General features: G+C 39.2%; 21 protein-coding genes and 2 pseudogenes (2 of these 23 only partly in view). 17 read left to right on the top strand and 6 right to left on the bottom strand.

What is annotated here, in order from left to right:
• Nucleotides 1-452, bottom strand: the 5' portion of a protein-coding gene (locus CDC33_RS09990; protein ID WP_109008353.1) for a LysR family transcriptional regulator. 457 nt of this gene lie to the left of the window's left edge; 452 of the gene's 909 nt are visible here — the first part of the coding sequence; it begins with the start codon at nt 450-452; its stop codon lies off the left edge, out of view.
• A 104-nt stretch (nt 453-556) separates the two neighbouring features.
• On the opposite strand from CDC33_RS09990, the gene ilvD reads away from it, so the two are divergent.
• The 7 genes and pseudogenes from ilvD to CDC33_RS09950 all read left to right on the top strand — a co-directional run bounded on the left by ilvD (nt 557) and on the right by CDC33_RS09950 (nt 11,929).
• Nucleotides 557-2,266, top strand: coding sequence for a dihydroxy-acid dehydratase (ilvD, locus tag CDC33_RS09985; RefSeq protein WP_109008352.1), 1,710 nt, complete (start codon nt 557-559; stop codon nt 2,264-2,266).
• A gap of 148 nt (nt 2,267-2,414) precedes the next feature.
• Nucleotides 2,415-2,789, top strand: a complete 375-nt coding sequence (locus tag CDC33_RS09980; protein WP_439956634.1) for a filamentous hemagglutinin N-terminal domain-containing protein — start codon at nt 2,415-2,417, stop codon at nt 2,787-2,789.
• Nucleotides 2,777-3,004: pseudogene (locus CDC33_RS09975) on the top strand (CHAT domain-containing protein); the annotation flags it as partial. The gene CDC33_RS09980 and the pseudogene CDC33_RS09975, both read left to right, overlap by 13 nt.
• Before the next feature lie 124 nt (nt 3,005-3,128).
• A complete protein-coding gene (dpdE, locus tag CDC33_RS09970; protein ID WP_109008350.1) occupies nt 3,129-6,434 on the top strand; it encodes a protein DpdE in 3,306 nt (1,101 codons plus the stop codon).
• 1,125 nt (nt 6,435-7,559) lie between these two features.
• Nucleotides 7,560-10,382 (top strand): TonB-dependent receptor, encoded by a 2,823-nt coding sequence (locus CDC33_RS09965; RefSeq protein ID WP_109008349.1) that lies wholly within the window; start codon nt 7,560-7,562, stop codon nt 10,380-10,382.
• Nucleotides 10,383-10,587: 205 nt separating this feature from the next.
• Entirely contained in the window at nt 10,588-11,607 is a 1,020-nt protein-coding gene (locus tag CDC33_RS09955) for an iron-siderophore ABC transporter substrate-binding protein (protein WP_244919191.1), read from the top strand.
• Between the two features lie 4 nt (nt 11,608-11,611).
• Complete coding sequence (locus CDC33_RS09950; RefSeq protein WP_109008347.1) at nt 11,612-11,929, top strand: DUF1636 family protein; 318 nt, start codon at nt 11,612-11,614, stop codon at nt 11,927-11,929.
• 122 nt (nt 11,930-12,051) lie between these two features.
• Here CDC33_RS09950 and CDC33_RS09945 read toward each other — a convergent pair whose 3' ends face one another.
• From CDC33_RS09945 to CDC33_RS09925, 5 genes are all read right to left on the bottom strand, one after another.
• Nucleotides 12,052-13,863, bottom strand: a complete 1,812-nt coding sequence (locus CDC33_RS09945) for an ABC transporter ATP-binding protein (RefSeq protein ID WP_109008346.1) — start codon at nt 13,861-13,863, stop codon at nt 12,052-12,054.
• Nucleotides 13,864-13,924: 61 nt separating this feature from the next.
• Nucleotides 13,925-14,746 (bottom strand): ABC transporter ATP-binding protein, encoded by an 822-nt coding sequence (locus CDC33_RS09940; protein ID WP_109008345.1) that lies wholly within the window; start codon nt 14,744-14,746, stop codon nt 13,925-13,927.
• Between the two features lie 18 nt (nt 14,747-14,764).
• Entirely contained in the window at nt 14,765-15,805 is a 1,041-nt protein-coding gene (locus CDC33_RS09935; protein WP_109008344.1) for a FecCD family ABC transporter permease, read from the bottom strand.
• Nucleotides 15,802-16,833, bottom strand: coding sequence for a FecCD family ABC transporter permease (locus CDC33_RS09930; RefSeq protein WP_109008343.1), 1,032 nt, complete (start codon nt 16,831-16,833; stop codon nt 15,802-15,804). Before CDC33_RS09930 ends, CDC33_RS09935 begins: the two co-directional genes overlap by 4 nt.
• A 511-nt stretch (nt 16,834-17,344) precedes the next feature.
• The gene (locus CDC33_RS09925) at nt 17,345-17,572 is read right to left on the bottom strand and encodes an MbtH family protein (RefSeq protein ID WP_109008342.1); all 228 of its coding nucleotides are present in this window, start codon (nt 17,570-17,572) and stop codon (nt 17,345-17,347) included.
• A gap of 1,174 nt (nt 17,573-18,746) precedes the next feature.
• On the opposite strand from CDC33_RS09925, the gene CDC33_RS09920 reads away from it, so the two are divergent.
• The 10 genes and pseudogenes from CDC33_RS09920 to CDC33_RS09875 form a co-directional block, all read left to right on the top strand.
• Nucleotides 18,747-25,433 carry a non-ribosomal peptide synthetase gene (locus CDC33_RS09920; RefSeq protein WP_109008341.1) on the top strand — a complete coding sequence of 2,229 codons (6,687 nt, stop codon included), beginning with the start codon at nt 18,747-18,749 and terminating at the stop codon, nt 25,431-25,433.
• Between the two features lies 1 nt (nt 25,434).
• A complete protein-coding gene (locus tag CDC33_RS09915) occupies nt 25,435-33,243 on the top strand; it encodes a non-ribosomal peptide synthetase (protein WP_244919190.1) in 7,809 nt (2,602 codons plus the stop codon).
• Nucleotides 33,244-33,251: 8 nt separating this feature from the next.
• A complete protein-coding gene (locus CDC33_RS09910) occupies nt 33,252-34,295 on the top strand; it encodes a TauD/TfdA family dioxygenase (RefSeq protein WP_109008339.1) in 1,044 nt (347 codons plus the stop codon).
• An 83-nt stretch (nt 34,296-34,378) separates the two neighbouring features.
• The gene (locus CDC33_RS09905; RefSeq protein WP_109008338.1) at nt 34,379-37,624 is read left to right on the top strand and encodes a non-ribosomal peptide synthetase; all 3,246 of its coding nucleotides are present in this window, start codon (nt 34,379-34,381) and stop codon (nt 37,622-37,624) included.
• Nucleotides 37,625-37,638: 14 nt separating this feature from the next.
• Nucleotides 37,639-42,381: a type I polyketide synthase gene (locus tag CDC33_RS09900; protein ID WP_109008337.1), complete on the top strand. Its 4,743-nt coding sequence runs from the start codon at nt 37,639-37,641 to the stop codon at nt 42,379-42,381.
• A gap of 29 nt (nt 42,382-42,410) precedes the next feature.
• A pseudogene (locus CDC33_RS09895) lies at nt 42,411-45,776 on the top strand (non-ribosomal peptide synthetase); the annotation flags it as partial.
• 113 nt (nt 45,777-45,889) lie between these two features.
• Nucleotides 45,890-47,551, top strand: a complete 1,662-nt coding sequence (panP, locus tag CDC33_RS09890; RefSeq protein WP_109012518.1) for a pyridoxal-dependent aspartate 1-decarboxylase PanP — start codon at nt 45,890-45,892, stop codon at nt 47,549-47,551.
• 214 nt (nt 47,552-47,765) lie between these two features.
• Complete coding sequence (locus tag CDC33_RS09885; protein WP_109008335.1) at nt 47,766-52,457, top strand: type I polyketide synthase; 4,692 nt, start codon at nt 47,766-47,768, stop codon at nt 52,455-52,457.
• Complete coding sequence (locus CDC33_RS09880; RefSeq protein WP_109008334.1) at nt 52,450-57,102, top strand: type I polyketide synthase; 4,653 nt, start codon at nt 52,450-52,452, stop codon at nt 57,100-57,102. Before CDC33_RS09885 ends, CDC33_RS09880 begins: the two co-directional genes overlap by 8 nt.
• 44 nt (nt 57,103-57,146) lie before the next feature.
• Nucleotides 57,147-57,671 carry the 5' portion of a class I SAM-dependent methyltransferase gene (locus tag CDC33_RS09875; RefSeq protein ID WP_109008333.1) on the top strand. 231 nt of this gene lie beyond the right edge of the window, so only the first 525 of its 756 coding nucleotides appear in the window; its start codon is at nt 57,147-57,149; its stop codon lies beyond the right edge, outside the window.

Raw genomic sequence — 57,671 nt, 5'->3', positions numbered from 1 at the left:
AAAGGTGGATGAGCAAAACCCACATGGATTAATGAATCTCTCAGTGCTTGCTCCTGTTTACTTGTAGTTAACTCTAGTAAGACTAGTTCTACTTCCATAAATTGCTCACGAAATTGCCGCAAAATTAAGGGTAATAGGTCGTAAATTACCAAACTAGTAAATCCGATTCGGAGTTGACCTGTTTCACCTCTTCCAGTCCTTTGAGTCCGCTCCACTGCTGTTTCTAGTTGCACCAGTAGTTGATAAGCCTCTTGTAAAAAAACCTTACCAGCTTCTGTTAGTTGTACTTGTCGCTTAGTTTTGCGTTCAAAAAGTTTTACTCCTAGTTCTGCTTCTAGTTGCTGAATTTGTTGGCTCAAAGGCGGTTGAGCTATATGCAGCCTTTCTGCGGCTTTAGTAAAATGTAGTTCCTCAGCTACAGCAATAAAGTAGCGCAGGTGTCGTAGTTCCATATTTTTGATAGTTTATAAGTCTCAATTTACAATAAATATATATTGGACATCTTAAAAAAGTCTACATATCATACTCTTACAAAGATTTGAGCAAGGCCAAAGCAATGGATGAAAAAACAATTTCGTCAGAGAATTTTAGAAGTAAAGTTGTTACACAAGGAGTGCAGCGATCGCCAAATCGGGCTATGCTGCGTGCAGTAGGTTTTCAGGATGAAGACTTTAACAAAGCAATTGTGGGTGTGGCTAATGCCTACAGCACCATCACTCCCTGTAACATGGGGATTAATCAACTAGCACTCATAGCTGAAGCTGGAATAAAACTAGCTGGGGCAATGCCGCAAATGTTCGGCACAATTACTATTAGTGATGGGATTTCGATGGGAACTGAGGGGATGAAATATTCCCTAGTGTCACGAGAAGTAATTGCTGACTCTATTGAAACAGCCTGTAATGGTCAGAGTATGGATGGTGTGATTGCCATCGGTGGCTGTGATAAAAATATGCCAGGGGCAATGATTGCAATGGCACGGATGAATATCCCGGCTATCTTTGTTTACGGTGGAACAATTAAACCTGGACATTACCAGGGTCGCAACTTGACTCTTGTGAGTTCCTTTGAGGCTGTGGGTGAATACAGTGCTGGTAAAATTGACGACACCGAACTGATGGAAGTAGAACGCCGCGCTTGTCCTGGTGCTGGTTCTTGTGGCGGGATGTACACAGCTAATACTATGTCCTCTGCCTTTGAAGCTATGGGTATGAGTTTACCCTATTCTTCCACAATGGCGGCAGAAGATGACGAAAAAGCCGATAGCACCGAAGAATCAGCCAAGGTATTAGTAGAAGCAATTCGTAATCAACTGTTACCTCGACAAATTATCACCCGTAAATCTATAGAAAATGCTATTTCTGTAATTATGGCTGTGGGTGGTTCAACTAACGCCGTGTTACATTTTCTAGCGATCGCTCGTGCGGTTGGTGTAGAACTTAATCTAGATGATTTTGAAACTATCCGTGGTCGTGTTCCTGTTTTATGTGATTTAAAACCCAGTGGTAGATATGTCGCCACAGATTTACATCAAGCTGGTGGTATTCCCCAAGTCATGAAAATGCTATTGGTACATGGATTACTTCACAGTGACTGTATCACCATTACAGGTAAAACCATCGGCGAAATTTTAGCAGATGTCCCCAATGAACCACCCACTAATCAAGATGTGATTCGTCCCTGGAATAACCCGATGTATGCCCAAGGTCACTTAGCCATCCTGAAAGGGAATCTGGCTACAGAGGGAGCAGTCGCCAAAATTAGCGGGGTGAAAAATCCCAGTCTTACTGGTACTGCACGGGTATTTGATTCCGAGGAAGAATGCTTAGATGCCATCCTTGCAGGTAAGATTAAAGCTGGTGATGTAATTATCATCCGCTACGAAGGGCCTAAAGGCGGCCCTGGTATGCGGGAAATGTTGGCTCCCACCTCAGCACTTATTGGTGCAGGTTTAGGTGATGCAGTCGGATTAATTACTGATGGACGCTTTTCAGGCGGGACTTACGGGATGGTAGTCGGACACGTTGCTCCTGAAGCCGCCGTTGGTGGTGCGATCGCTCTGGTCGAAGAAGGTGATAGCATCACTATTGATGCACCTGTTCGCTTGTTACAAATCAACATTTCTGATGCAGAGTTAGCCCGTCGCCGCGCCAAATGGCAACCCCGTCCACCCCGTTATACAAAAGGCATCTTAGCAAAATATGCGAAGTTAGTTTCCTCTAGCAGTATTGGTGCTGTCACAGACTTGGATTTATTTAATGAGTAGGAAGTAAGGTAGAGACGCGATATATCGCGTCTCTCTACAAGAGGAGGCTATAGGATAGTGGCAAGCTAGAAGCATTATTCTAGGCAGTTTTGAATGATATTTCAAATTGGTATTATTATTATTACTAACAGTTTTTAGCATTACTGGAGTGCTTGCTCATGTCATATTTTGTTGTGAAAATCACGCTTTAGCCCAGATTACTCCTGATAGAACATTGGGCGATCGCTCTTCAAAAATCACTCCCAATGTCAATATTAAAGGTAGTGTTGGCGATCGCATTGATGGCGGAGCAATTCGCGGTGCAAACTTGTTCCATAGTTTTCAGGAATTCAATGTGGGGGAGTTGCAACGTGTTTATTTTGCCAATCCTACGGGAATTTCCAATATTCTCACAAGGGTGACAGGAAGTAACGTCTCCAATATTCTTGGCACTTTGGGGGTAGATGGTGGTGCAAATTTATTTTTTATCAATCCCAATGGTATTTTATTTGGGAACAATTCCCGCCTAGAGGAGCATCCGTGAAAGCTGGCGCCCGTAGTACCTTGGCTTCACTATGGCATATCAGTGATAAATCTACTGCTATCTTAATTGGTGAATTTTATCGTCAGTTAGTTAAAACTGAGGTAACAAAGGCTGAAGCTTTGCGTCGTGCCCAAATAAAGTTGTTAAAAGACTATCCTAATTACAGTCGTCCTGGCTACTGGGCACCTTATGTTTTAGTTGGTAACTGGCTTTGACAAATTCTATAACAAAAACTGTGATGCCAGTTTATTATCTATAATGTTGATCGAGAAAACTGCCAGATATAGGTGAACAAACTAGTCTGGAAGGTTCTTTTAATGTGTTCAGGGGACTGGATCTATGATTAAGCTCGGTTTATTGGTACAGTCCCAGAATAACTATTTGGGTATAGGAAAAGTTACTGAAATATCTGATACCAATGCGAATGTTGAGTATTTCTGCTCTATAGGGCAACGTCTTCAAAAAACTTTACCTTTAAATTCTCTGTCTCAAGTTAGGCTTGAACCCCAAGCTCGATGCTATATTAAGTCCAAAACGCAGGATAAATGGATAGTTGGTAGAGTTTTCATCTGGGATGAAGATACAGAAATGTATCAAATTGATTTACCAGATAAGAAAACTGCGATCGCTACTGAAGAAGACATTTACGTTCGTTGTAATCTCCCAAACACAGACCCCATCGAAACTCTGGCGATGAAGGGTCACGAAACCCCCTACTTCCACGACAAAAGATTGGCTTTCGTCAAATCCTTGATTAAGCAACGCGCTGTCAGTCGCGGGATGACGGGACTGATTTCGGCAAATATCAATCTTTATCCTCACCAAGTTGAAGTTGTGCGGCGGGTACTGGAAGACCCAATTCAACGCTACTTGCTAGCAGACGAGGTGGGACTAGGAAAAACCATCGAAGCGGGTGCGATTCTACGTCAATTCCTTCTGGATGAACCGAAAAAAAATGCGGTGGTATTAGTTCCGCAATATTTGCTCAAACAATGGCGGCTTGAGTTAGAAAACAAATTTTACATTTCCCATTTTGGCAAACGGGTAGCTGTGCTAGCGGTTGAAGATATCCATAAAGTCAACCTGAAAGCGAAGATAGGCTGCTTAATTTTAGATGAAGCCCATCATATCGCAGCAATGGCAACTTCTAAGGATGCGGCAGTGCGCCAGCGTTTTCAGACTTGCAAAGAACTTGCTCATAAAAGCGATCGCTTACTTTTATTATCTGCTACTCCTGTTCTCAATCACGAGCAAGATTTCTTAGCAATGTTGCACTTGCTTGACCCGACAACCTATAAACTTGGTGATTTACCAGGTTTTCGGGCCAAAGTTGAAAGCCGTCAGCAAATTGGTAAAGTTCTGCTTTCTTTTAAAGAAGGTGCGGAACCTGCTGTCCTCAAAAGCAACTTGCAGCAACTGCGAAACCTCTTCGCTGAGGATGAGTATTTACTGAAGCTGGCGGATGATTTAGAAAATTTACCAGCAAATTCTACCGAGCAAGAGCAAATTCTCCAAGCGATTCGCGTCCATGTCAGCGATATCTATCGACTACACCGCCGAATGCTTCGCAACCGTCGCGCTGCGGTGGAAGATGTGATATTTGACCGGAATTTTACGCCGAAAGAAGAGTATGATTTAGACGAGCGATCGCTTGATATCCACGAACTACTCAATCAATGGCGTAGTGTTGCTCCTGGTGAGCAATATCAGCGAATTTTTCTGTTATTATTCCTAGCTGCTGGTACTTGGTTAGGCATTTTAGAGCAGGTAATTACCGCCCGGTTAACTGGTAAGCCTCATGCTAAACTCATCCAGGAGTTTAAAGAAGATGATATTCGCCTATTAACTACAACTCCAAAATTCTCAGGGGAAGAAGAGATTCTGCAATCCTTGCTAAAAATTATTCGTCAACCTCAAGAGGACGGACAACGGACGGAAAATTTGAAAACAGTACTGCTGAATCAGCTAGGTACATACTTTAAAATTCCCGCAAATGTTCGGAAGAATCAAAAGGAATTCATCACGAGGATACAGCAGAGAATCAAAAGACCAATTACTGGCGATATTCTGCCCAAATTTGTTGTATTTACCAGTTTTGTGCAAACTTGCGGCGAAATTGTCCGGTATTTATCTGATACCTTTGGTGCAGAGACAGTAGCCAGCCATCAATTTGGAGAATCACCAGATAAGGTTGAGGAAGGCTTAAATAAGTTCAAGAATAACCCAAACTGCTTTATTTTAGTATGCGATCGCTCTGGAGAAGAAGGGCGTAACCTCCAGTTTGCCGATTGGTTAATTCATTTTGACCTTCCTTGGTCGCCTAATCAATTAGAGCAAAGAATTGGCAGACTTGACCGTATTGGCAGCAAAATTGGAGTCCAATCTTGTGTATTGATTGGCCCCTACTTGGAAGATAGTCCTCACAATGCTTGGTATAAAGTATTGAAAGATGGGTTTGGTATATTCCAGCAATCAATTGCCAGTCTCCAGTTTTATGTGGATGAGAAACTTGCAGAATTAGAAACAGTTTTGTTTCAATCAGGTGCTGCTGAACTGTTAGAGATGATTCCGCCAATTCAAGAACAAATTGAAGCTGAAATAGCAAAAATTAGTGAACAAAATGCTCTAGATGAAATTGACGCTAACGATGAAATTGCCACCGAGTATTTTCAAGAGTTAGATAATTACGATGCTTGTCATCTAGAAATTAGGCGAGCAATTGAAGGCTGGATTTGTGACGCATTGGGATTCAGAGGACTGAATAATCCCGACTCATCAGAAATGCGACGTTATCAACCGACAACGCGGACATTAGTTCCCATAAATGACTTAAAAAATCGTTTTGCTGAGAGTTCCCTAGACCAATTTGGTACTTATAATCGCAGGGTAGCAAACCAGAATCCTGGTATTAAACTCTTTCGAGTTGGGGAAGGATTTATTGAAGCACTCTGGAACTATATAAACTGGGATGACCGAGGTGAAGCCTTTGCGATGTGGCGCACTGATGCATCTTGGGACTCTAAAGAAGGGAAGGAATGGTTCGGTTTCCAATGCAATTATGTAGTCGAGGCAAATTTAAAACTTGCAAAACTTGTTTTACTAGATAACAAACTAGATAATTCTCAATTCAAAAACTTGCAGCGACGTGTCGATGCTCTATTTCCGCCAATTATAGAAACTATCTATGTTAATGGTCGCCAGGAGCCAATACGCACTGTTGAAGATAAAGCGCTCTTAAGCATTCTGCAACGTCCATATAAAGATAAAAACAACAATCAAGGACGAGATTACAATCTAGCAAAAGAGCGCTTAGGAATTATTGACGATTTTGTTGACCCTAGTAAATGGCAAAATTTCTGCTATCAAGTGCGTAATACTTCTTCAGAATTACTCTCTAATCGTCCCGATTTTATTGATTTATGCCAAAGTTGTGCTAAGGTCGCCGAAAAGAAATTAGCTAATAGAGTCGAACAATTACGGCTGCGTCTGAATCAGCAAAATTGGGATAATGCATTAGCTGAAGAATTGAACATAGAAACTGCTTTAAATGCAGCCATTCTAGAGGGAATTCGCCAGCCCCAAATTAGACTTGATTCTGTCGGTTTTATTATTGTATCGGGGCGATCGCTTGTACAATTTGACTAACTGCTTTCCATAACTCAAAGAAGCTCTATAAATCGGTAGTTAGCTGCGGATAGGAGTAATTTTTCCCTGTCAACGGTGTTTATAAGCTGTTACGCAAATAAGATTGGATATTTACTCGTGAGGGTTGTCATTAGTCATTAGTCATTAGTCATTAGTCATTTGTATTTCAAAGGACAATATTAACGATTGCAATGTACAATTCTTTTCGCGCATCAGCTTATCATGTTCGTATACTATTTGGTTCTGTTTCCCCATCTAACAAAAAGGTAAAAGCATCTCTGTCTGTCTGCGTATATTCGTGAGAGGTTAAGGTCGAATAGCAATTGTCAATAAGCACTCTTTACTTAAAATGTTGTGAAAATCGGGGTCGGAAACACAATTTTTGAGGAGGCGATGCCTACGACGGGCTACGCCTACGCGTCATCTTGATACATATCATTCATTGTTGTCGCCGAAGTTCAGTACAAGAGTGAGTTTCATACCTCTGCTCTTTCCAAATTTTAAGCATATTTTCTAATTGACAAAAGTAAGATTATCTTAACCTTTCACCAATGGTCTGCGTAAAGCTTTTTAAGCGCACGACTTCCATCAAGTTTTTTTGGATAAATATTTTCACTATTGCAAGTAATATTTATTTATTCTTGATTACCTTAACGAGAATAAGTTGCTTTAGCAATATAGTTTTATAGATAATTTATATGAATAAGAGTTAAATCATAAGTTTTATTAATATATCTGTATTATACATGGTAACCAATATACTATTTAAAATTTCATCCCAAAACAGATATCTAAGTTTTGCATAAGGCTACATTACTTACGGTTTCATCCTAATTGGAGCAGAACCGTAATTAATAAAACTACTTTGGCTTTGATATATACTTATATTGTAAGTAATTTTAGATACCAACTCAATAGTTAATTATGTGTCAAGCAAACACCTAGCTATAAGAATTATTGCTGCTTGGCATTCATATTAAATAAAAAAGATTATTAATTATCTTGTGTCTTGCATCACTTCATAATATGATTCAACTAGCTTAAACCTAAATGACAATTATTTTCAAAGATTGTCATTGTGTCTTCGGGTACGACTAAGTAGTGTGATTGAGTGTAAGCGGATCAATGAAGTTAGATAAATTTTTTCAAACCCTGCTGCTAACAGGTGCGGTTGTTGTTGTGATTAACGCTCCTGCTAAAGGTGAGGAAGTACGAGAGGATATTCAAGGCAAATCTTCTACCCAGAGAGTAGGAAAATCTGCATTAGATCAGAAGCTTGCAGTTACAGATAAAAAATTTGCGAACCGCAAATCTTCAGTATTAGCTCCCAGCACCAGGAAATCCCGACTCTTTAAGTCTCAAATTGCAAGTTCACTGCAAAGAGTATCGGATAAAACAAGTAAAAATATTCGTCAACTCAGCGAAATCGAACTTCCCGCTACTAGCGCCCAAATGCTGGTACAGTCACCAACACCAACCAATCCCCCTAACCCAGAACAAAGAACTGGGGAACAAATCATACCAATCACGGGAGTCAAGGCAAATCCCACAAACACAGGTATAGAGGTAATTTTAGAGACATCTCTTGGAGAACAACTGCAAGTTACAAATCGCAGTCAGGATAATAACTTTATTGCTGATATTCCCAATGCCCAACTGCGTTTACCCAGTGGTGAGGCTTTCGTATTTCGTTCAGAAAAACCCCTTGCGGGAGTTACTGAAATAACGGTTATAAATATTGATGCAAATACTGTTCGAGTGACAGTTGTAGGTGATGCAAAGTCACCCACAGTTGAGTTATTTGATGATAATGCAGGGCTGGTTTTTGGGATAAATTCTGCTGCAACAGCAACGCAGCCATCACAGCAGCCCCAAACACCACAAGCACAACAGCCAGCAAGTGAGACACCACAAGAGGAATCAGCAGCGCAGCCGGATGAGCCGATTGAGTTGGTGGTGACAGGAGAGCAAGATGGGTATCGCGTAACGAATACTACGACTGGGACAAAGACCGATACACCTTTGCGTGATATTCCTCAATCGATTCAGGTAGTGCCTCAAGAAGTGTTGCGCGACCAACAGGTGACTCGCATAGAAGATGCGGTTAGAAACGTCCCTGGTGTTAATCAGAACTTTAACTTTGGGCCACTTACCACTTATACCATTCGCGGATTCGAGGCAACAGCAACAAATTTCCTCAGAGATGGGCTACTTGACCCTGTAGCTGGAGAAGTGAGTGAACTTTCCAGTATTGAGCGAGTCGAAGTTCTCAAAGGGCCTGCATCAGTGCTATTTGGTTTAGGTAATCCAGGGGGAAGTATCAACCTAATATCTAAACGTCCTTTAAGCGAACCTTTTTATGGTATTGACGCAACCGTTGGAACTTATAGTTATTATCGAGGTGCAATTGATTTATCAGGGCCGTTAGATGACTCAAAGACGGCTTTATATCGTCTCAACGTAGCCTACAGAAATTCAGATAGTTTTGTTGATTTCTTTAATGGTGAAAGCTTAAACATATCGCCTGTTATCAGTGTGGACATTGGCGAGAGAACTAACCTCATATTAGAGGGAGAATACATCAAGACAAGAGATTCCTACGCATCTGGCGTACCTGTAATTGGCAGTGTATTATCTAACCCCATCGGTGAAGTCTCTCGTAACCGCAACTTTGGTGAACCTTCTGACGAATTTGAACAGACAATTACAAGGCTTGGATACCAACTAGAACATAAATTTAATGATAACTGGTCATTACGCAATGCGTTTCGGTTTGTGTCTCGTGATTACAGTGACCAACTTACGCTTCCCGGAAGATTGGATGCAGACAATCGAACTTTTAATCGTGTAGATCGAGAATACGAGCTTGAAAATACAAATTATACTTTGACCACAAATTTGGTTGGCAAGTTCTCCACTGGTTCAATTCAGCATCAACTACTATTTGGAGTTGATTTTAATAGTTTAGAAAACTTGTCACCAATATATGCTGAACGGGAAGCGAACCCGATTGATATCTTTGATCCTATTTATGGTCAAGCAAAAATACCGGGAGCAGCCATCGTTTTTGAAAGTAGCGATCGCTCGCTCACCAACTCATGGGGAATTTATGTTCAAGACCAAGTTACACTCTCAGAAGGCTTAAAGTTGTTGTTAGGCGTGCGGTTTGATACTTTTGATCGGAAATATACAGATTTCATCAATAACACAGAAAGCAGTGCATCAGATAGTGCATTTAGTCCTCGTTTTGGGATTGTCTATCAACCCATCCCAGCCATCTCACTCTATGCAAGTTACACAAGTTCATTTACCCCACCAGGCGGTACATTCTTTTTTAGTGTTGACTCTTCCTTGCAGCCAGAACGTGGTAATCAGTATGAGATTGGGGTAAAGGCAGATTTGAGCGATCGACTTTCTGCAACACTCGCATTCTTTGATTTAACCCGTACTAATGTCTCTACAGCAGACCCTGATCGTTCAGGTTTTTTTATCCAAGTAGGTGAGCAAAATAGCCAAGGTATTGAACTAAATATTGCAGGTGAAATTTTGCCGGGCTGGAATGTATATGCAGGCTATGCTTATATCGATGCACATACTACGGAAGATATTAATCCTGAATTTGTTGGAAAGCGCTTACCAAATACCGCAGACCATTCTTTTAACTTATGGACAAGCTACGAAATTCAACAAGGGGAATTACAAGGTTTAGGGGCTGGATTCGGCTTGTTTTTTGTAGGCGATCGCGCTGGAGATTTGCCCAATACTTATGATGTGCCTAGTTATGTTCGCACTGATGCGGCGATTTTCTATAACCGAGATAAGTTCCGAGTTGCACTCAACTTCAAAAATCTATTTGACATAAACTATTTTGAAAGTGCGCTTAATTCTAATCGTGTTTATTACGGGCAGCCTTTTACACTTCAAGGAACAGTTTCCTGGCAATTTTAATAATTGAGACAATGCGAATTTTTTTCTGTTGGCTAATATTGGGCATCTTAAAATTTACTTTAGTTACAGCTTGCAATCATCAGGCATCTCAAAATATATCCTATTCACCTAAACTAGCAACCGCAGAATGTCGCATAGTTAAACACACAATGGGGGAAACCTGTGTTCCCGTTAACCCCCAGCATGTTGTTACTTTATAGGGAATGTGCTTGCACATTCGTCTGCAAATCCTGTCATTATTCCTCTGATGAAGAAAGTAAGTCGTGCAATAATTATATTTATACTTGCTAGCCTAACAACTTTCCTGTTTTCTGCTTGCAATCAAAAATTAACTAAAAATGCAGAAAATCTAAACGAATTATCTCGCCCGGTGAACTGTCGGATAATTCAGCATCTAGCAGGAGAAACTTGTGTACCTCAAAATCCTCAACGTATTATCGCCTTACATATAGCTACCTTGGGCAATTTAGTTGCTCTTGGTGTTAAACCAATTGGAAGTGCAACTGGATATCAGAAAAGTGATTTTCCTAAATATTTTGAAGGAAAAATAGATGGGATTCAATCGGTGGGAGATGTTACTCAACCCAATCTAGAAAAAATATTACAACTCAAACCCGATTTGATTATAAATTTGAGCGACGATATAAGTATTTATCCTCTACTATCAAAAATTGCCCCAACTGTACAAACTGGTTGGGAAGGCCCCCGTCAATGGAAGGAGCATTTTAATTTTGTCATCAAAGTTTTAGGAAGAGAAAATGCTTCTCAACAGGCTTGGAATCATTATTATCATCGAATTCGAGAACTGAAAGCGGCACTAGGCGATCGCTATCAAAATAAAAAAGTTTCTTATGTTTATGTAGAAGATAGCAATCGCCCTATATTTATTAGCGAACTAAAAAATGTATTTGCTGGCTCAATCCTGAATGATGTGGGTCTGCAACGCACAGAATTACAAGATGTGATTACTCCATACGGATACATTTTTATTCCTGAAGAAGAATTATCGAAAATTGATGGTGATGTTATATTTATAGGCTTTGATGGGGATGATGAAGGAAAAACCTTTAATAAACTCAAACAAAAACCACTATGGAATACCCTTAAAGCTGTTCAACAAAATCATGTATATATTATAAATCTGTCAACTTGGAGGGAGTCAAATTTACTTGCAGCTGATGCAGTAATCGATGACCTCTATAAATACCTCGTAAAAACTCCTTAAGTCCATGCCCAAACACACGCTATTTGTCTGCAAATCCTGCCACCGTTCATCTGAAGAACGACCAGAAACTTCGCCTTTCGATGGCACTATTTTACTTGAAAAACTAAATAGTTTATGTGATGAATTACATGCTGACAAATTTGAAATTCACCCAGTTAAATGTTTATGGGCTTGCAGTCAAGGCTGTGTTGTAGCTGTATCTAGCCAAGACAAACCCACCTATCTGTTTGTGAATCTTCTCCCAGAAGAAAGCCCAGCAGCATTAGTAGAATTTATGCAACTGTATATTAAAAAGCGTAAAGGGGCTATAGCTTGGGAATAGCTTCCGAAAGTTTGGCAGTCTGCGATTTTCGCCCAAATTCCGCCTATAATATCATAGCTTTGTGACTCAATTATTGGAGCAACCGCGATCGCGATTAATCAAGCTGGTAAAGTCTAAACTTTTTATTTCACCCCTGATTGCACGTTCCATAAGCTAGCATAAATCCCCTTCTTATCCAATAATGCTTCATGTGTTCCCGACTCAACTAATTCTCCATATTCCATCACATAAATACAATCAGCATTGCGGATAGTGGAAAGACGATGAGCTATGGCTATGGTCGTTCGATTAACTGTAATCCGTTCTAAAGAACGCTGAATAGCAGCCTCAGTTTCATTATCTACTGCTGAGGTGGCTTCATCTAAAATTAAAATAGGTGGATTCTTCAAAACAGCCCTAGCGATCGCAATTCTTTGGCGTTGTCCACCAGATAATTTTTGACCTCGTTCTCCAACTATTGTCTCATAACCTTGGGGTAGCCGCATAATAAAATCATCAGCTTCGGCAATTTTCGCAGCTTCAATGATTTGTTTATTGGTAGCATTAAAAGTACCATAGGCGATATTTTCAGCAATAGTACCATGAAATAAGAATACATCTTGGCTGACCAAGCCAATACTACGACGCAAATCACCTAGATTTAATTTTTGGATATTAATATTATCAATAGTGATTGTGCCAGAAGAAATATCATATAATCGCAATAATAATTTAACTAAAGTGCTTTTACCAGAACCCGTAGAACCAACAATAGCGATAGTTTTCCCGGCGGGTATATGTAAGGATAATTTTTTAATTACTGGCTCTCTATCGTGATAAGCAAAAGTAACTTGTTTAAAGCAAATTTCACCACGTACTTGAGCAATAGGTAAATATTTGTCTCCCGTAATAATATTTATGGGAGTATCTAATAAATCCATGACCCGTTTTGTAGAAGCCATTGACCTTTGATATTTGTCAAATATTTCTCCTAATGTTACTAAAGGCCATAATAATCTTTGTACTAAAACAAGTAAAACACTATAGCTACCAATAGATATTTGACCACCATACGCTGCCATACCTCCCCAAAATAATAAAGCTGTGAACCCTACTAAAACTAACATTCTAATTAAAGGCACAAATGCAGCAGAAAGTTTAATTGCTTTGGTGTTACTTTTTCTATATGCTTCGCTATCTCCTGCCAATCTAGCGCTTTCATAAGCTTCAGCAGTGAAACTTTTAATTGTGGTAATACCACTAATATTATTTGCTAGGCGTGAGTTCAGAAAGCTTACCCTTTCTCGCACCTCAGCGTAACGAGCTTCTAGACGTTTTTGATAACTAAATGAACCCCAAACAATAAATGGCATTGGTAACATTGCTGCAAAGGTGATGTAGGGAGGTAAAATGAATAATGCACCACCAATTAAAATGATCAGTGAGGTGGTAATATTAATAATTTCATTGGCTCCAAAATTTAAAAAATCTTCTAACTCGTTAATATCATCGTTTAAAATTGACATCAAACCGCCAGTGCTGCTTTCTTCAAAGTAAGCTGAATCTAATTCTTGTACATGATTGTAAGCATCCAAGCGTAAATTATGCTGGATATTTTGGGCTAAATTACGCCAAATTCTATTATATGCATACTCAGAACTTGATTCTAGTATCCAGACAATGATAGTGAGCAATGAAAGTAATAAAAATTGCCAAACTATATCTTTTACACCCAACTTGCCAAATACAGAATTTTGCTGTTCTACAAGAATATCTACCGCAATACCAATTAACCACGGTGGTGCTAAATCTAAAATCGTATTGATGATAGAACATAATGTTGCTTGCCAAATTTGTTGGCGATATTGGCTACCATAGTTGAGCAAGCGTTGTAAAGGGTGGGCTGAATTTATAAGCTTATTGGATACTCTAGGAGATTTTGATATGATTGTCACGACTATTTCTTCTTTGTAGTTAGATGATTCATGAGAGTCGATATTTCTAATAAAAATAGAATCAGGAATTTAAGTAAATTTGTTGGTTATTTACTACTTTTCCCTTGCGTCCTATCGGTACACACATCGGTGTCCCCATCACTGGGTCAGAAATAATTCGAGACTCTAACCCAAAAACCTCTTGAACCATTTCTTGAGTCATTACTAGTTTTGGTTCCCCAGCAGCAAAAATCCGACCTTCTTTGACTGCAACTAAGTGATCAGCATAACGACATGCCTGATTTAAATCATGCAGCACCATTACAATTGTTCGTCCCTGATTTTGATTCAACTCATACAACAAATCTAAAATGTCTATTTGGTGCGCCAAATCTAAAAAAGTAGTCGGTTCATCTAAAAGTAAAATATCTGTGTCTTGTGCCAACGCCATTGCAATCCAAGCTCTTTGTCGTTGTCCACCGGATAAAGTATCTAATGCTCTCTGTGCCAATTCCAACAAATCTGTAATTAAGAGTGCCTGCTGCACGATTTTTTCATCTTTTGCCGACCACTGCTGCGACCAATTTTGATAAGGGTAACGTCCTTGTGCTACCAAATCTTGTACTGTTAAACCTTCCGGTGCTACTGGCCCTTGAGGCAAAATACCTAACTGCTGTGCTACTTCTTTGGTGGAAAGATTAAAAATAGATGTTCCATCAAGATAGACCGTACCGCTACGGGGTTTAAGTAATCTTGCCAAACCTCTTAACAAAGTTGATTTTCCACAACCATTAGCACCAACTAAAACACTAATTTGTCCGGTAGGGATTGCCAAATTTAGGTCACGGATAATTAGCGCACCATCGTAAGCTAAAGACAGACTTTTGGTTGAGAGTCCTTTCATAAGTGATATTTCCCAGCTTTATTTTTTGCGGTTATGAATTAATAAATAAAGAAAATAAGGAGCGCCAATTGCAGCAGTTACCACCCCACAAGGAAGTTCGATAGGTGCAAACAACGTTCTTCCTAACAAGTCTGCCATCACAACAATCACTCCCCCCAAGAGTGCGGAAGTAGGAATCAAGCCTTCATGAGTTGCACCTACCAACTGTCGTCCTAAATGAGGTGCGATTAAACCAATAAAACCAATATTTCCGGCGGTGGCCACTCCTGCACCTGCTAAGGCTACACCCACCAGTACGAGTAAACCACGTTGCCATTCCACCCGACTACCTAAACTTTTGGCAACATCATCTCCCAAATTTAAGGCGTTCAAATGCCTTGCTAGTGTCAAAGCCATTGGGATAAAAACAATTAACCAAGGTAATAACGAAAAGACTTGCTCCCAAGTCCGGCCATAGACACTCCCAGCTAACCAAACCAAAGCATTACTTACGTCATAAATTTCGCCAAAGGTAATCATCAAGGTGGTTATAGCACTAGCGATCGCAGATAAGCCAACACCCATTAAAATTAATAGAATCGGAGAACTACCGTTATTCCAAGCCAGTGAGTAAATTAAAATCGCCATCAACAAAGCACCAGCAAAGGCTGATAAAGGTAAAGTATAAATTGGTGCTGATGGAAACAATACAATTACTATAACTGCCGCCAGATTTGCCCCAGCGTTGATGCCGATAATACCAGGATCAGCCAATGGATTGCGTGTCAGTCCTTGAAATATAGTACCTGAAATTGCCAGCGCCATTCCCACCATAAAAGCCACAAGGGTGCGGGGTAGACGCAGATTTTGAATCACAAATTTATGGTCTGGGTTTCCTGTATCTAAACCCAATATAGTTTTCACGATATCCAAAGGCGAGATTGGATATTCACCTTTGGCCACATTCATCACTATCGCCACTGCGATCGCTACTCCCAAACATAACAATACGACTGGTACACGTCGGTCGATGCGGAAAGATATCGCTTGGGAACGAATGACTAGCCAATCAAAACTCATTTTTTCACCTTTGATTTAACCAGGTAGACAAAAAAAGGAGCGCCAACTATTGCTGTCATTACACCCACAGGTAACTCCTGTGGTTTGAGCAATACACGGGCAGCAATATCTGCAACTAAAAGTAAAATTGCTCCCAAAACTGCACAATAAGGTAATATCCAACGATAATCGGCTTTAATGTAAAATCTCACTATATGGGGAACGACTAAACCAATGAAGCCGATTGGCCCTGCAAGGGCAACGGAACTTCCTGCTAGTAAAACTACGCTGATAGCGGTAAATATTTTGATCCAAGCTGTCTGTTGCCCCAAACCTTTAGCGATATCTTCACCTAAACTCATAGTGGTAATTTGTCTGCCGAGGGCAAAAGCTATAACTAATCCCATGCTGACAAAAGGCAGTAGTTGCAAGAATAAATTAAAATCTCGACCAGATAATGAACCAGCTAACCAAAATCTCACTTGTTCGAGTGTTTGTTGACTAACAATGAGGATACCGGTGGTGAAGGAAGAAATTAGAGCAGTCAACGCCGCTCCCGCTATTGTCAAATTCAGTGGGGTAGCTCCTCCTCGTCCCAGAGAACCAAGGATGTAAACTAACACTGCTGTTACTCCCGCACCCAAAAAGGCCACAAGAGCGTAAATACTTAGGGATGAACTGCCAAAAACAAAAGTTGCCACAACTACAAAGAGGGCGGCTCCCGACTCAATACCCAAAATACCTGGATCTGCTAAGGGGTTTCGTGTCAAACCCTGCATCAATGCTCCCGATACAGCAAGGGCTGAACCTACAAAAATAGCAATTAGCGATCGCGGTAATCTTACTGTCTGAATGACTAAGTGATCGTAGGAACCATCAAAGGCTATAAAAGATGTAAAAATCTTGTCTAAAGGTATTTCTGCTGCACCTAGCGTCACACTGTACACCAAGCAAATAAGCAGCATACACACTGCCAAAGCCAGACCAAAAAAAGCCGATATTTGTGGCTTTTTCAATCGTTTCGGTGACACTATCGCCGCTTTGATCATTTGTACTATCCTACCCAGGATTGTGGTTCAAATAAAATAAATGAAAAATACTCTACATTGCTACTCATAATATTTAACAGCTTTCATAATCATTAAAGTTGATAATCTTTCTTGATAAATATTATAGATTACATCATCGTGTAGCCATTTCCCCATTTTTTACACGGAATAAAGGATACTCTTTATAGCTTGACAAATTTTCTCAATAGAGTGATATTGTTAGATTAACTTAAATCTGCTTTGTCAAAGTCACTTACGTACAGCTTTGCCTTGTTACCGAAAAGGTTCCTGGGCACTAGAGACTAGTACAGCACGGCGGAAATAAACATACTATTTTAAATGGCGCAAGAAGCTCGGAATACAATTATGCGTGACTTTTGACTTTTGTACTTTTGACTTTTAACTTCCGCCTTGCGGTACTAGGGACTGGGAAGCAGAGGGGCAAAGAAGAATAATCAATGCTCAACGCCCAGCAGTTTCAGTCACCAGGCGTTACGAAAAATCAAATTCGTTATGATTTACCCCCAGCAGTTTCTTCCATTTTCTTGCGAAGGCTTAATGGTCTCATATCAGTCCAAACTTCTTTGATGTAATCTAGACATTCTTGTTTCAAACCACTTTTGCCAGCATCCTTCCAGCCGAGTGCGTTTTCTTGGTCAGCAGGCCAAATGGAATACTGTTCTTCATGATTGAGTACAACTTTGTAAATTGTTGTATCCTCTTTGTCGTCTTGGTACATAATTTGTCTCCTGCTACTTAATTGGCTATGCTTTTTAAAATTCGATAATCCAGTACTTCACGACAATAAGTTAGTAGTTGGTGGCTCTAGCCGTAATTTAAGTACTAAACCCGCATTTCTCACAAGCGGTGCGATCGCTATTACCAAACCTTTATCAGGCTTAGATTTTGAGCGTTTTAGACACTGCACGAATCACAACAATATGTGAACGGCGTATTTTATCTCAAGTCTAAGTGGCATAAGCGTTTTGGGCTACTCGTTTAAACCTTTGTGAGAAATCCGGGTAAAGTGCTTACTACTAACTTGTTTAACCTGTCATAATCACACTTGGCATACTAGTGGTCTATCGCATTAATTTTGCGGAGCTACTAGATCCCCGACTTCTTGAAGAAGTCGGGGATCTTAACACCACTAACCTCTCAAAGGTTGCGATGCACAAAGCACCTGCAATCTGCGATCGCTCTTGAGTCAATCCATAACAAGGTTAAGCCAAAAGGTAGATTATAAGCTGCTTTCAGAGAATTGTATTCCCCATCTCAAATAAAGGGCTGGTAAGACCTTTGGAAAACTTTTTCATCTACTGAATTTACTTAACAATAAAGATTATCATTAATTTGGTAACAGTTCAAGCTACTCACTTCACATTTTTCCTCATCCTTCTATCTATGTCAGAACTATCCTCATACTACAAAATTTCATCTTCCGCTAAAATCAGGTCGTTGAAACCATTCGACTTTTCAGCCGTTGATATCTATCAAAAGTCATAGAAGATTTTGGTAATAGTCTAAGAATGACATATATTCAATTATTGATAATTATTCCTTATTAATTACAGTATTGCTAAACGCCACAATCACTAGTAATGTAAGAAAGTCTAAATGAAAATTACTAGCAATATAGAAGTTTAAATGACTTACTAATTTCACCTTGTCTTCCCTAGAGCAACATTGAGGTCTGTTCTTTGGGTTTCACCAATTCAATTAAATAATCCTCTAAAGGCAGCACTTTGAGCCAGAAAGAGGTATGTCAGTTTAAGGTTAGCTGTATTTAAGTGGATTTTTAAATTAAGATACCCACAAAAACTGCTCAAACCCTTGTTCAGCCAGGAGTGAGTGTGAGATTAATTAATTTTGCCACTATTGTTTGTGTGCATTTGATTACCTGAAGCATAATAATGACTCAATTTATCAATAAATTCCAAGAAATTCCCTCTCAGTGTGCGACTATGGTTGATATTCTGCGCGATCGCAGTTTCCAGATGCCGCACACACAAGCTTTTACTTTCCTTGAAGATGGAGAGACTCAGGAATTAACGCTGACTTACCAAGAATTGGATCGGCGCAGTCGGGCTGTAGCAGCTCAACTCCAAGCTCTTGGTTTGAGTGGGGAACGTGCCATATTGCTCTATCCTCCTGGACTGGATTACTTAAGCGCATTTTTTGGTTGTCTATATGCTGGGGTAGTGGCGATTCCAGCTTATCCGCCTTCCAATCAACGTAAAACGCCCAGAATACAGGCTATTAGCATAGATGCACAGGCAAGTATTGCTCTCACCACAACAGCAATGCTCCCCACATTACAATCAATACTCACACTCCTAACAAAACAGGGAAATTTTCACTGGCTGACAACTGACAACATTGCACAGGGTATAGAAGATTCTTGGCAACAACCTGCAATCAATGAGGATACCCTAGCCTTTTTGCAATACACATCAGGTTCTACAGGTACACCAAAGGGAGTCATGCTCAGTCATGGCAATCTGCTGCACAACGCCGCCGTAACCTACCAAATGATGGAACATTCGCCTAGTAGTAAGTTTGTATCCTGGCTACCTATTTACCATGATATGGGTTTGATTGGTGGGATTTTACAACCTTTGTATGGTGGTTTTCCTTGCGTCTTAATGTCCCCAGCATCATTTCTGCAAAGACCTTATCGGTGGTTGCAAGCAATTTCCCGCTACAAAGGTACAACCAGTGGTGGCCCCAACTTTGCCTATGAACAATGTGTTCAAAGGATTACTCAAGAACAAAAAGAAACTCTTGACTTAAGTAGTTGGAGTGTTGCATTTAACGGTGCTGAACCAGTCCGACAAGATACTCTTGAGCTATTTGCAACCACCTTTGCAGAGTGTGGCTTTCGCCCTGAAGCATTCTACCCCTGTTACGGCATGGCGGAAGCAACTTTGATAGTTTCTGGTGGGATCAAAACAGCCTTAGCTCAAGTAAAAACTGTAGAGAAATCTGCACTTTCACAGAACCAGATAGTCGAAGCAACTATCCAGAATCAAGATATCCAAAGCTTTGTCAGTTGTGGTCAAACTATTCCTCAACAGCAGATTGTGATTGTTAATCCTGAAACATTAACTCGCTGTTCATCAGATGAAGTTGGCGAAATCTGGGTATCTGGACTGAGTGTAGGTCAGGGTTACTGGAATCGAACAGAAGAAACAGAGCAAACATTCCACGCCTATCTGAAAGACACAAAAGAGAGGCCGTTTTTACGGACTGGTGACTTAGGCTTTTTAGACAATGGTGAGCTTTTCATTACAGGTAGAGCAAAAGATTTAATTATTATTCGCGGTCGCAATCTTTACCCGCAAGATATCGAATTAACCGCCCAACGCAGCCATTCATCCTTACGTTGCGGTGCTAATGCAGCATTTACAGTAGAGGTTAACAACGAAGAAAGGCTGGTAGTTGTACAAGAATTAGAGTTTCGCGCCAAGCCAAATTTAGCAGAAGTGGCTAGTGCAATTCGGCAATCAATTACTGAAGAACATGAAGTACAAGTTTATGGTGTAGTTTTAATTAAACCAGGTAGTATACCTAAAACTTCTAGCGGTAAGATTCAACGTCGTGCAACTCGCGCTCAGTTTGAAAATGGTGAACTGAATGTAGTTGAAAGTGACATTCTCAAGATTAGTGATATTGCCAGAAAAGAAACTCAATTACAACGTTCTGAACTTTTGGCGCTTTCCCCAAGAGAGTGTCAACCGATTTTAGAGTCATATCTGATTGAACTTTTGGCGAGAGTACTTTCTATCGCACCGGATGATATTAATCCACAAGAACCATTAAGCACGCTGGGACTTGATTCTTTAAAAGTATTCGATTTGAAAAACCGGATTGAGGTTGATTTAGAAGTAGAAGTATCCGTAGCAGACTTTTTTGAAGGGATGAGTACGCGATCGCTCGTCACGAAGATTCTAGCTCAACTAACAGCTGAGGCAATACCATCACTATCCCTTACCCAAGTCCAGAAAGCCGAAGTTTATCCCCTATCTTTTGCCCAACAACGACTATGGTTCCTTGATCGTTTAGAACCAGGCAACCCAGCTTACAATATTTCCTTAGCTATTAATCTCAAAGGTCAGCTTGAAGTTACTCCACTAGAACAAAGTCTGAATGAAGTTATTCAGCGACATGAAACGCTAAGAACCACTTTTTCTACAGTCAACGGACAATCGGTTCAAATTATTGCTTCTTCTCTAAAATTATCTTTATCAGTAATAGATTATCAAAATGCCGCAGTCCAGCAATTGTTGACTCAACAAAGCCAACAACCTTTTGATCTAATACAGGGGCCATTGTTACGTGCTAAACTTTTGCGCCTAGAACAGCAAGAGCATGTTCTTTTGCTTGAGATGCACCACATAATCTCTGATGGCTGGTCTGTTGAGGTATTTTTACAAGAGATAGCATTACTGTACAAAGCGTTCTTAACTAGAAGTTCTTCACCTCTACTGGAAGTCTCTATCCAATACAAAGACTTTGCACACTGGCAGCGACAATGGTTACAAGGGGAAATTCTACAAACGCAACTCTCTTACTGGAAGCAACAACTTGAGGGTATCCCAGCCGCATTACAACTACCTACTGATCGACCTCGACCGGTAGTGCAAACTTCACACGGCGCTCAACAATCTATCGAGTTGCCTGAAAAAGTCATTGAGCAATTAAAGGCGATCGCTCGTCAAGAGGGTGTAACTCTATTCATGTTGCTATTAGCAGCATTTCAGACTTTTCTTTATCGTTATACCGATCAAGATGATATTGCTGTAGGAACAGCGATCGCTAACCGTAACTGTGATGAAATCAAACAGTTAATTGGCTTTTTTGTCAATACATTGGTGCTACGTACAGATATGAGCGGCAACCCGACTTTTGACGAGTTGCTAACGCGGGTAAAAAAAGTAGCTTTAGGAGCTTATACACACCAAGATTTGCCCTTCGACCAAATTGTAGAAGCAGTGCAGCCAGAACGGCATACCAGTCAAACGCCGCTTTTCCAAGTTATGTTCAATGTCCAAGATTACTCGCATTTACCAGAAATGCCTGGTTTGGCATTGAGCTTATTAAAAATAGAAACCAAAACAGCGCAGTTTGATTTAAGCTTGTCTATTGAGATTACTAAAGAACGAGTGATGGCATCATTTGAGTATAATACTGACCTATTTGATGCTGTTACCATCACTAAGATGCTGAGACACTTTCAGAATTTGCTCTCAGGCATTGCTGTTAATCCTCAAGCTCGGCTATCCAACTTCCCACTTTTGAGCGCCGCAGATCATCATGAGTTACTAGAACTTAGTACAAATAAATCTCAAATTCCCAATTCTCAAGAATGCATTCATCAACAATTTGAAGCGCAGGTAGAACGGACACCAAATGCAGTTGCAGTGGTGTTTCAAAATCAGTATTTAACTTACAGAGAATTAAATCAGCGAGCCAATCAACTAGCGCACTACCTCAAAAACTTCGGAGTCAAACCAGAAGTTTTAGTGGGAATCTGCATAGAACGCTCTTTAGAGATGATTATCGGACTTTTGGGAATCCTCAAAGCTGGAGGAGCATATCTGCCTCTAGATCCAGCCTATCCAAAAGAACGCCTCACTTTGATGTTAAAGGATGCCCAAGTGTCAGTTTTACTAACTACATCAGTACAATTGGACACACTCTGTGAACATCAATCTCAAGCCATTTGCTTAGATACAGACTGGCAAAAAATTGCTGATAATAGCCAAGATAACCCGATTAATCAGACACAACCTGAAAACCTTGCTTATCTAATTTATACATCTGGTTCAACGGGAACACCCAAAGGAGTAATGATTCAGCATCGCTCTTTAAGTAATTATATTAATACTACATATATAGAGTTTGCACTGAAGTCGAGTGATCGCCTATTGCAGTTTACTTCAATTAGTTTTGATGTAGCTGCCGAAGAAATCTTTTCGTGTTTAGTGCAAGGTGCAACCCTAATACTGCGAACTGATCAAATGTTGAGTTCCATATCGGAGTTCCTGTATCAATGTAATAATTTGGAACTTACAATACTTGACTTACCTACTAGCTTTTGGCATCAGCTAACAGATGATCTGTCTATAGGAAATTTAGTACTACCCGCAACAGTACGATTAGTTCTGATTGGTGGCGAAAAAGCTGAACCCTCTCGGTTGAAAATATGGCGGCAACAGGCAAAGGAACAAGTGCGACTCATTAATTGCTACGGCCCTACAGAAACGACAATTTCTGCGACAATGTGCGATTTCTCGGCAGTAACAGATATTAAAACTGTAGGATGTGAGTTGCCAATTGGAAAACCAACTAATAACATTCAGTCATATGTACTCGATTCATCTCTGCAATTGGTACCAATAGGTGTTCCAGGAGAACTTTATATTGGAGGTGTGGGTGTAGCAAGAGGCTACCGCAACCGACCAGAATTAACAGCAGAAAAGTTTATCCCCAATCCTTATACTACAGAACCAGGAGCGCGTTTTTATAAGACAGGCGACCTAGTTCGTTATCTACCTGATGGCAACTTGGAATTTATCGGACGCATCGACCATCAAGTTAAAATTCGGGGTTTTCGCATTGAATTAGGTGAAATAGAAGTCTTACTCAATCAACACTTAGCCGTTCGAGAAACTGTAGTTGTCGTAAGTCAAGATTCTGTAAATTCTAAACGTTTAGTCGCTTATGTAGTTCCTCAAAAAGGACAAACACTGACAATTACTGAACTGCGCGGCTTCTTGGAGCCAAAGTTGCCAAGCTATATGATACCAGCAGCTTTTGTAATCTTGGAGGCACTACCGCTCACGCCGAATGGTAAAGTTGATCGTAAAGCACTACCTATTCCTAATACGGTACGTCTAGAACTTGAAGAAACCTTTGTTGCACCACAAACCACTATTGAAAAACAATTAGCTGTTATTTGGGCAGAGGTATTAGGTTTGGAAAAAATAGGTAGAAACGACAACTTTTTTAGATTAGGTGGCGATTCTATTCTTAGCCTTCAAGTAATATTTAAAGCCAACCAAATAGGGCTAAATTTGACTCCTAAGCAATTGTTTCAACATCAAACCATCGCTCGATTAGCGGTTGTAGCTGGAACAACAAAAAAAATTGAAGCCGAGCAGATGGCGGTGACTGGCGCTTTAGATTTAACACCCATTCAACACTGGTTTTTTGAGCAACATCAACCAGAACCACACCACTGGAATCAGTCGGTATTGTTAGAAAGCAAGCAAAAAATTGACCCTGTAATCTTAGAAAAAATCATAGAGTATCTACAAAATCATCATGATGTCCTACGTTTACGATTTATACAAGAGGAATTTAGTACTCAAGCACTGTTCGCGAGTCCTGATGATGGGATGCCACTGACATACTTCGATTTTTCAGCGCTGCCAAAAGATAAACAAGCAGCAGCAATCGAAGCAGCAGCCACTAAACTACAAGCTAGCTTAAATCTTTCACAAGGGCCATTATTCCAAGTTGCTCTTTTTAACTTGGGTGAAAATCAAGCCAACCGCTTGCTTTGGATTATTCATCATTTAGTTGTTGATGCTGTATCGTGGCGAATTTTAATTGAAGATTTTCAAACAGCTTACCAGCAAATTAGTCAGGGAAAAGCTATAAAGTTGCCACCCAAAACAACTTCTTATAAAGAATGGTCTAGCTGTTTACAAAAATATGCTCAATCTTCAGTACTGCTTTCAGAAATAGAATTCTGGCTGACAACACAGCATCAAACTATTTCGTCGATACCAATAGATTTTCCGGGTGGAAATAATATAGAAGAGACGAGTTCTATTGTATCAGTATCATTATCCACAGAAGAAACTCAAAGTTTGCTGCAACAAGTGCCAGCAGCTTACCGGACACAAATTAATGATGTATTGTTAACAGCACTTATCCAAACATTTCACCAGTGGACGGGAGAAACTTCTCTATTAATTGACTTAGAAGGACATGGGCGAGAAGAAATATTCGAGAATGTGGATTTATCGAGGACTGTAGGTTGGTTTACAAGTATTTTTCCCGTACACCTAAATCTGGAAAATACTAACGATCTAGGAAAAGCTTTAAAGTCGATTAAAGAGCAGATTCGAGTAATTCCAAATCAAGGCATTGGCTATGGATTACTGCGTTTTATTAATAAAAATAAGGAAATAAATGAACAACTTTCCTTGTCAAAAGCTGAAGTAATTTTTAACTATTTAGGACAGTTTGATCAAGTTTTACCAGAATCATCTTTATTTAGCTTAGTACAGGGTTTAAGTGGTTCAAGTCACGGGTTGCAAAATAAGCGAACTCACTTGTTAGAAATTAACGGTGGTATTTATCAGGGACATTTGCAAATGAGTTGGACTTACAGCAAGGAGTTGTATCGGCAAAGCACGATTGAAGGACTTGCTCAAAGGTTTATTGAGGCATTGCGATCGCTGATTGCTCATTGTCAGTCTTATGATGCAGGTGGTGTTACCCCTTCCGATTTCGCTGAGTTTAAGCAAAGCCAATGGGATCAAGCCGATCTCGACGCCATTACAGCAGCTATGGGAGATATGTAAGATGAGCGTGAAAAACAAAAACATTCAAGACTTTTATCCTCTCTCGCCGATGCAGCAGGGCATTCTCTTCCATAGTCTTGCAGCCCCTAAATCTGGCGTCTATTTTGAACAATTTAGTTTGACTCTCCAAGGAAAGCTCAACATTACAGAATTCCATCGCGCATGGGAGTACGTTGTAGAACGACATTCAATTCTACGAACCTGCTTTGTTTGGGAAGGTTTAAAAGAACCGGTACAAATTGTGCATCGACAGGTGACGCTACCGTGGCAGGAATATGATTGGCAGCATCTCTCCTCAGAAGAACAACAACAAAAGTTAGAACTTTTATGGCAAAGCGATCGCTCCAGAGGCTTTGAACTGACGCAGCCACCATTGATGTGCCTAACACTAGTTAAACTTTCAGACATCTCCTATAACTTTACCTGGAGTCATCATCATCTATTGCTAGATGGGTGGTCTGTTCCTTTGATTTTTAAGGAAGTCTTTGCTTGTTATAAAGCTTTCTGCAATGCTCAAGATACTCACCTAGAACCCATTCGCCCATATCGAGATTACATTGTCTGGCTACAGCAACAAAACCTATCCAAGGCTGAGGCTTTCTGGCGACAGACGCTTAAAGGTTTTACTACTCCAACACAGCTATCGGTAAATAAAGCAGCTATAAAATTACCAGCTCAAACAGATGCCTCTAACGAGCGAGAAGTTAAGCTTTCTGTAGTCACAACAGCAGGATTGCAATCTGTAGCAAAGCAACACCAGTTAACCCTAAACATCCTAGTACAGGGAGCTTGGGCTTTACTATTGAGCCGCTATAGTGGTCAGGAAGATGTAGTTTTTGGGGCAGTAACTTCTGGTCGTCCCCCTACTTTAGCTAAAGTTGAGTCTATGGTAGGGCTATTGATAAATACACTGCCGATTAGAGTACAAGTATCACCTGAAGAATTTCTTTTGCCTTGGCTTCAGAAAATCAAAGAGCAACTAGTTGAAGCACGCGAGTATGAGTATACTCCGTTAGTGAAAATTCAAGGATGGAGCGAAGTTCCCAAAGATTTATCTTTGTTCGAGAGTATTGTCGTTTTTGAGAACTATCCTATAGATGTTTCCTTACGGCAGAGCGATCTAAATTTTGAGATCAAGGATTTTCATAACTTTGAAAAGACTAACTATCCGATAACTCTAACTGTGATTCCAGGTGAAGAGTTGTTGCTCAAGATTACTTGTGATGATAGCGTAGGCGTAGCCCGCCGTAGGCATCGCTTCGACACTGATACTATCATCCGGATGCTAGGACATTTGCAGACTTTGTTAGAGGGTATGATAACAAAGACAGAGCAACGTCTTTGTGAGTTATCGCTGTTGACGGAAACTGAGCGACATCAGTTGCTTGTGGAGTGGAATGATACTCAGGTTGAATATCCTCAACAGCAATGCATCCATGAGTTATTTGAAGCGCAAGTAGAAAAAACACCCGATGCTGTGGCGGTGGTGTTTGAAGACCAAAAATTGACCTACGGGGAACTGAACGGCAAAGCGAATCAATTGGCACATCATTTGCGATCGCTAGGAGTAAAACCAGAGGTATTGGTGGGGATTTGTGTAGAGCGATCGCTCTCTATGATTATCGGACTGTTGGGCATCCTGAAAGCAGGTGGTGCATACATCCCACTAGACCCTAGTTATCCTCAAGAGCGATTAGCATTTGTATTAGAAAATGCCCAAGCATCAGTCTTGCTAACTCAAGCCTCGCTTGTAGAAGCAATGCCACAACACAAAGCTCAAGTCGTTTGTTTAGATACACATTGGCATTATATTGCCCAACAAAGCCAAGAAAATTTATTCTCTGAAGTAACTCCTGACAATCTAGCTTATGTGATTTACACCTCTGGTTCCACAGGCAGACCCAAAGGTGTAATGATTAAACACGCTAGCACAGTTGCAATGTTAGATTGGGCAAACAAAACCTTTGAGATGCAAGCGAAAAAAGGAGTTTTAGCATCAACTTCGATTTGCTTTGACCTTTCGGTGTTCGAGATATTTGTTCCCCTATGTTGTGGTGGTAAGGTTCTGTTAATTGAGAATGCACTATATTTACCAGCCTTGGCAACATCCGAGAATGTAACCTTAATTAATACTGTTCCAAGCGTGATTTCACAGTTACTAAGAACTGATGGCATTCCAACTTCAGTGCAAACTGTTAATATCGCGGGTGAACCGCTTCATAATCAACTCGTACAAGAACTTTATCGACAGGAGAATATACAACAAGTCTTTAACTTGTATGGCCCTTCTGAAGATACAACTTATTCAACCTTTGCCTGGATACAAAAAGGTACTAACAACACGCCACCTATTGGTCGTCCGATTCATAATACCCAGATTTATTTATTAGATAAAAATTACCAACCTGTTCCTGTAGGCGTACCTGGTATGTTGTATATTAGCGGTGCAGGTTTAGCTCGTGGTTATTTAAATCAACCTGAACTGACTGCGGATAAATTTATTCCCAATCCCTACGCGAAGCAGCCAGGGGAAAGGTTGTACAAAACAGGAGACTTAGCACGCTATTTAGTGGATGGAGAGATTGAGTACATTGGTCGCATTGACCATCAAGTAAAAGTCCGTGGTTTTCGCATTGAATTGGCAGAAATTGAAGCAGTCATCAATCAACACCCAGCAGTCCAAGAAACTGTAGTTGTTGTGGGTGAATCAGAAGATTCTAAGCGTTTAGTTGCTTATGTAGTTCTTCAAAAAGAACAAACACTGACAATTTCTCAATTACGTGGCTTTTTAGAGTCAAATTTGCCAAGCTACATGATACCAGGAGCTTTTGTCATGTTAGAGGCACTCCCAGTTACACCTAATGGTAAGGTTGACCGGAAAGCGCTACCTATTCCTCAATTAACACAGATATCATCATCGAATATTATTCTTCCTTCCACACCAATTGAGGATTTATTAGCGGGTATTTGGATAGAAGTACTTGGTATTGAAAAAATAGGTATTGATAATAATTTCTTTGAATTAGGTGGTCATTCATTAATCGCCACTCGCGTAATTTCCCGAATCCGGCAAGTGTTTAAAGTAGAGCTTCCTTTACGTTATTTATTTGAAAAACCAACAATAGCTGGGCTAGCAAAAGAAATTGAAAAAGCGATTAAGGTAGACTCAGCAGATGAGGTAACGAATATTGAGCAGATTGTGCGATCGCCAGAGTTACCGCTATCTTATGCTCAACAACGGTTATGGTTTTTGGCCCAATTAGAGCCAAATAGTTCCTTCTACAATATGCCTGCTGCTGTTCGCCTAGAGGGACAATTGAATGTAGAGGCACTACAACAAAGTTTTAACGAAATTATCAGCCGCCATGAAGTCCTGCGAACCAATTTTCAAACAATAGAAGGGGAAGCGATCGCTGTCATCCATGAGGTAATGTCATTAACATTACCAATATTCGATATTAGCGAGCTACCTTTAAATCAACAAGAAGCCGAAGTCAAAAAACAGGCTTTTCAAGAAGCACAGAAACCTTTTGATCTCAACGGCGACTTGCTACTGAGAGTGAAATTATTACGTCTTGGTCAAGAAGAACACATAATATTATTGACAATGCACCACATCGTCTCTGACGGTTGGTCAATAGATATACTTGTGAGGGAGTTAGCAACACTTTATCAAGCTTTCTGTAATGGACAACCCTCACCCTTACCTGAACTACCAATACAGTATGTAGACTTTGCGGCTTGGCAACGACAATGGTTGCAAAAAGAAGTACTCAAAACTCAGACATCTTACTGGCTCAAGCAGTTAAAGAACGCGCCAAAAGTCTTAGAGTTACCTACTGATTATCCCAGACCAGCAATTCAGACTTTCCGAGGCTCGACTTACTCATTCAACCTATCTGATAAACTCTCTTTTGCTTTAAACAAATTCAGCCAGCAACAGGGAAGCACCTTATTTATGACCCTGTTAGCAGCTTTTCAAACATTGCTATGGCGTTACACAGGTAGCGAAGATATTGTGGTTGGTTCGCCCATCGCTAACCGCAACCGAGCAGAGATAGAAGGGCTAATTGGATTTTTTGTCAATACTTTAGTACTGCGGACTAACTTCGCAGGAAATCCTAGCTTTGAAGAGTTACTCAAACGGGTGCGAGAAGTAGCTTTAGGAGCTTATGCACACCAGGATTTACCTTTTGAGTTGTTAGTTGAAGAACTGCAACCACAGCGAGACTTGAGTCATACACCACTATTTCAAGTGATGTTTGTACTTCAGAATACGCCGATGTCTGCTTTAGAGTTGCCTGGTTTAACTTTAAGCATTTTAGAAAGCAATAGTCATACTGCCAAGTTGGATTTGACCTTATATATAACTGAAACAGTTGATGGTTTATTAGGTAATTTAGAATACAATACTGATTTATTTAAGGAGAGTTTTATACAAGAAATGGTAGCGCATTTGCAAACGTTGCTTGAAGGAATTGTTGCTAATTCAAAGCAGCGTTTGTCGGAGCTACCACTGTTGACAGAATCTGAGCGACGCCAATTAATGTTTGAGTGGAATGATACGGAGGTTGAGTATCCTCAACACCTATGCATTCATCAGTTATTTGAAGCGCAAGTAGAAAAAACACCCGATGCTGTGGCGGTGGTATTTGAGGAAGAACAACTTACTTATCAAGAACTGAACAGCAGAGCAAATCAACTAGGGCATCATTTGCAAGCTTTATGGGTTAAACCAGAGGTATTGGTGGGGATTTGTGTAGAGCGATCGCTCTCTATGGTCATTGGATTATTAGCTATCCTCAAAGCAGGTGGAGCATATATACCACTAGACCCTAGTTATCCTCAAGAGCGATTGGCATTTATATTAGAAGACGCCCAAATTTCAGTGCTGCTAACTCAATCTTCCCTTGTGGAAACAATGCCGCAACATAAAGCTCAAGTTGTTTGTTTAGATGCACATTGGCACAACATTGCACAACAGAGCAAGAAAAATTTATTATCTGAGCTAACTACTGACAATCTAGCTTATGTCATCTATACCTCTGGTTCAACAGGTAAACCAAAAGGTGTACAAATTCCCCACAATGCTTTGAGCAACTTTTTGTACTCCATGAGGCAAACACCAGGGTTAACCCATGAAGATACCTTACTAGCGGTAACAACATATTCCTTTGATATTGCGGCGCTGGAACTTTTTCTGCCAATCATAGTTGGTGGTTGTTTAGTAATCGCTAGTCGGGAAGTTGCCTCAGATGGAACGCAGTTGTCAGCAAAACTGATAGACTCAAAAGCTACAGTTATGCAAGCCACACCAGCGACTTGGCAATTACTTCTAGCAGCAGGCTGGAGTGGCAATAAGCAATTAAAAATTCTCTGTGGTGGAGAAGCTTTACCTGGACAATTAGCTAATCAATTATTGTATCGGTGTGCCTCTTTGTGGAATATGTACGGCCCGACAGAAACCACGATTTGGTCAGCAGCATCTCAGGTAGAAAGTGATAGTACTATTGTACCGATTAGTGGTGCGATCGCTAATACGCAACTTTACATTCTAGACCAACACAGCCAGTTAGTTCCTGTAGGTGTAGCAGGAGAATTGCATATAGGTGGGGAGGGACTCGCACGAGGCTATTTTAACCGTCCTGATTTGACAGCAGAAAAATTTATCCCCAATCCTTTCAGTAAAAAAGCTGCGCGTCTTTATAAAACGGGGGATTTAGCTTGCTATTTACCAAATGGAGAAATCGAGTACATTGGTCGCATTGACCAGCAAGTAAAAATCCGTGGTTTTCGCATTGAACTAGGAGAAATTGAAGCAGTAATCAGCCAGCACCCTACAGTTCGAGAAACTATAGCTGTAGTACACAATGATTTGGGAGATTCTCAAATAATAGTCGCATATCTAGTTCCTCAAATTGAGCAAACACTGGCAATTTCTGAACTACGAAGCTTTTTGGAATCAAAGTTGCCAAGCTACATGATGCCAGGGGCTTTTGTAATATTAGAGGCACTACCGCTCACGCCTAATGGTAAGGTTGATCGCAAAGCATTATCCACACTTGATACAATACGTCCAGAATTTGAAGAAACCTTTGTTGCTCCTCAGACGCTTGTTGAAAAACAGTTAGCGATTATCTGGATGCAAGTACTTGGTTTAGAAAAAATCGGCATAAACGACAACTTTTTTGAATTGGGTGGACACTCACTCTTAGCAACCCAAATTACATCCCGCATTAATAAAATATTTGATGTAGACTTACCACTCCGCCAATTTTTTGAATTACCATCGATTGCAAAAATAGCCAAAATTATCGAGTCTAAAAAGCTATCAGCTAATTCTAATATATTACTTGAACGGGTTTCACGAGAGACAGAATTACCCTTATCTTTTGCACAAAACAGATTATGGTTTCTGCATCAATTAAATCCAAATTCACGTATTTATAATGGTTCTAGCGCAGTACTACTACAAGGTTCACTTAACTTAACAGCTTTAGAGCTAACTATTAATGAAATAGTGCAAAGGCATGAAATATTACGAACTTCTTTCCAGATTTCAAATGGTCAACCAGTCCAAATTATTACTCCTATTTTAGATATACCCTTGCAAATAGTAGACTTGCAAAATCTACCTGACACTGAACAAAAAATAGAAGTAGAAAGATTAAGATTAGCAGATTACCAAAAACCATTTGATTTAACTCAACCTCCTTTATTACGCTTAACTCTTTTACGATTAAAAACTAAAGAGTATATATTGTTGGTGACGATGCACCATATTATTTCCGATGCGTGGTCAGAAGGAGTTTTTATCCGAGAATTGTCAGCGCTTTACGAAGCGTTTTCTAGTGGTAAACCTTCACCACTTACAGAGATGAATATCCAGTATGCAGACTTTGCTACTTGGCAAAGAAGCTGGTTACAGGGTGAAGTACTTGATACCTTACTTACATACTGGGAAAAGCAATTAGGAGACAACTTACCAGTTTTGCAATTACCTAAAATTCGTCAAACTTCAGAACTTAAAAGCTCTCAGGAGAAGCGGCAAACTTTGAGAGTTTCTAAGACATTATCACAAGCAATTAAGAAGCTAAGTAATAGTCTTGGAATGACATTATTTATGACGCTACTTGGAGCATTTAATGTTTTAATGTATTGGTATACAGGCGACAAAGATATTGTTGTTGGTACCGATATTGCCAATCGTAATAGAATTGAAACAGAAAATTTAATTGGTTTTTTTGTTAATCAATTAGTATTACGTAGTAACCTATTTGGTAATCCCAGTTTTCGCGAATATTTACAACAAGTACGTAAAGTTTGTCTAGAAGCTTATGCTCACCAAGATTTACCATTTGAGAAGCTAGTTAGCGCTCTTAATCCCAAAAGAGATTTAAACCAAACTCCTCTATTTCAAGTCAAGTTTCTCCTTCAAAATGCTCCCATACATCCTTTAGAGCTTTCAGATTTAACATTGACTCGTTTAGATGATTTAGAAAATGCGATCGCTAGATTCGATCTACTGCTGGAACTAACAGATACAGAGCAAGGAATAGTTGGGTCATTAAAATATAACAAAGACTTATTTGATGCAAATAGCATAGCTAGATTACTAAATAGCTTTGAAACAATTTTGTCTCAAATTGTTGTAGATCCTGCCATCAAATTAAGTGAGATAGAAGAAATTATCAACAAATCAGACAAAGAACATCAGTTAAATCAAGAAGAAAAGCGAAAAGAGAAATATCAACAAAAGTTAAGTGTGATTAAGCGAAAAGCAATTGACATTGTTGTAACTGAAAGTTGAGGAATAAAATGAAACAAGTAAAAATAGGCGACTCTAACTTACAGCATAAATTCCCCAAAGGTGGAAGAAAATCTATCAGTTTAGAAACCGAACTAATTAAACTAGATAATTTTGAAAATCAGCAACTACCGTTAATTATAAAACCATCAATATCAGATGTTGATATCGCAGATTGGGCGGAGGCAAATAAAGAATTTATAGATGCCAATTTAATTAAATATGGTGCTATACTTTTTAAAGGATTTAATATTACTACAACAACCGCATTTGAAAGGTTTGGTTTAGCGGTTTGCTCAGAACTATTCAATGAAAATGGTGAACATACCCGTGAAACAGTAACTGGTAAAGTTTATACTCCAGTTTTTTATCCTGCGGATAGCAAGTTATTGTGGCATAACGAGAATTCTTTTAATCATCAGTGGCCTGCAAAAATTTTGTTTGGCTGCCGTCAACCTGCACAGCAAGGAGGAGAAACGCCAATAGTTGATAGTCGTAAAGTGTTTCAACTCATAGAACCTAAAATTAGGGAACAATTTGTTGAAAAGCAAGTTATGTATGTTCGTAATTACGGAAACGGATTAGGGCTTGACTGGCAAACGGTTTTTCAAACTCAAAGTAGAGCAGATGTAGAGAAGTTTTGTCAAAACAATTTAATTGACTTTGAATGGAAAAAAGGTGGTGGATTGAAAACTATTTCTATTCGCCCAGCTGTAATCAAGCATCCTCAAACAGGTGAATTTTCTTGGTTTAATCAAGCACAACATTGGCATTTAGCTTGTTTAAATGCACAAACCCGTGAGTCGCTACTGTCATCTTTTAAAAAAGAAGATTTGCCACGAAATTGCTTTTACGGTGATGGCACTCCCATTGAAGACTCTACAATGCTTGATATCTGTGGAGTATATCAAAGGCTAGAAATATGTTTTTCTTGGCAACAAGGAGACATATTATTACTGGACAACATCTTAACTGCTCATGGGCGCAATCCTTATGTGGGAGAACGTAAGCTTTTTGTTGCGATGAGCGAACTGATAAGTTTTAGTCAAACTTGAGATAGTTAATTTTTAGCTGATGATTATCTATTAGAATTTGTGAAAATTTTTGACTAACTTTTAAATTGTAATTGAGACATAAAATGCAACAGATAATTCAAGGTTTTCCACTATCTCCTCAACAAAAGCACCTTTGGTTACTACAGCAAGATAGTAATTTATATCGGAGTCAATGTGCTATCCTTATTGAAGGAGATATAGAAATAAAAATCCTGAAAGAAGCGTTAGAAAAAGTTATTGCTAGAAATGAGATTCTTCGCACAAGTTTTCATCGCCCACGTGGTTTAAAAATACCTATTCAGGTTATAAATACTAACAAAGACATATTTATAGCCGAGCATACTTTAGAAAATCAATCTTCTCAAACGGAAGAAATAAAAGCACTTTTTAATAAAATAAAGGAAGAGTCTGTAAAATTAGCGTCAAGTCAATTATTAAAAGTAGAATTGGTAATTTGCTCATCCAAAAAATACTTTTTATTTATAAACTTACCATCTCTGTGTGCTGACTATAAAACATTAAAAAATATAGTTAATGAAATTAGTCAATATTACACTGTCTGTTTGCAGAATGCAGAAATAACTGAAGAACCACTACAATATGCTGATGTGGCTACATGGCAAAATGAATTACTTGAAGCAGAGGAGACTGCAACAAGGATAAAATATTGGCAGCAAGTAGATTTTTCGCCTCTGGATACCTTAGAGCTTCCTTTTGAGAATCGGCTTTCTGAAGAATCAGAATTTGAACCTCAAGTTATTACGTTAGCAATTCACAGCGACTTACTCATTAAAATTGAAGAAATTGTCCAAAAATCTCAAATTTCAATAGATATATTTTTCCTTACTTGCTGGCAAATTTTACTTTGGCGTATTACTGGGCAATCAAACTTAATTACAGGTCTAGGTTGTGATGGTCGCAATTATAAAGAATTAAAAGCAGCACTAGGTTTATTTGCCAAATATTTACCCCTCGCTTGTCATCTGCAAGAAAATGATACATTCAGTAATACTTTGATACAGGTTAATAACTTAGCAGAAGAAATACTTGAATGGCAGGATGGTTTTAGCTGGGATGCATTTCCTAAAATAAATGGAAATGGTATAGAACATTCGTATTTACCATTTTGTTTTGATTTTGAAGAAGCGGTAACTAATTACTATGCCCCTCAAGTATCATTTTCATTTCATCAGCATTACGTATGCTTTGACCGATTTAAGGTAAGGCTTTCTTGTGTTCGTACACAAAATAATTTAGTCAAAGCAGAATTTCACTATGATGAAAAACTTTTCCATAAAGAAGATATTCAACGTTTGGCAAATCAGTGGCAAACTTTGTTAATCAGTGTTATAAACAATCCCTCTACAGCGATATCACGATTAGATATCTTCAGCGAACAAGAGCGGGAAGAACTCTTAGTTGCATTCAATAATACTAAAACAGCAGAACTACAATACAAGTGCATCCACCATTGGTTTGAACAGCAGTGCGATCGCACGCCAGAAAACATTGCTATTATTTATCAAAATCAGCAGTTTACCTACCAAGAATTAAACACTCGTGCTAATCAGCTAGCTCATTACTTACAAAAATTAGGCGTTAAGCCAGATGTAATGGTGGGGCTTTGTGTTGAGCGATCGCCTTTAATGTTGATTGCACTTTTAGGCATCTTAAAAGCAGGTGGTGCTTATGTACCGATTGACCCTAGCTATCCCTTAGAAAGAAAAGCTTTTATCTTAAACGATTCTAAAATGCCAGTGCTGCTGACTCAACAGCATTTAATGGTAGATTTAGCTACGAATGGAATTAAAGTAATTTGTATAGATAGTGATTGGGATATAAACCAACAAAAAAATGAAAATCCAATTGCTACAATAAACGAATTAAATTTAGCATATATTATTTACACCTCCGGTTCCACTGGTAAACCTAAAGGAACTCTAATCCCCCATCAAGGATTAGTTAACTACCTAAGTTGGGCTACTCAAAGATATGCAGTAGAGCAAGGAGTAGGAACTTTAGTCCACTCATCTCTAGGTTTTGACTTAACAATCACCAGTCTTTTCTCACCTTTATTAGTCGGTGGCGCAGTAGAATTACTATCAGAAAAACAAGGGATTGAAAGCCTTTCTCAAGCTTTAAAGAAAAGTTCAAATTTAAGTTTGGTGAAAATTACCCCTGCTCACTTAGATTTGCTGAAGCAACAGTTATCTAAAGAAGAGATAGCAAATAAAACGAGAGCTTTTATTATTGGTGGCGAAAACTTATTAGCCCAAAGCATTACCTTCTGGCAAGATGTAGCTCCAGATACAATATTAATAAACGAATATGGCCCCACAGAGACAGTAGTAGGCTGCTGTGTTTATCAGGTTCCAGTCGGGAAACATTCTACAGGTTCCATACCCATTGGAAAGGCGATCGCTAATACCCAGTTGTACATTTTAGACCAATATTTGCAACCAGTGCCAATGGGAGTACCAGGTGAATTGCATATTGGTGGACTTGGATTAGCCAGAGGTTATCTAAATCAACCTGAATTAACAGCCCTGAAGTTTATCCCTAATCCCTTTAGTAAACAAAAAGGCGATCGCCTTTACAAAACAGGTGATTTAGTACGGTTTTTACCAAGTGGAGATATTGAGTATATCGGTCGCATCGATAACCAAGTTAAAATACGTGGTTTCCGTGTTGAACTAGGAGAAATTGAAACGGTTATCAATCAACATCCATCAATATCGACAAGTGTAGTTATCCTTCAGAAGGATAAATCTGGAAATCAAATTTTAATAGCTTATATAACTCTCCAGCCAGATAAAACATTAACAACTCCTGAACTGCGACGCTTCTTGCAGAATAAATTGCTTGACCATGCGCTACCCACTGCCTTTATGATATTAGAGGCATTACCATTAACATCTAATGGCAAAGTAGACCGTCAAGCATTGCCAATGCCCGATGTTCTACGCCCAGAATTAGAAGTTACTTATGTGATACCGCAAACTGAGGTAGAAAAGACAATAGCCTCTGTTTGGCAAAAAGCTTTGAATCTTGAAAAAATAGGCATTCACGATAATTTTTTTGAAATTGGCGGTCATTCATTACTTTTAGTTACGGTTCACAGCCAATTGCAGGAAATTTTAAAAGTAGAACTATCAACCCTGGATTTATTTAGATATCCCACGATTAATTCTTTAGCCAACTATTTAAATTCATCTCCTAATCCCACAGAATTTTTACAGGAAAATGATACTCAAGCAGAAAAAATCTCATCTGGGAAGGCGCAACAAAGAAAACGTCTCCAAAAAATTAAATCAGTTGAAAATAATTAAGGAATTAATAAATAATGAATATTCCAACTGGTGCATATACTACTAACGGTTCAGAAATAGCAATTATTGGATTATCAGGAAGATTCCCTGGAGCTAAAAATGTTGATGAATTTTGGCATAATCTCCAAAATGGTATAGAGTCAATTTCTGTTTTTAGTGATGAAGAACTATTGGAAGCAGGAGTAGATGCAGCACTTCTTAGTAATCCCAACTATGTTAAGAGAAATGCTGTCATAGAAGATGCAGAACTTTTTGATGCTGAATTTTTTGGTTTTAATCCCAGAGATGCAGAAATGACTGACCCCCAACACCGGATTTTTTTAGAGTGTGCTTGGGAAGCGCTGGAAACAGCCGGGTATAATTCCGAAACCTACAATGGTTCTATAGGTGTTTTTGCTGGTTCTAATTTAAGCGGTTATTTACTAAATATTTATTTTAATCAAAATATTAGAAACTTAGTAGATGAACAACAAATAGCGATCGCTGCCGATAAAGATTACCTTGCTACACGTACTTCTTACAAACTTAATTTAACAGGCCCTAGCTATACAGTTCAAACAGCTTGCTCAACCTCATTAGTAGCTGTACATTTAGCCTGCCAAAGTTTGCTCAACGGAGAATGTGATATAGCTTTGGTTGGTGGTGTTTCCATCAGTGCATCAAGAAAAGCTGGCTATATTTATCAAGAGGGAGGTATTAGTTCTCCTGATGGACACTGCCGCGCTTTTGATGTTAAAGCACAGGGAACAGTAGCTGGAGAAGGCGCAGGAATCGTTGTTTTGAAAAGATTAGAAGATACTTTAAATGATGGAGATTTTATCCATGCTGTAATTAAAGGTTCGGCGATAAATAACGATGGCTCAAACAAAGTTAGCTACACAGCACCCCACATAGAAGGTCAAGCTAAAGTTATCAAAACGGCTCAACTGGTTGCAGAGGTAGAAGCAGAAACAATAACTTATATTGAAGCTCACGGGACGGGAACATCTTTAGGAGATCCAATTGAAATTGCAGCCCTAACGCAAGCATTCCAAAACAGTACAAAAAAGAAAAACTTTTGTGCAATTGGTTCATTAAAAACAAATATTGGGCATTTAGATGCAGCTGCTGGTGTTGCAGGTTTAATTAAAACAGTATTAGCTCTCAAACACAAACAAATTCCTCCTATCCTGCACTTTGAAGAACCAAATCCTCAAATTGATTTCGCCAATAGCCCCTTTTATGTCAATAACAAATTATCAGAGTGGAAAACTAACGGTATACCACGTCGAGCAGGTGTAAGTTCTTTTGGCATTGGTGGGACTAATGCCCATGTAATTTTAGAAGAAGCTCCAGTTTTTACACCCGAAGAGAGTGTTTCTCGCTCCTGGCAGTTGTTAATTCTCTCTGCAAAAACTCAAACAGCTTTAGAATCTGCTACAACTAACCTTACCAACTATTTAGCACACCATCCTGATAGCAATCTTGCTGATGTAGCTTATACTTTGCAAGTTGGTCGCCGAAGTTTTAATCATCGTCGAGTATTCCTATGTCAGGATATTTCAGATGCTATAAAAATACTAACCGCGCCAAAGCAAGAAAGAGTTTTAAGCAATTTTTCAGAAACTCGTAACCATTCAATTGTGTTTATGTTTCCCGGACAAGGAGCGCAGTATGTAAACATGGGGCGAGATTTATATGAAACAGAACCAGCTTTTCAGCAACAAATTGATGATTGCTGTGAATTGCTGAAATCACATTTAAAGTTAGACCTCAAAGATATACTTTATCCCTCCACGGTAGAAACTACAGAAGAACAACTTAAACAAACTTCCTTAACGCAAATTGCGCTATTTGTAATTGAATATGCCCTTGCTAAACTTTGGATGGCGTGGGGTGTCCATCCGCAAGCGATGATTGGTCATAGCATCGGTGAGTATGTAGCCGCTTGTATTTCAGGTGTCTTTTCTTTAGAAGAAGCCTTGACTTTAGTCGTAACTCGCGGACGACTGATGCAACAAGTCGAACCAGGGTCGATGCTTTCCGTTTCTCTCTCTGCTGAAGAAATACAACCTATGTTGGGTTCAGAACTTTCTTTAGCAGCTAGCAATGCACCATCCCTTTGTGTGGTTTCTGGTGGTATTGGTGCGATCGCACTATTACAAAATCGTTTGACGGAGCAGGGTGTTGACTGTCGCCGCCTGCATACATCTCATGCTTTTCATTCCGAGATGATGGAGCCGATTTTAGAGCCATTTGTACGGCATCTTAGGGAAGTCAACCTGAAACCACCTCAAATTCCTTTTGTTTCTAGCGTTACTGGAACTTGGATTAGGGCAGATCAGGCGATCAATCCTGACTACTGGGCTAGACACCTACAACAACCCGTATTGTTTAACGAGGGAATCGCTGAATTGCTGCAACAACCACGAACCCTATTGGAAGTTGGGCCAGGACAAACATTAACTACCCTAGCCAAACGACAGTTGGTTTCACAGGCTGTAATGCTAACTTCGTTACGACATCCCCAAGAGCAAATTTCTGATGTAGCATTTTTGCTTAATACTCTCTCTCGGCTTTGGCTATCAGGATTGCAAATAAACTGGACAGGCTTTTATGCAAAAGAGCAACGCAGACATATTCCTTTGCCTACCTATCCTTTTGAACGTCAGCGTTACTGGATTGAAGCTGACCCCGAAACTACGTTATCAAAGGCGTGGCAACCATCAATAGGGAAAAAGCCAGATATTGCCGATTGGTTTTATATCCCAATATGGAAACAATCTACACCACTTGAGTTTTTCCAAGGGAAAGAATTAGTAACCGAGCAAAACACCTGCTGGTTAGTTTTTATAGATGAATATGGAATTGGAGGGGAAGTTGCTAAACGGCTCAAACAGCAAAATTATGTTGTTACAGTTAGGGTTGCAGATAAGTTTACTAAGCTGAACGAATGCACATATAGCATTAACCCACGCCAAAGTGATGACTATAATACCTTACTTCAAGAACTCCGAAAAGATACTTTAATTCCAAATGGAGTAGCTCACTTTTGGAGCATTACGCCAAATAATACTTTATCTAACAATAAGTTCAAAAAACAAACTTTTGAAGATTACCATAATCTCGGTTTTTGGAGTTTATTGTATTTTACACAGGCATTAGGAAAAGAAAATATCAGTGATTCTCTTAAGTTAAGGGTTGTAACGAACAATTTATATAATGTCATTGGTGATGAAAAGCTATGCCCAGAGAAGGCAACTATATTGGGGCCGTGTAAGATAATTCCCAAAGAATACCCAAACATTAGTTCTTGTATTATCGATGTAGTAATTACTGCTGATAACATTCCGCTAACACAAAAGTTTATTGACTATTTGATTACGGAATTGACAACACAGCAAACCGATAATCTAGTTGCTTATCGAGGATCTCATCGCTGGATTCAAACCTTTGAAGCTGTCCATCTGCATGAAAGCACTCTAGGTAAAACTAAGTTAAAGGAAAGAGGAGTTTACTTAATTACTGGTGGACTTGGCGGTATAGGTTTGGTGTTAGCGGAATATTTAGCAAAGACAGTACAAGCTAAGTTAGTTTTAATTGGAAGAAAAGGATTACCGGAGCGATCGCAGTGGAAGCAATGGCTAGAAACTCATGATAGTGAAGATAGTGTTAGCCGCAAGATCCAAAAAATGCTCGTGTTGGAAGAGTTGGGGTCAGAGGTCGAGGTTAAAAGTGCCGATGTAGCCAACTACGAACAAATGCAGGTAGCCGTTGCTGAAGCTTTAGAGAAATTTGGTCAAATCAATGGTGTCATCCATGCAGCAGGTATTGCTGGTGGTGGCATAATTCAACTAAAAACACAGGATTTAGCAAACAGTGTATTAGCGCCAAAAGTTAAGGGCACATTAGTATTAGAGGAGATTCTAAACTTACAAAATATTAAATTAGATTTTTTAGTGCTTTGTTCATCGCAAAGTTCTATATTAAATGAATTTGGGCAGGTTGATTATTGTGCAGCAAATGCGTTTCTAGATGTTTATGCACATTATCGTACTTCTAAATCTGACCAATTTACGGTGGCAATCAATTGGGGTACTTGGCAAGAAGTAGGCATGGCAGTAGAGACAGCACTACCAGAGCAATTAAAACTCCAACGGGAAGAGAATCTCAAAAAAGGAATATTATCTCAAGAAGGTGCCGAAGCTTTTAATCGCATTTTGCTAAGTAGCTTGTCTCATGTTGTTGTCTCCCCGCAAGATTTTAAAGCAGTAATTGAACAGGATAATTCATTTAAGTATCTGGAAGAGGGATTAGCATTGTTAGAAGATAAATCAGCTTCAACAAGCCTCTCTCAACTAAGGCATCCCCGTCCTAATCTACGTAATGATTATGTTGCTCCCCGAAATGAAGTTGAAGCAACTATTGCTGAAGTCTGGCAAAATCTGCTGGGGATTAAACAGATAGGTATTTATGATAATTTTTTTGAATTAGGAGGAGATTCATTATTAGCTACTCAAGTTTTCTCTCGATTGCGTCAAGAGTTTCAAGTACAACTCTCTCTGCATGGTTTTTTTGAAGCACCCACTGTCATGGAACAAGCCTTAATAGTTGATGAAAAGAAGCGGAATTTAGAAGAAAAGTTTAACTTCAAAATGATAGAAAGAATTGAGCGGAGTAATGAACAACAGACATTAGCAAATATAAATAAACTTTCAGATCGAGAAGTTGAGCTATTACTTAATAATATGTTGCAATCTGAAGGGGCTGTTCAATGAGCAATACTCATGATATTAATGAAGTTTCATCACAAAATAAACGGGAGCTTTTGGCAAAACTACTTCAAGAAAAGGTCGAAAAGCCTCACATTTTCCCAATATCTTTTGCTCAACAAAGACTTTGGTTTATAGAGCAATTGCAGCCTGGTAATTTTGCTAATCATATATGGACAGCTTTACGTCTTACTGGTTTCCTTCGTAAATCTGCACTATTACAAACCTTTGATACAATCGTGCGTCGCCACGAAGTTTTGCGAACTACTTTCGCAACTATGGAAGAAAAACCTGTTCAGGTAATTCTTCCAAATATAAGTTTAAGTTTACCTACCATAAATCTGGAAGAGTTAACTGAGGTTAAGCAAGAAGTTGAAATTAAGAAGTTAGTTATACAAGAAATACAGCGACCCTTCAATTTGAGCCAAGCTCCATTACTGCGAGCTACTTTACTACGACTAAAAGAAACAGAACACATTCTGGTGTTCACCATGCATCATATTATTTCCGACGGTTGGTCAATGGGAGTACTAATTAAAGAAGTTACGGCACTTTATGAAGCTTTTTCTAAAGGGCAACCGTCTCCACTTGCTCAACTACCAATACAGTATGTAGACTTTGCAAGCTTCCAACGACAACAACTACAAGGAGAAGTCTTAAAATCACAACTATCCTATTGGAAACAGCAGTTAGAGGGCGCACCAGAATTATTAGAGCTATCCACTGACAAACCACGACCTGCCATTAGCAGTTTTCAGGGTTCTACCTATTCATTTGAGTTATCCGATGAGTTACATATAGCTTTAAATAAATTAAGCCAGCAGCATGGAACTACCTTATTTATGACTCTGCTGGCAGCTTTTAAAATATTGCTATGTCGTTATACTGGTAGTGAAGATATTGTTGTTGGTTCACCGATCGCTAACCGCGATCGCACAGAGTTAGAAGGATTAATTGGTCTTTTTGCCAATACAATTGCATTGCGAACTAATCTAGCGGGTAATCCTACCTTTGAGGAGTTACTAACTCGTGTGCGGAAAGTAGCATTAGGAGGCTACGCCCATCAGGATTTACCTTTTGAGCAACTAGTAGAAGAACTACAACCACAACGGAACTTGAGTTACACACCAGTATTTCAGGTGATGTTTGTACTTCAGAACACACCAATGCCTATTTTAGAATTGCCTGGTTTGACTGTAAGTCCCTTGGCAATTGATAATGGTAGTGCCAAGTTTGATTTGACTTTAGAAATAATAGAAACACCAGAAAAGCTTTTTACTAATCTGGAGTTTAATACAGATTTATTCGAGGAAACTACTATAAAACGGATGGCTGGACATTTCCAGACATTGCTTAAAAAGATTGTTGCAAAACCGAAGCTACGACTTTTAGAATTATCATTACTAACAGAACCTGAGCAGCATCAATTGCTGCGAGAGTGGAATGACACAAAAGTTGAGTATACTCAACAGCAATGTATCCATGAATTGTTTGAAGCACAGGTACAGAAAACACCTGATGCGATCGCAGTCGTCTTTGAAAACGATCAACTAACCTACCGCGAGTTGAACAACCGAGCGAATCAACTAGCTCACTATTTGCAAAAGCTAGGAGTAAAACCAGAGGTATTGGTAGGGATTTGTGTAGAGCGATCGCTCTCTATGCTCATCGGACTATTAGCCATCCTCAAAGCAGGTGGTGCATACGTACCGTTAGATCCAGCATATCCACCAGAACGTTTAGCCTTTATATTGCAAGATGCTGCTGTATCAGTATTACTAACACAGCAGCAGCTGATAGAGAATTTGCCACAACATCAAACTAGGGTTGTTTATCTAGATACAGATTGTGAAATTGTAGCTCAACAAAGCTCACAAAACCCAATTAGTGAATGTACGACTGATAACCTAGCTTACATCATCTACACCTCTGGCTCAACAGGTCAACCCAAAGGCGTCTTAGTCAATCACAGCAACGTTGTTCGTTTGTTAGCAGCAACTGAACACTGGTATAACTTTAACCGACATGATGTTTGGACACTGTTCCACTCCATAGCCTTTGATTTTTCCGTTTGGGAAATTTGGGGAGCATTGCTGTATGGTGGAAAATTAGTGGTAGTACCGTATTGGTTGAGCCGTTCACCTCAAAAGTTCTATCAATTATTGTTAACACAGCAAGTTACTATACTTAATCAGACGCCTTCTGCTTTCCGACAACTGATACAGGTAGAGCAATCCCTGGAAAATACTAACAATTTAAGCCTACGAAAAGTGATTTTTGGTGGGGAAGCATTGCAAATTGAAAGTTTAAGACCTTGGTTTGAACGTCATGGCGACCAGTCACCACAGTTAATTAACATGTACGGGATTACGGAAACTACTGTGCATGTGACATATCGTCCATTAAAAATAGCAGACTTAGAAGTAGCATCAGCAAGTTTAATAGGTCGTCCAATTGGTGACTTACAAGTTTATTTACTAGATAGATATAGGCAGCCAGTACCCATAGGAGTACCAGGTGAAATGTATATTGGTGGTGCTGGTGTGACCAGGGGTTATTTAAACCGACCAACACTAACTTCTGAAAGATTTATTCCTAATTGCTTTAGTAATAAACCCAATGCGCTTCTTTATAAATCCGGCGATTTAGCTCGATATTTACCAAATGGAGACATTGAGTATTTAGGTCGCATTGATAACCAAGTAAAAGTACGTGGTTTTAGGATTGAATTGGGAGAAATTGAGGCAATTATTAGCCAACATCCAGCAATACGAGAAACTGTAGTTGTAGTCAGCGAAGCTTCAGCAAACTCTCAACGAATAGTCGCCTACGTAGTTGCTCAAAGAGAGCAAACAATGACAATTCCTGAACTACGTAACTTTTTAGAGTCAAAGTTACCAAACTACATGATGCCAACAGCTTTTATCACACTGGAGGCACTACCACTAACACCAAATGGAAAAGTTGATCGCTTTGCACTACCTGCACCTGATACAACACGCCCCCAATTGGAAACAGTTTACCAGCCACCGCAAACTGAGGTCGAAAAAACTATTGCCGATATTTGGCAAGAAGTACTTAATGTTGAGAACGTAGGAATCCATGATAACTTCTTTCAACTCGGTGGTCATTCGTTGCTTTTAGTTCAAGTTCATAGTAAATTGCAAAAAACATTTCAAAGAGATTTTCTGTTGGTAGAAATGTTTCAATATCCAACCATCAGCCACCTAGCCAGATATTTTATTCAAGAAGCAAGAAAAGAAACATCTTTTATCAAACATTCTCATTTTTCTGAAGGTAGGACAGCTTCATTACAGCGTCGAAAACAAGCCAGAAAAGAACATCGAACAGCAATCAAGGAAAGCGGAGTTTCATCTCAATCAGGTGAACAAAATTTATAAAATTAAATTAATTAACCGCAAATCACTCAGAGAACACTGATAAGAGGTTTTTTGCTTAAGTCCTAAAGATGATTAGTTATGCAGCGCAAAATTTATTTACTATAGGAGACAAAATGACATTAAGTGAAAAAAGTTTATTATCCACAAATAATTTTTCTCCAACTGAGCGAATATTACATTCTGAAATTGGTGAGTATGTAAAACAAATGTTTGTACCTACTCTTGGAAAATCTATTGAAACCCAGATAGATGAAATAGTTAATGATTTTTCTGAAGAGTTTTTAATTACAAAAAAGGCAAATACTAATATTGAAATTGATTTAATAATTAAGAATTTTGGGGAGAGCAAAATACCTTTAGAACCTACTGACTTTGAAAGCTATTTTCAATACTTAGGTGATAACGTTGTTTCCCACTCTATACATACATCTTCACCACAATTTATTGGTCACATGACCTCGGCACTTCCTTCTTTTGTACGACCTATAGCTAAACTAATGACAGCAATGAATCAAAACGCTGTCAAAATAGAGACTGCTAAAGCTTTAAGCTTTTATGAACGTGAAGCTTTAGCAATGATGCATCGACAAATTTATAATTTATCCGATAATTTTTACAACCTGCATATTCAAAATAATCAGAGTACACTAGGAATTTTAACTTCTGGTGGTACAACAGCCAATATCACAGCACTATGGTGTGCCCGAAATAAATCTTTGGGAGCAAAAAATGAGTTTTTAGGCGTAGAAAAAGAAGGTTTAACAGCAGCTCTAAATTTTTATGGTTACAAAGGAGCAGTTGTGATTGGCTCCGAATTGATGCATTTTTCTTTTGATAAAGCTGCGGATTTAATGGGCATTAGTACCCAAAATTTGATTAGAGTGGCCGTTGACTCTAACAATCGAGTTAACATACAAGCATTACGCCAAGCCGTTGCAGATTGTCGCCAGAAAAACTTACATATTATAGCTATTGTTGGTATTGCTGGAACTACAGATTCTGGTAGTGTTGATCCCCTAGAAGATATTGCCGAGATAGCCCAAGAAAATAATATACATTTCCATGTAGATGCTGCTTGGGGTGGCCCAGTTATCTTTTCTCGAAAACATCAACAAAAGCTTGCTGGTATTGAAAAAGCTGATTCAGTCACTATTGATGGACATAAACAATTGTATTTACCAATGGGTATTGGTATGGTATTTTTCCGCGACCCTCATCTAGCTTCTTCAATCGAAAAACATGCTAGCTATACTATGCGTAAGGGATCGTTTGATTTAGGTAAACGTGCTTTAGAAGGTTCTCGACCGGGCATGGCTTTATTTTTACACGCTGCTCTAAAGCTGATTGGGCTTAAAGGATATGAGTTTTTAATTGATGAAGGAATTCGGAAAACTCAATACATGGCTGCTCGGATTTCGGTGATGCCCGAATTTGAATTGTTGGCAGATCCTGATACTAATTTATTAATTTATCGCTATATTCCAGAAGAATTTAGAGGAATAATTGCAGAAAAAAAGCTAATAGAAAAAGATAATCAAATCATCAACAATTTTAATGAATGTTTACAAAAAATGCAGCGTCAGATTGGTCGCACTTTTATTTCACGAACAACAAAAACAACCATTAGCTTGGATAAACAATTTCCTGTAATTGCCATGCGTGCAGTCATTGCCAATCCGTTAACGACTGAAGAAGATATTGACGCAGTTTTAAATGACCAGATTCAGATTGCTTCTGAAATTTCAATTTCACATGTATCAAAAATGAATAATTAACTCAATACGGTTCAGTTAAGGACAAGACTTATCCAAAATTAAGAAAAAACGAACCACAAAGGGCGCAAAGGACACAAAGGAATAAGAGTTTCAGAGAGTTTTTGCGTAAGTCCTGAAAGGTTTTTGGCGCTAACTGAACCGTATTGATAATTAACTAAGTCTTCTTTACTGCTTTGAAGGTAGACAAAAAATATTGATCATTAGGGTTTGACTGATGGATATAGCAAATAATTTTATTCATACTTTAAATGATAAAGACGAAATCGCTATTATTGGTATGGCAGGTCGTTTTCCTGGAGCAAATAAAGTTGATAGCTTTTGGCAAAACCTGCGGGATGGTGTAGAGTCAATATCATTTTTCACAGACGAGGAATTAATATCTGCTGGGATAGATTCAGCATCGCTGAATGATCCCAATTATGTGAAAGCAAGCGGTGTATTAGAAGACATAGAGTTATTTGATGCTTCCTTTTTTGGCTTTTCTCCCAGAGAAGCTGAAATTACAGATCCACAACACCGCCTTTTTATGGAATGTGTTTGGTCAGCTCTAGAAAATGCTGGTTACAATTCTGAAACTTATAGTGGTCAAATTGGCCTTTTTGCTGGTGTAGCAGCAAGTTACTATCTGCTTTCAAACTTATATCCCAACCGAGAGTTGATGGAATCAGTAGACAGCTTCCAAACTTTGATTGGAAATGATAAAGATTTCCTGCCTACGCAAGTTTCTTACAAGTTAAATCTAAAAGGGCCAAGTATCAATGTACAGACTGCTTGCTCCACATCATTAGTGACTGTCCACTTAGCCTGCCAAAGTTTAATGAATGGCGAAAGCGACATTGCTTTAGCTGGTGGTGTTTCTATTGCAGTGCCACAAAAAACTGGCTATCACTATCAACAAGGAGGAATTCAATCTCCTGACGGTCATTGCCGAGCTTTTGACGCTCAAGCTAAAGGAACTAATGGTGGCAATGGTTTAGGTGTAGTAGTCTTGAAAAGATTAGAAGATGCTATTGCCGATGGTGATTTTATCCATGCAGTAATCAAAGGTTCTGCTGTTAATAACGATGGTTCTTTAAAGGTTGGATATACAGCTCCTAGTGTTGATGGTCAAAGGGAGGTAATTTTAGAAGCGCTTGCCCTAGCTGGTGTCGAACCTGAGACTGTTACTTATGTAGAAACGCACGGTACAGGAACCGTCTTAGGAGACCCGATTGAAATTAAGGCTCTTACACAAGCTTTTCGTGCTAGCACAAATAAAAAAGGCTTTTGTGCTATCGGTTCACTAAAAACTAATATTGGGCATCTGAATACAGCAGCAGGTGTAGCAGGATTAATTAAAACTATACAAGCATTAAAACATAAACAAATACCTCCAAGCTTGCATTTTCAGGAGCCAAATCCACAAATAGATTTCGCTAATAGTCCCTTCTACGTCAACACCAATTTATTAGAGTGGAAAACCGACGGTACACCCCGTCGAGCAGGTGTAAGTTCTTTTGGCATCGGTGGGACTAATGCCCATGTTATTTTGGAAGAAGCGCCAGTGATTGAGGCTTCGAGTCCCTCGCGTCCTTGGCAATTATTACTGTTATCAGCCAAAACCAGCACGGCTTTAGACACTGCAACAGCGCAACTGCGTGATTATTTAGAGCAGAACCCCGATATTCCCTTACCAGATGTCTCTTACACCCTACAAGTAGGTCGTCGAGCTTTTGACTATCGCCGCATCATGATTACCCCCGATCTAAACGATGCGGTAAAATCGCTTAACAGCCAAGACCCACAACGCATTTTTAGTCACCACTATGAGCCAAGTCATTGTTCAGTCATCTTCATGTTTTCCGGACAAGGGTCACAATATGCAAACATGGGTCGGGAACTGTATGAAGTAGAACCGACGTTTAAAAAACACGTAGATAGTTGCGCCGAGATTTTGCAACGCCACCTCGGTCTTGACATCCGCTCCCTACTTTATCCCAAGGAACAAGACACAGAGACGGCTTCAAAGCAACTACAACAAACAGCCCTTACCCAAAGCGCGTTATTTGTTACAGAGTACGCCCTGGCCCAGTTATTAATGTCATGGGGAGTACAACCAGAAGCAATGATTGGTCACAGCATTGGGGAATATATCGCCGCGACTGTCGCAGGTGTATTTTCCCTAGAAGATGCCCTATTGATTGTGGCAAAAAGGGGAGAGTTAATGCAACAAGTGCCTACAGGAAGTATGCTGGCAATTAGGCTTCCAGAAAAAGATGTGCAGTTGCTACTCTCTGCCCAGACATTGGATAAAAATTCTCTTCAAATCGCAGCGATTAACAGCCCATCTTCTTGTGTAGTGTCTGGTACAAACGAGGCAGTTGCGACACTAAAAAATCAATTATCTTCTCAACAAGTTGAATGTCGTCTGCTACATACATCCCATGCCTTTCATTCACAAATGATGGAACCAATATTGGAACCATTTGTGCAAGCTGTAAAAAAAGTCAAACTGAATCCACCATGCATTCGGTTTATTTCTAATGTAACTGGGACTTGGATTACAGATGCACAAGCCACAAATCCCGATTATTGGTGTGAACATTTGCGGCAAACTGTGAGATTTTCAGATGGAATATCTCTACTGTTAAAGCAGTTTGAAGGTGTTTTTCTAGAAGTGGGACCAGGACGAACCTTAAGCACATTAACAACACAGCATTTAGATAAAAATAGCAAACAACAAATACTAACTTCATTACGCCATATTCAAGACCAACAATCTGATGTTAACTTTTTGTTGCAGACATTAGGTCGGTTGTGGCTTTTTGGTGTAGAGATTGACTGGTCAGGATTTTATACTCACGAGCAGCGTCATCGTCTACCTTTGCCGACTTACCCCTTTGAGCGACAAAGGTACTGGATTGATGCTAAAAAGCAAGGACAAGATAGCGATGTCAACGACGGACTACGCCTACGCACACCAGTATCACTGGCTAAAAAACCTGATATAGCCGACTGGTTTTATATTCCTTTTTGGAAACCTTCTTTACCCCCAGTACAACTAAAATCTCAAGAATTAGCAGTTCCCAAATCCAGCGCCTTGGTATTTCTTGATGAGTGTGGCTTGGGTATCAAATTGGTAAAAGAACTAGAAAAATACAACCAGGATGTTATTACTGTAAAACTTGGTAAAAGATTTACAAGATTAGCTAATCAATATACGATTAATCCTCAAAATTATCAGGATTATCATACCCTAATCAAGGAACTTATTGGACAAAAACAGTTACCAAAAACGATAGTTCATCTTTTGAATGTTACACCTAGTAGTGAACAAGAATTAGAAATTGAACAAGTTGAACAAACTCAAATAAGAGGATTTTACAGTCTCCTATTTCTTGCCCAAGCTTTGGGAAGACAAGAAACTACTGATGATTTTAACATTACAGTTATTTCTAACAATCTACAGCCAGTAACGGGAACGGAAGTACTTTCTCCAGAGAAAGCAACTTTACTTGGACCAATGAAAGTTATTTCTCAAGAATATTCAAACATTAATTGTCGTAGTATTGATGTTATTCTACCCGCCAATGGCAGTTGGCAAGAAGAAAAACTTCTAGAGAAAATACTAGCAGAACTGACGGATGATGATTCCCAAAAGTTAATTGCTTATCGAGGTTTGAATCGGTGGGTGCAAAGTTTTGAGCCTGTGCGCTTTGAGCAAGCTAAAATCGAAAAGCCTCGACTAAGAGAAAAAGGAGTCTATTTAATTACAGGTGGACTCGGAGGTATTGGACTTGTTTTAGCAGAATACTTAGCTCGAAATGTACAAGCAAAACTACTGTTAGTAGGACGTTCTGCTTTGCCAAAAAAAGATGAATGGGAAAAATGGCTCACTACTCATGATGAGGCTGATAGTACTAGCTGCAAGATTCGCAAAGTTCAAGAACTCGAACAGTTGGGTGCAGAAGTTTTGGTAGTGAATGCTGATGTGGCTAACCAGGAAGAAATGCAAAATGCGATCGCTCGCGCTCAAGAGCAATTTAGTCAGCTAAATGGTGTTATCCACGCTGCTGGAGTTGTTAGTGGTGAGTCTATTGAAAAGATAGGTAAAAGTGAATGTGAGCAGCAATTTAAAGCAAAAATATATGGATCTTTAGTATTAGAAAAAGTCTTGCAAGATAAACAGCTTGATTTTTGTTTATTACTATCTTCTTTATCGTCTGTTTTAGGAGGACTAGGATTTATTGCCTATTCAACAGCAAATATCTTTATGGATGCTTTTGTACACCAACATAATCAGAATCATCCAGTTTCATGGACAAGCATAAGTTGGGATGGCTGGCAACTTGAAAAAGAGAATAAACAAAGTACATCTTTAGGTGCAAGTTTGCATGAATTGGCTATTCAGCCAGAAGAGGGGATAAAAGCGTTTGAAAGGGTTCTAGGCTGTAGTGAATTTAATCATATAGTTGTCTCTACTGGAGAACTGCAAGCTAGAATTGACCAATGGCTGAAGCTGGAATCTTTTGCAGAAAAAGAAGCAAATTTATTACTGTATGACAGGCCTGATTTAGAGAATATATACGTTGCTCCTAGAAATGAAATTGAGCAAAATATTGCTAATATATGGCAAGAAATTCTAGGGATAAAAAATGTCGGACTCAATGATAACTTTTTTGAATTAGGAGGAGATTCTTTATTAATAATTCAAGTTCGTAGTAGAATGCTCAAAAAATTCAATAGGAATTTATCTGTCGGAGAACTATTTGAATATTCAACAGTAAGTACCTTAGCTGAATATATCGACAACAAAAAAATTGAGGAACCAACATTCCAACAAGCCGATCAACGTGCTAGCAGAAAAGAAGCAGCTATGCAAGAAAAAAGACAATTAATGCAACAAAGGAGGAAGGTACATGGATAACCAAGAAATCCACGATTCTATCAGAAGCATAGCCGTAATCGGTATGGTTGGTCGATTTTCAGCTACTAAAAGTATTGAGGAATTTTGGGAGAGTTTATGTCAGGGAAAGGAGTTAATTACCTTCTTTAGTGATGAAGAATTAGAGGCTTCAGGCGTAGTTCCAGAATTGTTGAGCGATCGCAATTATGTGAAAGCTGGTGTTCGTCTGCCAGATATTGAGATGTTTGATGCCCCTTTCTTCGATATTTCGCCAAGGGAAGCCGAAATTATCGATCCTCAACACCGGATTCTGCTTGAATGTGCTTGGCAAGCATTGGAAAATGCTGGTTATGAACCTGGTTCAGGCAAAGGCTTGACTGGTGTTTATGTGGGAACCAATATGAGTAACTACTTTCTAACCAAACTCAGTTCCCGCCCTGATATGATTCAATCAATGGGTCTGGCAATTATATATGGCAATAGTCAGGACTTCGCCGCTACAAGAATTTCATATAAATTGAATCTGAAAGGGCCCAGTCTCAACGTTCAGACTGCTTGCTCTACATCATTGGTTGCTGTTCACTCAGCTTGCCAAGGATTGCTAAACTATGAATGCGATATGGCTTTAGCAGGTGGTATTTCCATAGAATCTCTCGAAAAGCAAGGTTATTTCTATCAAGAAGGAAGTATCACTTCTCCTGATGGTCACTGTCGAGCTTTTGATGCTAATGCCCAAGGAACTATTTTCGGAGATGGAGTCGGGGTTGTTGTCCTCAAGAGATTAGAGGATGCTTTAGCAGATGGTGATTGTATTCATGCAGTAATTAAAGGTTCAGCCATCAATAATGATGGTGCAGCAAAAGTGGGATATACAGCTCCTAGTGTGAGTGGTCAAGCTGAGGTGATAGCTGAGGCTCAAGCGATCGCAGGAGTTGCTCCAGAAACCATCACTTATATCGAGGCTCACGGAACTGGTACAGCTTTGGGAGATCCCATTGAAATTAGTGCTTTGAAAAAGGCATTTGCAGGTCGCACCAAACAGAAAGCATTTTGTGCGATCGCATCAGTAAAAAGCAATATCGGGCATTTAAATACAGCTGCTGGGGTGACAGGCTTAATTAAAACAGTTCTTGCACTAAAACATCAACAAATACCTCCTAGTTTGCACTTTGAACATCCTAATCCTGAGATAGATTTCGCCAATAGTCCCTTTTATATCAACACCAAATTATCAGAGTGGAAAACCAACGGTACACCTCGCAGAGCAGGTGTAAGTTCTTTTGGGATTGGCGGGACTAATGCCCATGTGATTTTGGAAGAAGCCCCAGCGACTGAAGCTTTCAGCCCTTCGCGTCCGTGGCACTTGTTACTCCTGTCAGCCAAAACCAGCACAGCGTTGGAAACCGCGACAGCGCAATTATCTACTCACTTGGAGCAAAATCCTGATATTCACCTACCTGATGTTGCTCATACTCTACAAGTGGGTCGTCGCGCTTTTGAACATTGTCGCATGGTAGTTTGTCATGACCAAGAGGATGCAGTCAAAGCGCTGACTTTCCTCGATCCGCAACGTGTTTTTACTTACCACCGCAAGCCAAGTCATTGTCCAGTCATCTTCATGTTTTCCGGACAAGGGTCACAATATGCAAACATGGGTCGGGAACTATATGAAGTAGAACCGACGTTTAAAAAACACGTAGATAGTTGCGCCGAGATTTTGCAACGCCACCTCGGTCTTGACATCCGCTCCCTACTTTATCCCAAAGAACAAGACACAGAGACGGCTTCAAAGCAACTACAACAAACAGCCCTTACCCAAAGTGCGTTGTTTGTTACAGAGTACGCCCTAGCTCAGTTATTAATGTCATGGGGGATACATCCAGAAGCAATGATTGGTCATAGCATCGGGGAATATGTCGCCGCAACTGTTGCAGGTGTATTTTCCCTAGAAGATGCCCTATTGATTGTGGCAAAAAGGGGAGAGTTAATGCAACAAGTGCCCAGAGGAAGTATGCTGGCAATTAGGCTTCCAGAAAAAGATGTGCAGTTGCTACTCTCTGGACAAACGTTGGATAAAAATTCTCTACAAATCGCAGCGATTAACAGCTCATCTTCCTGTGTAGTGTCTGGAACAAACGAGGCAGTTGCAACACTAAAGAATCAATTATCCTCTAAAGAAGTTGAATGTCAACTGTTGCATACATCCCATGCCTTTCATTCACAAATGATGGAACCAATATTGGAACCATTTGTGCAAGCTGTAAAAAAAGTCAAACTGAATCCACCATGCATTCGGTTTATTTCTAATGTAACTGGGACTTGGATTACAGATGCACAAGCCACAAATCCCGATTATTGGTGTGAACATTTGCGGCAAACTGTCAAGTTTTCAGATGGAATATCTCTACTGTTAAAGCAGTTTGAAGGTGTTTTTCTAGAAGTGGGGCCAGGACGAACATTAAGCACATTAACAACACAGCATTTAGATAAAAATAGCAAACAACAAATACTAACTTCATTACGCCATATTCAAGACCAACAATCTGATGTTAACTTTTTGTTGCAGACATTAGGTCGGTTGTGGCTTTTTGGTGTAGAAATAGATTGGTCGGGATTTTATACCCACGAGCAGCGTCATCGTTTGCCTTTGCCTACTTACCCCTTTGAACGACAACGGTACTGGATTGATGCTAAATCCCCATCACCCTCTTTAAATAGCAAGCCAGTAAAATTAGATAATAAACAAGATATTGCCGACTGGTTTTATGTTCCTTCATGGAAACGCTCTTTACTGCTTAATTCATCCTCTTCTCAAATAAAATATACACAAGACAAGTGGCTAGTTTTTGTTGATGACTTAGGAGTTGGTGAACAATTAATTAATGCGTTGATAAATCAAGGTAAAAATGTCATTACGGTTAAGCAGGGAGAAAAGTTTAGTAAAGTAAGCGATTATGTTTATACAATTAATCCCTATATATACGAAGACTATGACACTTTGTTTCAAAAAATCATATTATTAGGTAAAATTCCCCACAATATTGTTTATTTATGGAGCATTAATAAACTAGAAAATTTTCAATATAGCAAGTATTTAGAATTCAACAGTTTGCTGTTTTTAACGCAGAACATTAGTAAGCTCAAAATTAGCGATCGTGCCGAGCGCAGTAACTTTACGAACAATTGCTTAGAACTTTATGTCATATCAAATAACATTCAAGAGGTCAATGGCAATGAAAAAATAGATCCAGAAAAGGCAACAATATTAGGTTTATGTAAAGTTATTCCTCAAGAATATCCTAACATTATCTGTAAGTGTATCGATATTGCCTTGAAAAATCAACAAGATGGAGAACAAGAAAATTATAAAAATATTATTGACCAACTTTTAAGTGAATTAACAACTGTATCCTCAGATTTAGTGGTTGCTTATCGTGGTTCCTACCGTTGGGTACAAACTTTTGAGCCAGTTTGCTTAGACTCAGTAGCTGAAGAAAAAATACTGTTGAGGAAACAAGGTGTTTACTTGTTTATTGGTGGATTAGAAACTATTGAAGTTGTACTTGCAGAATATTTAGCAAAATCTCTACAAGCCAAACTTATATTTATCGAGGATTCTGCTTTTCCCCAAAAAGATGAATATTTACGATGGCTGGAAACTCACACCCCAGAAGATGAAGTGAGACGCAAAATCGAAAAACTGCAAACATTGGCTGAATTGGGTGCAGAAATTTTGGTCTTGGGTGCAGATACAACCAACTATGAGCAAATGTATCAGAGCCTTAAACCTGAGAATATTGGTCAAATTCATGGGGTTATTTATTCGACTGGAATAAAGCGTGAAAATATATTTAGTTCAATTTCAGAAATTGGTAAGATAGAATTAGGAAATTTATTTGACTCTCAACATCGCCAAATTAGTGTATTAGAACAAGTTTTAAATAATATAAAATTAGATTTCTGTATTGTCTTCTCTTCTTTATCTTCCATTTTAGGAGGATTCGGTTTAGGTTTATATTCAGCAGCTAATCATCTCATAGATACTTTTACTAACCGACACAACCGAAACCATTCTTTGCCGTGGTACGCTATAAACTGGGACAAAATACAACTCAATACAGATCAAGACCAAAAAATATTTGAACAGGCATTTGGGGTAGAATTAGCCATTACTCCAACAGAAATTATCGAAGTATTTCAACGAATATTATCTCTAGATAAAGGAACTCAGATTGTTGTTTCTACGATAGATATAAAAGCTAGGTGGGAGCGCACATTTAATTTTAACTCTCTACCAGATTTAAAATTTTCCTCTCAAGTAGACTTATCCTCACACTACTCCAGGCCTAATCTTAGTAATTCATATATTGCTCCAATAAACGAGTTGGAAAAACAAGTTACCCAAATATGGCAAGAGGTACTAGGAATTGCAGAAGTTGGTATTTACGACAACTTTTATGAGTTAGGAGGAGACTCTATCATTGCAACTCAACTAGTTTCTCGATTGCGAGCAAAGTTTCCCGTAGATTTACCACTACGTGACCTTTTGTTGGAAGCAATGATACCAGTTAAGCAAGCAGAAATTATTGAGCAACTTCTGTTGGAAAAAATTGAGGAGTTATCTGACAAAGAGGTAGAATCTTTTTTAACTAATCTTCCACAATAATTATTTAACTTTCAACTTTTATTTGCAAACAGGAAAAATAGTTTATGTCTCTACTCAGTCCTATTCCAGATTATGAAGCTTTTGCTCGGATGCAGAATGAATTAAAGAGTACACATGAAGAAATAGTAGCAGGTGTAATACCTATTTTAGAAAACTTAATGCTACAACATATTCCTAAGGAAGCAGATATTCTCGACCTTGGTTGTGGTTCAGGAAAATTGGTACAACAGCTTCATCTTAAAGGGTATCAAATGACTGGACTTGATGCTTCTAAAGAACTGTTGCGTTATGCCAGAATCAACGCACCTAAGAGTAAATTTATCCTTAATGATATACGTCAATTTGAACTACTACCTACTTTTGATGCCGTTTTATCGCATCTTGTTCTACTATTTATTTTAACCCCTGAAGAATTAACTTCTGTTTTCCGAAACGTCTATGCAGCACTCCGAGATAATGGATTATTAGTATTTACTATACCAATAACAGATTGGTTTCATGAAATTAGTCCACCAATTTTCGACCATGTTAATGTTAATGACGAATGTGCATTGATTGAAATATTCCAC

This window comes from Nostoc commune NIES-4072 (assembly GCF_003113895.1).
GTDB classification, from domain to species: Bacteria; Cyanobacteriota; Cyanobacteriia; order Cyanobacteriales; family Nostocaceae; genus Nostoc; species Nostoc commune.
The sequence above is the reverse complement of the archived record's forward strand: the minus strand, read 5'-3'. Positions and strand labels throughout refer to the sequence as shown.

Excerpts from the sequence above, each read along its gene's own strand:
- ilvD (WP_109008352.1), top strand. The coding sequence starts at position 557 with ATGGATGAAAAAACAATTTCGTCAGAGAATTTTAGAAGTAAAGTTGTT.
- dpdE (WP_109008350.1), top strand. The coding sequence starts at position 3,129 with ATGATTAAGCTCGGTTTATTGGTACAGTCCCAGAATAACTATTTGGGT.
- CDC33_RS09965 (WP_109008349.1), top strand. The coding sequence starts at position 7,560 with ATGAAGTTAGATAAATTTTTTCAAACCCTGCTGCTAACAGGTGCGGTT.
- CDC33_RS09950 (WP_109008347.1), top strand. The coding sequence starts at position 11,612 with ATGCCCAAACACACGCTATTTGTCTGCAAATCCTGCCACCGTTCATCT.
- CDC33_RS09940 (WP_109008345.1), bottom strand. The coding sequence starts at position 14,746 with ATGAAAGGACTCTCAACCAAAAGTCTGTCTTTAGCTTACGATGGTGCG.
- CDC33_RS09935 (WP_109008344.1), bottom strand. The coding sequence starts at position 15,805 with ATGAGTTTTGATTGGCTAGTCATTCGTTCCCAAGCGATATCTTTCCGC.
- CDC33_RS09930 (WP_109008343.1), bottom strand. The coding sequence starts at position 16,833 with ATGATCAAAGCGGCGATAGTGTCACCGAAACGATTGAAAAAGCCACAA.
- CDC33_RS09925 (WP_109008342.1), bottom strand. The coding sequence starts at position 17,572 with ATGTACCAAGACGACAAAGAGGATACAACAATTTACAAAGTTGTACTC.
- CDC33_RS09920 (WP_109008341.1), top strand. The coding sequence starts at position 18,747 with ATGACTCAATTTATCAATAAATTCCAAGAAATTCCCTCTCAGTGTGCG.
- CDC33_RS09915 (WP_244919190.1), top strand. The coding sequence starts at position 25,435 with ATGAGCGTGAAAAACAAAAACATTCAAGACTTTTATCCTCTCTCGCCG.
- CDC33_RS09910 (WP_109008339.1), top strand. The coding sequence starts at position 33,252 with ATGAAACAAGTAAAAATAGGCGACTCTAACTTACAGCATAAATTCCCC.
- CDC33_RS09905 (WP_109008338.1), top strand. The coding sequence starts at position 34,379 with ATGCAACAGATAATTCAAGGTTTTCCACTATCTCCTCAACAAAAGCAC.
- CDC33_RS09900 (WP_109008337.1), top strand. The coding sequence starts at position 37,639 with ATGAATATTCCAACTGGTGCATATACTACTAACGGTTCAGAAATAGCA.
- panP (WP_109012518.1), top strand. The coding sequence starts at position 45,890 with ATGACATTAAGTGAAAAAAGTTTATTATCCACAAATAATTTTTCTCCA.
- CDC33_RS09885 (WP_109008335.1), top strand. The coding sequence starts at position 47,766 with ATGGATATAGCAAATAATTTTATTCATACTTTAAATGATAAAGACGAA.
- CDC33_RS09880 (WP_109008334.1), top strand. The coding sequence starts at position 52,450 with ATGGATAACCAAGAAATCCACGATTCTATCAGAAGCATAGCCGTAATC.